General features: G+C 47.5%; 52 protein-coding genes, 1 pseudogene and 2 riboswitches (2 of these 55 cut by a window edge). Of the genes and pseudogenes, 16 read left to right on the top strand and 37 right to left on the bottom strand.

The annotated features are described in order from the left end of the window. On the bottom strand, nucleotides 1-277 hold the start of the coding sequence (locus tag HPY28_RS23925) for a phosphate ABC transporter substrate-binding protein PstS family protein (protein ID WP_017247275.1). 653 nt of this gene lie to the left of the window's left edge; 277 of the gene's 930 nt are visible here — the first part of the coding sequence; its start codon is at nucleotides 275-277; the stop codon falls past the left edge of the window. Nucleotides 278-462: 185 nt separating this feature from the next. Here HPY28_RS23925 and HPY28_RS23920 point away from each other — a divergent pair, with 185 nt between their 5' ends. After that, nucleotides 463-663, top strand: coding sequence for a DUF378 domain-containing protein (locus HPY28_RS23920; protein WP_017247274.1), 201 nt, complete (start codon nucleotides 463-465; stop codon nucleotides 661-663). A gap of 577 nt (nucleotides 664-1,240) precedes the next feature. Here HPY28_RS23920 and HPY28_RS23915 read toward each other — a convergent pair. The 8 genes from HPY28_RS23915 to HPY28_RS23880 form a co-directional block, all read right to left on the bottom strand. Continuing rightward, complete coding sequence (locus HPY28_RS23915) at nucleotides 1,241-1,789, bottom strand: GerMN domain-containing protein (protein ID WP_174231548.1); 549 nt, start codon at nucleotides 1,787-1,789, stop codon at nucleotides 1,241-1,243. Between the two features lie 14 nt (nucleotides 1,790-1,803). Next, nucleotides 1,804-3,459, bottom strand: coding sequence for an N-acetylmuramoyl-L-alanine amidase family protein (locus HPY28_RS23910; protein ID WP_174226277.1), 1,656 nt, complete (start codon nucleotides 3,457-3,459; stop codon nucleotides 1,804-1,806). A gap of 172 nt (nucleotides 3,460-3,631) precedes the next feature. Beyond that, nucleotides 3,632-4,108 carry a hypothetical protein gene (locus tag HPY28_RS23905; RefSeq protein ID WP_017247271.1) on the bottom strand — a complete coding sequence of 159 codons (477 nt, stop codon included), beginning with the start codon at nucleotides 4,106-4,108 and terminating at the stop codon, nucleotides 3,632-3,634. Nucleotides 4,109-4,149: 41 nt separating this feature from the next. Then, nucleotides 4,150-4,407, bottom strand: a complete 258-nt coding sequence (locus HPY28_RS23900) for a hypothetical protein (protein WP_007721136.1) — start codon at nucleotides 4,405-4,407, stop codon at nucleotides 4,150-4,152. A 129-nt stretch (nucleotides 4,408-4,536) separates the two neighbouring features. Then, the gene (locus HPY28_RS23895) at nucleotides 4,537-6,132 is read right to left on the bottom strand and encodes a peptide ABC transporter substrate-binding protein (protein WP_174231566.1); all 1,596 of its coding nucleotides are present in this window, start codon (nucleotides 6,130-6,132) and stop codon (nucleotides 4,537-4,539) included. 136 nt (nucleotides 6,133-6,268) lie between these two features. Further along, nucleotides 6,269-7,921: a peptide ABC transporter substrate-binding protein gene (locus tag HPY28_RS23890; protein WP_017247269.1), complete on the bottom strand. Its 1,653-nt coding sequence runs from the start codon at nucleotides 7,919-7,921 to the stop codon at nucleotides 6,269-6,271. A 424-nt stretch (nucleotides 7,922-8,345) separates the two neighbouring features. Then, nucleotides 8,346-9,971 carry a peptide ABC transporter substrate-binding protein gene (locus HPY28_RS23885; protein ID WP_017247268.1) on the bottom strand — a complete coding sequence of 542 codons (1,626 nt, stop codon included), beginning with the start codon at nucleotides 9,969-9,971 and terminating at the stop codon, nucleotides 8,346-8,348. A 242-nt stretch (nucleotides 9,972-10,213) separates the two neighbouring features. Further along, complete coding sequence (locus HPY28_RS23880; RefSeq protein ID WP_017247267.1) at nucleotides 10,214-11,023, bottom strand: helix-turn-helix domain-containing protein; 810 nt, start codon at nucleotides 11,021-11,023, stop codon at nucleotides 10,214-10,216. 115 nt (nucleotides 11,024-11,138) lie between these two features. On the opposite strand from HPY28_RS23880, the gene HPY28_RS23875 reads away from it, so the two are divergent. Further along, the gene (locus tag HPY28_RS23875; RefSeq protein ID WP_017247266.1) at nucleotides 11,139-11,588 is read left to right on the top strand and encodes an SRPBCC family protein; all 450 of its coding nucleotides are present in this window, start codon (nucleotides 11,139-11,141) and stop codon (nucleotides 11,586-11,588) included. 57 nt (nucleotides 11,589-11,645) lie between these two features. Here HPY28_RS23875 and HPY28_RS23870 read toward each other — a convergent pair whose 3' ends face one another. From HPY28_RS23870 to HPY28_RS23835, 8 genes are all read right to left on the bottom strand, one after another. Next, nucleotides 11,646-13,295 carry a peptide ABC transporter substrate-binding protein gene (locus HPY28_RS23870; protein ID WP_174231547.1) on the bottom strand — a complete coding sequence of 550 codons (1,650 nt, stop codon included), beginning with the start codon at nucleotides 13,293-13,295 and terminating at the stop codon, nucleotides 11,646-11,648. Between the two features lie 188 nt (nucleotides 13,296-13,483). Continuing rightward, complete coding sequence (locus HPY28_RS23865) at nucleotides 13,484-14,323, bottom strand: MetQ/NlpA family ABC transporter substrate-binding protein (protein ID WP_017247264.1); 840 nt, start codon at nucleotides 14,321-14,323, stop codon at nucleotides 13,484-13,486. Nucleotides 14,324-14,382: 59 nt separating this feature from the next. Beyond that, nucleotides 14,383-15,048 carry a methionine ABC transporter permease gene (locus tag HPY28_RS23860; RefSeq protein WP_017247263.1) on the bottom strand — a complete coding sequence of 222 codons (666 nt, stop codon included), beginning with the start codon at nucleotides 15,046-15,048 and terminating at the stop codon, nucleotides 14,383-14,385. Continuing rightward, entirely contained in the window at nucleotides 15,049-16,062 is a 1,014-nt protein-coding gene (locus HPY28_RS23855) for a methionine ABC transporter ATP-binding protein (RefSeq protein ID WP_017247262.1), read from the bottom strand. Between the two features lie 101 nt (nucleotides 16,063-16,163). After that, a riboswitch (SAM riboswitch) is annotated at nucleotides 16,164-16,280 on the bottom strand. 106 nt (nucleotides 16,281-16,386) lie between these two features. Then, the gene (locus HPY28_RS23850; RefSeq protein WP_017247261.1) at nucleotides 16,387-17,547 is read right to left on the bottom strand and encodes a Ger(x)C family spore germination protein; all 1,161 of its coding nucleotides are present in this window, start codon (nucleotides 17,545-17,547) and stop codon (nucleotides 16,387-16,389) included. Next, complete coding sequence (locus HPY28_RS23845) at nucleotides 17,547-18,671, bottom strand: GerAB/ArcD/ProY family transporter (RefSeq protein WP_174231546.1); 1,125 nt, start codon at nucleotides 18,669-18,671, stop codon at nucleotides 17,547-17,549. The genes HPY28_RS23850 and HPY28_RS23845 overlap by 1 nt, the downstream gene beginning before the upstream one ends. Before the next feature lie 11 nt (nucleotides 18,672-18,682). After that, on the bottom strand, nucleotides 18,683-20,134 hold the full coding sequence (locus HPY28_RS23840) for a spore germination protein (protein WP_173624096.1): 1,452 nt from the start codon (nucleotides 20,132-20,134) through the stop codon (nucleotides 18,683-18,685). Between the two features lie 70 nt (nucleotides 20,135-20,204). Beyond that, the gene (locus HPY28_RS23835; RefSeq protein ID WP_174231545.1) at nucleotides 20,205-21,191 is read right to left on the bottom strand and encodes an LCP family protein; all 987 of its coding nucleotides are present in this window, start codon (nucleotides 21,189-21,191) and stop codon (nucleotides 20,205-20,207) included. Nucleotides 21,192-21,377: 186 nt separating this feature from the next. Here HPY28_RS23835 and HPY28_RS23830 point away from each other — a divergent pair, with 186 nt between their 5' ends. Further along, nucleotides 21,378-22,610 carry an MFS transporter gene (locus tag HPY28_RS23830; protein WP_174231544.1) on the top strand — a complete coding sequence of 411 codons (1,233 nt, stop codon included), beginning with the start codon at nucleotides 21,378-21,380 and terminating at the stop codon, nucleotides 22,608-22,610. A 58-nt stretch (nucleotides 22,611-22,668) separates the two neighbouring features. Here the strand turns inward: HPY28_RS23830 and HPY28_RS23825 are convergent, their stop codons facing one another. After that, a complete protein-coding gene (locus tag HPY28_RS23825; protein ID WP_174231543.1) occupies nucleotides 22,669-23,172 on the bottom strand; it encodes a hypothetical protein in 504 nt (167 codons plus the stop codon). Nucleotides 23,173-23,504: 332 nt separating this feature from the next. On the opposite strand from HPY28_RS23825, the gene HPY28_RS23820 reads away from it, so the two are divergent. Continuing rightward, entirely contained in the window at nucleotides 23,505-24,752 is a 1,248-nt protein-coding gene (locus tag HPY28_RS23820; protein WP_174231565.1) for an MFS transporter, read from the top strand. 89 nt (nucleotides 24,753-24,841) lie between these two features. Here the strand turns inward: HPY28_RS23820 and HPY28_RS23815 are convergent, their stop codons facing one another. From HPY28_RS23815 to HPY28_RS23800, 4 genes are all read right to left on the bottom strand, one after another. Continuing rightward, nucleotides 24,842-25,543, bottom strand: coding sequence for an SDR family oxidoreductase (locus HPY28_RS23815; protein WP_173624099.1), 702 nt, complete (start codon nucleotides 25,541-25,543; stop codon nucleotides 24,842-24,844). Nucleotides 25,544-25,663: 120 nt separating this feature from the next. Continuing rightward, nucleotides 25,664-26,092: a BrxA/BrxB family bacilliredoxin gene (locus HPY28_RS23810; RefSeq protein ID WP_017247252.1), complete on the bottom strand. Its 429-nt coding sequence runs from the start codon at nucleotides 26,090-26,092 to the stop codon at nucleotides 25,664-25,666. A gap of 80 nt (nucleotides 26,093-26,172) precedes the next feature. Then, the gene (gene rnjA, locus HPY28_RS23805; protein ID WP_017247251.1) at nucleotides 26,173-27,843 is read right to left on the bottom strand and encodes a ribonuclease J1; all 1,671 of its coding nucleotides are present in this window, start codon (nucleotides 27,841-27,843) and stop codon (nucleotides 26,173-26,175) included. A gap of 98 nt (nucleotides 27,844-27,941) precedes the next feature. Then, a complete protein-coding gene (locus tag HPY28_RS23800; protein ID WP_173624100.1) occupies nucleotides 27,942-28,712 on the bottom strand; it encodes a hypothetical protein in 771 nt (256 codons plus the stop codon). Between the two features lie 103 nt (nucleotides 28,713-28,815). On the opposite strand from HPY28_RS23800, the gene HPY28_RS23795 reads away from it, so the two are divergent. Beyond that, nucleotides 28,816-29,154, top strand: a complete 339-nt coding sequence (locus HPY28_RS23795; RefSeq protein ID WP_069852044.1) for a YqzG/YhdC family protein — start codon at nucleotides 28,816-28,818, stop codon at nucleotides 29,152-29,154. Here HPY28_RS23795 and HPY28_RS23790 read toward each other — a convergent pair. Both HPY28_RS23790 and HPY28_RS23785 read right to left on the bottom strand, forming a co-directional pair. Further along, the gene (locus HPY28_RS23790) at nucleotides 29,151-29,777 is read right to left on the bottom strand and encodes an SCO family protein (protein ID WP_244521832.1); all 627 of its coding nucleotides are present in this window, start codon (nucleotides 29,775-29,777) and stop codon (nucleotides 29,151-29,153) included. The two genes, HPY28_RS23795 and HPY28_RS23790, sit on opposite strands and share 4 nt — an antisense overlap. Nucleotides 29,778-29,858: 81 nt before the next feature. After that, nucleotides 29,859-30,170 carry a rhodanese-like domain-containing protein gene (locus HPY28_RS23785; RefSeq protein ID WP_173624102.1) on the bottom strand — a complete coding sequence of 104 codons (312 nt, stop codon included), beginning with the start codon at nucleotides 30,168-30,170 and terminating at the stop codon, nucleotides 29,859-29,861. 312 nt (nucleotides 30,171-30,482) lie between these two features. Further along, a riboswitch (SAM riboswitch) is annotated at nucleotides 30,483-30,589 on the top strand. 89 nt (nucleotides 30,590-30,678) lie between these two features. Here HPY28_RS23785 and HPY28_RS23780 point away from each other — a divergent pair. From HPY28_RS23780 to HPY28_RS23735, 10 genes are all read left to right on the top strand, one after another. Next, a complete protein-coding gene (locus tag HPY28_RS23780) occupies nucleotides 30,679-31,983 on the top strand; it encodes a homocysteine synthase (protein WP_173624103.1) in 1,305 nt (434 codons plus the stop codon). A gap of 157 nt (nucleotides 31,984-32,140) precedes the next feature. After that, complete coding sequence (locus HPY28_RS23775) at nucleotides 32,141-33,190, top strand: ArsR/SmtB family transcription factor (protein WP_174231542.1); 1,050 nt, start codon at nucleotides 32,141-32,143, stop codon at nucleotides 33,188-33,190. Continuing rightward, nucleotides 33,187-34,413, top strand: coding sequence for an MFS transporter (locus HPY28_RS23770; RefSeq protein ID WP_174226263.1), 1,227 nt, complete (start codon nucleotides 33,187-33,189; stop codon nucleotides 34,411-34,413). Before HPY28_RS23775 ends, HPY28_RS23770 begins: the two co-directional genes overlap by 4 nt. Before the next feature lie 48 nt (nucleotides 34,414-34,461). Beyond that, nucleotides 34,462-35,400 (top strand): AAA family ATPase, encoded by a 939-nt coding sequence (locus HPY28_RS23765; protein ID WP_173624105.1) that lies wholly within the window; start codon nucleotides 34,462-34,464, stop codon nucleotides 35,398-35,400. A 4-nt stretch (nucleotides 35,401-35,404) separates the two neighbouring features. Further along, nucleotides 35,405-36,595, top strand: coding sequence for a DUF58 domain-containing protein (locus tag HPY28_RS23760; protein WP_173624106.1), 1,191 nt, complete (start codon nucleotides 35,405-35,407; stop codon nucleotides 36,593-36,595). Continuing rightward, complete coding sequence (locus tag HPY28_RS23755) at nucleotides 36,592-37,920, top strand: DUF4129 domain-containing protein (RefSeq protein WP_174231541.1); 1,329 nt, start codon at nucleotides 36,592-36,594, stop codon at nucleotides 37,918-37,920. The genes HPY28_RS23760 and HPY28_RS23755 overlap by 4 nt, the downstream gene beginning before the upstream one ends. Nucleotides 37,921-38,072: 152 nt before the next feature. Continuing rightward, nucleotides 38,073-39,170, top strand: a complete 1,098-nt coding sequence (locus HPY28_RS23750) for an ArsR/SmtB family transcription factor (protein ID WP_174231540.1) — start codon at nucleotides 38,073-38,075, stop codon at nucleotides 39,168-39,170. A gap of 1 nt (nucleotide 39,171) precedes the next feature. After that, a complete protein-coding gene (locus HPY28_RS23745; protein WP_174231539.1) occupies nucleotides 39,172-39,981 on the top strand; it encodes an ABC transporter permease in 810 nt (269 codons plus the stop codon). Between the two features lie 17 nt (nucleotides 39,982-39,998). Continuing rightward, nucleotides 39,999-40,985, top strand: coding sequence for an ABC transporter ATP-binding protein (locus HPY28_RS23740; protein ID WP_174231538.1), 987 nt, complete (start codon nucleotides 39,999-40,001; stop codon nucleotides 40,983-40,985). Further along, complete coding sequence (locus tag HPY28_RS23735) at nucleotides 40,982-41,797, top strand: ABC transporter permease (RefSeq protein ID WP_017247237.1); 816 nt, start codon at nucleotides 40,982-40,984, stop codon at nucleotides 41,795-41,797. The genes HPY28_RS23740 and HPY28_RS23735 overlap by 4 nt, the downstream gene beginning before the upstream one ends. A gap of 68 nt (nucleotides 41,798-41,865) precedes the next feature. Here HPY28_RS23735 and HPY28_RS23730 read toward each other — a convergent pair whose 3' ends face one another. From HPY28_RS23730 to HPY28_RS23690, 9 genes are all read right to left on the bottom strand, one after another. Next, a complete protein-coding gene (locus HPY28_RS23730) occupies nucleotides 41,866-42,558 on the bottom strand; it encodes a M24 family metallopeptidase (protein ID WP_026042951.1) in 693 nt (230 codons plus the stop codon). Nucleotides 42,559-42,973: 415 nt separating this feature from the next. Further along, nucleotides 42,974-43,732, bottom strand: a complete 759-nt coding sequence (locus HPY28_RS23725) for an HAD-IIB family hydrolase (protein WP_017247235.1) — start codon at nucleotides 43,730-43,732, stop codon at nucleotides 42,974-42,976. Nucleotides 43,733-43,835: 103 nt separating this feature from the next. Beyond that, on the bottom strand, nucleotides 43,836-45,221 hold the full coding sequence (pdxR, locus tag HPY28_RS23720; RefSeq protein WP_017247234.1) for a MocR-like pyridoxine biosynthesis transcription factor PdxR: 1,386 nt from the start codon (nucleotides 45,219-45,221) through the stop codon (nucleotides 43,836-43,838). A gap of 70 nt (nucleotides 45,222-45,291) precedes the next feature. Then, entirely contained in the window at nucleotides 45,292-46,671 is a 1,380-nt protein-coding gene (locus HPY28_RS23715; protein ID WP_174231537.1) for an MFS transporter, read from the bottom strand. A 73-nt stretch (nucleotides 46,672-46,744) separates the two neighbouring features. Beyond that, the gene (locus HPY28_RS23710; RefSeq protein WP_026042950.1) at nucleotides 46,745-47,335 is read right to left on the bottom strand and encodes a TetR/AcrR family transcriptional regulator; all 591 of its coding nucleotides are present in this window, start codon (nucleotides 47,333-47,335) and stop codon (nucleotides 46,745-46,747) included. Between the two features lie 147 nt (nucleotides 47,336-47,482). Further along, on the bottom strand, nucleotides 47,483-48,511 hold the full coding sequence (locus HPY28_RS23705; RefSeq protein ID WP_174226256.1) for an NADH:flavin oxidoreductase/NADH oxidase: 1,029 nt from the start codon (nucleotides 48,509-48,511) through the stop codon (nucleotides 47,483-47,485). Nucleotides 48,512-49,161: 650 nt separating this feature from the next. Then, complete coding sequence (locus HPY28_RS23700) at nucleotides 49,162-50,265, bottom strand: citrate synthase/methylcitrate synthase (RefSeq protein WP_174231564.1); 1,104 nt, start codon at nucleotides 50,263-50,265, stop codon at nucleotides 49,162-49,164. A gap of 99 nt (nucleotides 50,266-50,364) precedes the next feature. Beyond that, nucleotides 50,365-51,453, bottom strand: a complete 1,089-nt coding sequence (locus tag HPY28_RS23695) for a DUF418 domain-containing protein (protein WP_254613183.1) — start codon at nucleotides 51,451-51,453, stop codon at nucleotides 50,365-50,367. Between the two features lie 97 nt (nucleotides 51,454-51,550). Continuing rightward, a complete protein-coding gene (locus HPY28_RS23690) occupies nucleotides 51,551-52,465 on the bottom strand; it encodes a LysR family transcriptional regulator (protein WP_026042949.1) in 915 nt (304 codons plus the stop codon). A gap of 210 nt (nucleotides 52,466-52,675) precedes the next feature. Here HPY28_RS23690 and HPY28_RS23685 point away from each other — a divergent pair, with 210 nt between their 5' ends. Next, nucleotides 52,676-54,325, top strand: a complete 1,650-nt coding sequence (locus HPY28_RS23685; protein ID WP_371813539.1) for a hypothetical protein — start codon at nucleotides 52,676-52,678, stop codon at nucleotides 54,323-54,325. A gap of 135 nt (nucleotides 54,326-54,460) precedes the next feature. Here the strand turns inward: HPY28_RS23685 and HPY28_RS23680 are convergent, their stop codons facing one another. From HPY28_RS23680 to HPY28_RS30980, 4 genes and pseudogenes are all read right to left on the bottom strand, one after another. After that, nucleotides 54,461-54,895: a metal-dependent hydrolase gene (locus HPY28_RS23680; protein ID WP_017247226.1), complete on the bottom strand. Its 435-nt coding sequence runs from the start codon at nucleotides 54,893-54,895 to the stop codon at nucleotides 54,461-54,463. An 89-nt stretch (nucleotides 54,896-54,984) separates the two neighbouring features. Beyond that, nucleotides 54,985-55,347: a cupin domain-containing protein gene (locus HPY28_RS23675; protein WP_017247225.1), complete on the bottom strand. Its 363-nt coding sequence runs from the start codon at nucleotides 55,345-55,347 to the stop codon at nucleotides 54,985-54,987. Between the two features lie 157 nt (nucleotides 55,348-55,504). Then, a pseudogene (locus HPY28_RS30565) lies at nucleotides 55,505-55,700 on the bottom strand (IS200/IS605 family element RNA-guided endonuclease TnpB); the annotation flags it as partial. Between the two features lie 291 nt (nucleotides 55,701-55,991). Next, on the bottom strand, nucleotides 55,992-57,671 hold the 3' portion of the coding sequence (locus tag HPY28_RS30980) for a methyl-accepting chemotaxis protein (RefSeq protein WP_174231536.1). The gene runs 6 nt beyond the window's last position; the window shows 1,680 of its 1,686 coding nt (coding positions 7-1,686); its start codon lies beyond the right edge, outside the window; the stop codon is at nucleotides 55,992-55,994.

The following is a 57,671-nucleotide window of genomic DNA, read 5'->3' as shown; positions in this document are numbered from 1 at the left end:
AGCCCGTGCCGCTTCCTCCGCCTTGTACTTGGATTTGTGCGCCTGCATTTTTTGCCATAAAGTCTTTGGCCGCTTGCTCGACCAGAGGCTGTAAAGCGGTAGAACCCACTGCTGTTACAGGTTCACCGGAAGTTTTTGGTGTCGAACCAGAGTTGCTTTGCTCTTTAGCTGGTTGTTGCGCTGGTGCTGGAGTCTGTGCAGTGTTGCCGCTTCCACACCCCGCGAGTAATGCCCCTACACATGTCAGCGCAATAAACATTTTGCTGAGTTTTTTCATTGGATGAAAATCCTCCTTAAAAGGTTCGGTTTGTTTTTTTCTCTCTTACAAGTACAAACTATACAGCGGGAATGTTGTCGTATTATGTTGTGAATGTAAAGCTTTCTTAAAGATGCAGGGGTTCCTGTTGTAAAACGGCGCAAGCATGGGAATACTGTCCCTATTCTTTTGGTGGGGGTGTCCATGTGGAACGGCTGGCCTTGCTTTTTGTGATCATTGGTGCCCTGAACTGGGGATTAATCGGGTTATTTCAATTTGATTTAGTCGCAAGCTTGTTTGGTGGAGCGGAGTCTATCGTCAGTCGAATCGTGTATACGATGGTAGGCTTGTTTGGGGTGTATGCCATCAAGTTTCTTTTCACGGATCGGGAAGAAACACCAACATAAAAAATGATGTCCGGCTGTCCGGCTGTTGGGGAGAGGAGGAAACAGGAGAAAACGCTCAGCTTCTTGTCCCACCCGCTGAGGGATTCACTGCCCGTCTCCATGAAAAAAAGCGAAACCCGCGTCCAAAGTGGTCCATTCAAGAGGTGTCTCAGAGGTGGACGCTAAAAGCTTGTTTCGCTTTTTTTCATTACGCCTCGGTCGGTGTACCAAAGATCTTCGCTTATTTCTCCTGTTTCCTCTACGAGCTTTCCGTGCTATTCGGTTTATAAAAGCCTTAAAAGAATGTAAGGATGTCATCAGTCACAACAGAGAAGAATATTTCCAGGCGTAGCGACTTGTGGAGTCCAACCGAGCGGAGAAGCGATTAGCGGGCAAAAGAAACGCAACGTGCTCGCGCTACGTAGCGGCTACCACTTTTGCGTTTCCCCGCTAATCGCTTCGGAGCGGACAGCTCAGCCCCCAGCAGGACGGAGCCTGGAGCCTAGACTGGAAATATTCTTCTCCCCACGCCAGCCACGATACGAGAAAAAAACGGCACATCCCGATTAACAGGATGTGCCGCCTTTATGGTGATGAATTAATTGTCTCGTTTCAGTGGCTCAGAGAGATCTACGTGCCCCATCAGCGTTTCTACTTTCTTGCCATCCTCTAAGAAGACAATTTCCTTTACTTCCGAGAACTGAAAGAATGTATTCTTCAACGCATCCAAAGCCATCGTCTCGCCACTTGAACCCATATTGAACTGATTCTTGCTATCCGCATCAATCGTCAGGGTTCCTTTATCAATTGTGATCGAATGGTACTTGAAGTCTTTCCACAGTGGAGTGTGCACGTCTGGCTTTACAGGTGTCTCCAACAGGGCAAGTGTCTTTTTGTACTTCTCGATATCTTCTGCAAACGTGATCTCTTGCTCTTCTTTTTGCAGCTCCATCACATTATTATCCGAATAGTAAACGGTGACCATTTGCTTTTTCAGAGTCGGCTCTGTTGTCGATGGATCAGTGTTTGAACCAGATGGCTGTTCTACTGGTGTGGTTGGCTGTGGTGTTTCTGTCGCGTTTTGCCCACATCCGGCCAAAAGCAGCATCACTAACGCTGCCATCCAGATCACTCGACTTTTTTTCATCGTGAAAAGCCCCCTTACTGATAAGACTCGTAGTATTCACGAATAGCCGCAACAATGGCTTTCGCGATTTTATCTTGGAATGCCGGATTCGTCAGCTGCGCGTTCTCCTGTGGATTGGAGAGGAAGCCTGTCTCGGTCAACACAGCAGGCATTTTCGTGTTTTTGATCACATAAAAGCCACTCTGTTTGACGCCTCGATCCGGGAACTGCGTTGCCCCACGCAAATGTTTATGTACCACTTGGGCAAAGTCTTTACTGTTTTCATTATAATAGAAAGTTTCTGTTCCTGCAGCCGTCGGTTTCGGGAATGCGTTGGCATGAATAGACAAGAACATGTCGGCTTCTAACTCATTGGCAAAAGCGACACGCTCTGACAGTTCATAAAACACATCTGTCGTGCGTACGGGAACGACTTGAAACTCTGGATATTGCTTCAGCAAAGCCACAATCTTATTGGAGACAGCCAGGTTGTAATCTTTTTCATTGTTGCCAGCGGAGCCCTTCGTGCCTGGGTCTTTTCCTCCATGACCGGCATCAACAACGATCAGGTAGCCTGTTTTCTTCGGTTTTGGCGTCAATTTTACTTCGATACCGTCTTTCGTGTAAGCCAGCTCATACGTGCTCTTTTGGTTCAGCTCAATAACAACGCGGACCGTGTCAGGAGATGCACTGTATTGGCTGTAACGCAGGTCAGCGATGAGAGGTTCTTCTTTCGCTTGTTCTGCCTGATTCTGTTCATCAGAATCTGAATCTCTGTCTTGGTCTTCATCATCAGCGGAGGCTATTTCCTCGGATTCGCCTACACTATCATTTTTCTCGTCTTGACGTTTTAGATCTTCGACTAAATCATCATCCAATGCTGTTTGTGGGAGATCCAAGACGATCCGGTGAGGACCTGTCATCACAAAGGACTGAGGAATTACAGGTATGGTCGTTTCAATACGAACACGGTCGCCATCCTTAGATACATCTTTCAAAACATTGAGGCGATCGATCTCAACCTGATTATTTTTCTTGTCCCACGCAAATGACCCGCCAAGCTCGTCCTCCAATTGACGTAATGGGAGGACCAACTGATCATCAATCGTCATCCCGCGCTCAGGTCGTTTCCACGCAAAGCCTTTTTGTCCCACTTGCTCAGCTACAGCCTGTGCGGACGCGTACATCGTGTCTTCCACTTGATACAGCTTGATCGGCTGGGTTGGTGCCTTGCCATTCAGCTTTACCTGTGGTGTTTCGTTTGCAATGACAGTTCGTGTGCTGTTGTCCCACCCGACTGTAACACCAAGTGACTCCCCGACAAAACGCAGCGGCAGCAACATACGCTTTTGTGAAATAACAGGCGGCGTATCGAGCTTCACTTGTTTACCGTTCAACATTGCCGTACTGGAGTCAAGTGTAAGGGAGAGCTGCTGCGTGCCTTTGGAAATGACAGCTGTTCGAGTAGCTTCATTCCAATCCACTTTTGCACCTAGCCCTTCGGCGATGACACGGACGGGAACCAACGTGCGTCCATTCTTGATGACTGGTGGCACTTCAGCATTCACTGCTTGTCCACCAATCATGAGATTGACAGCTTCCTCTGAAGCACTGCTTGCTGCAACCGCCCAACCGGGGATTAGCAGTAGGACCAGCAATGCAAAAAGCAGAGGGTAAAATCGTCTCTTCATCCTGACCTCCTCCGTGATGTCTGTTTTCTTCGTTATGTGGCGTCAGCCAATGTGCAACGTTCACCATTCTATTAGACGCTCGATGATCTGTAAAGTTTATAGTCTTTTGGTACCAAAATGAAAAGACCGCCTCCGCAAGCCCCGCGAGACAGTCTTTGCAACTAATCATTTGTTATCGAAAAAATCCCCTTCTCTCTTGCCTACTTACTTCTTGAACTGGTTTTTTTATCATGTTCAAGCCCCCGTTAGCAAGAAATTGCTGGATCAGCGAAATCACAGCTGGATTCGACAGCACCTTAATGGAGTCGGCTACCTTGGGGTTTTTCAATTGGGGAATAGCGTCGCCTAGATACGGTAAAAGCGGTAGTAAGTCTTCGATAGAAATGGCAGGCTTTTGTGGTTGGGGTACAGCTTCCACTTGAGCGGCATTCCGTCGTCCTCCAAACAGCAGCCCTCGACGTTCTCCTGTACTTCTTGGAGGTGCTTGTTTGAGACGCCCCAGTGTATTCTTCATATCCTGCAGCTCCTGTCGCACCTGACTCATTTCTCTCATCATTTGGGCATTGTTTGCATGCTGTGCATCCGCTAGTTTGTTGATCGATTCTTGCAAATTGCCCCTGGGGACAGCCTGCTTCTTTTTCGCTTTCATTTTTTCAACGATAATCCCACCTCCCTCCTCACTCTCCCCCCTTATCTAAAACGTTTTTTTATATTTTCCAAATCCTTTGCAGTGACACCTTTTTTCGAAAGCTTATTCAACAGGCTTCCGACATTTTCTGTTTTCTGCATCTGACGAAACTGCGCAGCATAACTGTTTACCTCTTGCTCGGTCAATTTTTTCCCTGACTTTCTGGCCATTTCACGAATGACTTCCTTGATTCCCGCATCTGTCCTCAGCTTTTCCTTAGGAATTGATTTGACAATGTTGAGCAAAGAACCAATATCCATCAATATCCCCCCTGGTTGCAGTTAGTTCCTTTTTACTCTATGTAGCCAAGGGCGTAATGGATTGGTCATTTGTCCATGAGACTAAAAAAAAGAAGAGGGACACGAAAATAGCCCTCTTCTCCTGCATTCTTATTTTTTGGTGATATCCGCATATTTGAAGTCAATATCCCCAAGTCCATCCATCACGACATCTTTCAGATTTTCGTTCTGCACCCAAGAGTTCGCATAGAAGTAGATTGGCATGATTGGCATTTCGTCCATCAGGATTTGCTCCGCCTGCAGTAGAATTGCTTTGCGCTTCTCCAGGTCTTGCTCCAGAGCGGATTGGTTCAGGAGCTCCTTGTACTTTGGATTTTCCCAACGTGTATCGTTGTTTCCGCCGTCTTTTTCCTGGAACATATCCAAGAAGTTAATGGGATCATTGAAGTCACCCAACCAGCCTCCCCGAGCGATTTGATACTTACCTTGGTGAACGTCTTCTAAGTATACCTTCCATTCTTTATTTTCGAGCTTTATATCTACACCGAGATTTTTCTTCCATTGAGCCTGTATTTCTTTTGCGATCTTTTTATGACCTTCGGATGTGTTGTAGATGAGTGTGATTGGCGGGAGTTTGGAGATACCCTCTTCCTTCATACCTTCTACCAGTAATTTCTTTGCAACTTTAAGGTCATTATCTTTGAAGTAACCGTCTTTGTTCAACACCATGCTCGGAGGTACATAGCCTGTTGCCGGTACTTGACCAGCTTTCAGGATATCGGTGGTGATGCTTTCACGTTTAATTGCATACGCGAACGCCTTACGAATTTTTGCATTGGTAAACGGTGCTTGCTCTGTATTGAAACGATAAAAATAGGCACCGGCGATTGGCTGTGTCTTCAAGATGCCAGCTTCCCTCAAACTCGGAAGTGCATCGGTTGGCAGCGAGGAGTTTGGAGCACCCGCCCAATCCAGTTCGTCGTTATCAAACATGGCCAACTCCGTATTCTCATCCTCTATCATGGTGAATTCGATCTTGTCCAATTTTACGTTAGCTTTATCCCAGTACTTCTCGTTCTTTACAACAGTCAGCTTGCTCTTGTGTTCCCATGTTTCCATTTTGAATGGTCCGTTGCCAACAACCGTCTTTGCCTCGTCAGCCCATTTTTTGTTGCCTTCGACTACCTTCTTGTTCACTGGGAAGTATGTTTTAAAAGCAACCAGCTCCGGGAAAAATGGTGTCGGGTTTGTCAGTTCTACTTTTAGCGTCTTATCGTCAATCGCCTTTACGCCAACGTCTCCCGCCTTGCCAATCCTCTTGTTGAAGTCTTCTGCACCTTTCAAATAGTACAGTTGATATGCATAGCTGGAATCTGTCTTTGGATCGAGAGCACGTTTCCAAGCATATTCGAAGTCATATGCCGTTACTGGATCGCCGTTGCTCCATTTTGCTTCACGAATCTTGAATGTATAAGTCTTCCCATCCTCAGAAACGGTAAAGCTCTCAGCAGCGGCTGGGTGCAGCTTTCCATCTGTTCCGAGACGTGTCAGACCTTCGAATGTAGCTGTGATGATCGTACTAGAGGTAGTATCCTCCGCAATTCCTGGGTCTGCTGTAGGCGGCTCCCCTTGCAAATTCATTCTTAAAACTTTAGGTTCAGCTGCTTGGATAGCTCCTTCGTACCCTGTCATCATTCCACCGAAAACGAGGACTGAACTCAAAGCCAGAAAAACACTCTTTTTCATCATACACACCCCTATTTCCTTAATGAAAATCTTCCAAAAATTAGTATACATGAAAAGTGTAAAAATTTGGATATTATATAGACAAAAAAAGAAGAGAGGTGAGTATAACACCGCTCTTCTTTTACATGCATAGCTATTATTTCTTTTCTGCGATATCTGCGTATTTGTAGTCTACAGCACCCAGACCATCGATGATTACGTCTTGAACCTTGTCGTCTTTCACCCAAGATTGTGTGTAGTAGTAGATTGGCATAATTGGCATTTCATCCATCAGGATTTGCTCCGCTTGTGCCAAGATTGCTTTACGTTTTTCTGGGTCTAGCTCCAGAGCGGATTGGTTCAGGAGTTCTTTGTACTTCGGATTTTCCCAACGAGTATCGTTGTTTCCGCCGTCTTTTTCCTTGAACATTTCCAGGAAGTTGATTGGATCGTTGAAGTCACCCAACCAGCCTGCACGAGCGACTTGGTATTTACCTTGGTGTACGTCATCCAGGTATACCTTCCACTCTTTGTTCTCGAGCTTCACGTCTACGCCGAGGTTTTTCTTCCATTGGTCTTGGATTGCTTCAGCAATCTTTTTGTGACCTTCGGAAGTGTTGAAGGAAAGAGTAAGTGCCGGGAATTTGCTGAGACCCTCTTCTTTCAATCCTTCTTCGAGCAATTTCTTAGCTGTCTCGATGTCATTATCCTTGTAGAAACCGTCTTTGTTCAGTGCCATGCTTGGTGGTACATAGCCTGTTGCAGGCAATTGACCAGCTTGCAGGATGTTGTCGATCAGGCTTTGACGATCGATCGCATAAGCAAACGCTTTACGGATTTTTACGTTGTTAAACGGTGGTTTTTCTGTGTTGAAACGGTAGAAGTAAGTACCCGCGATTGGTTGAGTTGTCATTTTGCCGGATTCTTTCAAAGCCGGGATCGCGTCTGTTGGCAACGCAGATGTTGGAGCACCTGCCCAGTGCAGTTCACCGTTTTCGTACATGGACAGCTCAGTATTCTCATCCTCTACCATGGAGAATTCGATTTTGTCCAATTTTACATTGTCTTTATCCCAGTAGTTGTCGTTTTTGGAAACTACGAGCTTGCTCTTGTGCTCCCAAGAATCCATTTTGAATGGACCGTTACCAATAACTGTTTTCGCATCGGTAGCCCATTTATCGTTGCCATCTACTACTTTTGGATTAACTGGGAAGTATGTTTTGAATGCAACCAGCTCCAGGAAGAATGGAGTTGGGTTCGCCAATTCTACTTCGAGTGTTTTATCGTCAACTGCTTTTACGCCAACGTCTTCTACTTTACCCTTGCCTTTGTTGTAGGCTTCTGCGCCCTTCACATAGTACAATTGGTATGCATAGTTGGAAGCTGTTTTTGGATTAAGAGCGCGTTTCCACGCATATTCGAAATCTTTTGCGGATACAGGATCGCCATTGCTCCATTTATTATCACGGATTTTGAATGTATATTTTTTACCATCCTCAGAAACAGTATAGCTCTCTGCTGCTGCTGGAGCATATTTACCGTCTTTACCAACGCGAGTCAGACCTTCGAAGGTAGCTGTGATGATTGTGCTGGAAGTTGTATCTTCCGCGATACCTGGGTCAGCTGTTGGTGGCTCGGAGTGCAGGTTCAGTTTCAGTAATTTAGGGCCAGTTGCTGGTGCAGAATTTTCTGTCTTTCCTGCCGATGCATTGCTATCTGCTGGTGCCGCCTGGTTTCCGCCACCGCATCCTGCGAGTGCCGCACCAAGAACGAGGATAGAACTCATTGCCACGAAAACATTCTTTTTCATACAAGTAATCCCCCTTTTCTAAATCTTTTATCAATATACATGGTTTTATATATTTTTTAAATATGTTTTAGAATGATTTAATAAATTTTTATTTATTTATAAAGAGAATTAATGAATTATAAAATATATTGATCGATAAATAAATTTTCCAGAACATCCCTATCTCGATATCCCTACAAAAAACCGCATAATATCAAGCTTTTTTAGAGTTGAGGATTCAACCATCATTTATCGATCTATTTTTTCACTCACCCAATTTTATCCACAGTCAGTAAAATCGCAATAGTAATTTAATTTATAATTTTATAATTCCTAACATCATCATCAATTCTCTGCTCGATTGTTCTCTCTTATAAATGGTTTATAAAAAAAAGAAGAGTGCCGTAGCACTCTTCTCTTGTTACAACCTGTTATGCGCTTTTTCTTATTGAATGTCTGCCCATTTCCAGTCTACGAAACCGAGACCGTCGAGTACTACACCTTTTACTTTGTCTTTTTTCACATAAGAATGAGTGTAGTAGTAGATTGGCATTGCTGGCATTTCGTCCATGAAAATGGCTTCTGCTTGTGCCAGGATTTGTTTGCGTTTTTCTGGGTCTTTTTCCAAAGCAGACTGGTTCAGCAGCTCTTTGTACTTCGGATTTTCCCATTTCGTGTCGTTGTTTCCGCCATCTTTGTCCTTGAACAGGTCCAAGAACGTGTATGGATCGTTGTAGTCACCAGTCCAGCTGGAACGTGCGATTTGGAATTTACCTTGGTTTACATCTTCCAAGAATACTTTCCATTCTTTGTTCTCCAGCTTAATGTCTACGCCGAGTGCTTTCTTCCATTGGTCTTGGATCGCTTCGGCAATTTTCTTGTGACCTTCAGACGTGTTGAAGGAAAGAGTAAGGGTCGGCATTTTGGTAATGCCTTCTTCCTTCATACCTTCTTCCAGCAATTTTTTCGCTACTTCTGCATCGCCGTCTTTGAAGTACGGGCTTGTTGCCACTGCCATTGTTGGCGGGATCAGACCCATTGCTGGTTCTTGGTTTGCTTGCGTGATGTTGTCGATGATAGATTTACGATCGATTGCATAAGCAAACGCCTTACGGATTTTCGCGTTGTTGAACGGCGGAACTTCTGTATTGAATTTGTACAGGTACGTACCCGCGATCGGGCGTGTTTGCATTTGGCCGGATTCTTTCAATGCAGGAATCGCATCGGTAGGAAGTGAGCTCAAAGGTGCTCCGGACCAATCCAAATCGTCATTGTCGAACATGGACAGCTCTGTATTTGCATCTTCAACCATGGAGAAGTTGAGCTTGTCGAGTTTTACAACGTCTTTATCCCAGTAGGTATCGCTCTTCACGAGAACCAATTTGCTCTTATGTTCCCATTTTTCCATTTTGAATGGACCGTTACCTACGTGTGTAGCTGCTTCGCCCGCCCATTTATCGCTGCTTTCCACTACTTTTTGGTTAACTGGGTAGTACGTATAGAACGCAGTCAGCTCCAAGAAGAATGGTGTTGGGTTTTTCAAAGTCACGACGAGTGTTTTATCGTCTTTTGCTTTTACGCCAACATCTTCAGCTTTTGCTTTACCCTTGTTGTATTCTTCTGCATTTTTCAGGTAATACAATTGGTAGGAGTAGTTAGATGCTGTTTTCGGATTGAGCGCTCGCTTCCAAGCGAATTCGAAATCCTTTGCAGTAACTGGCTCCCCATTGCTCCATTTGCTGTCACGCAGGGTGAATGTATAAGTAAGACCATCTTCGGATACGTCAATTTTTTCTGCTACAGATGGATGTGGTTTGCCATCTTCGCCAATACGAGTGAGACCATCAAATGTTGCACGCAGAACCGCACTGGAAGTAGAATCCTCAGCCAATGCAGGGTCAGCAGTTGGTGGCTCGGACATCATGTTCATTCTCAATTCTTTAGGACCGCTTGTTTGCTCCTTAGAAGCATTGCCTTGCTCGCCTGCTTTCTCACCGCCGCCGCCACAACCTGCCAGCGCCGCACTCAGAACCAGGATAGAACTCATTGCTGCAAAAACGCTTTTTTTCACGGTGTTGACCCCCTATTTTTCTATCGGTAAAACTTCATTGAAAGCTACTCCACAAATATACTGCATTTTTAGTAATATTGAAGACATTTTAAGTAAAATTAATTATGTTTTATTCAAACATCAAATTCTATTAAAGGAAATAAATTTGGTATTTTCATCATGATGAAGTATGCCTCGTATATAAAAATTTATGCAGGAATGAAACAACCCCTCCGACCAGAAGGCGAAGGGGTTCACTATGATTAAATTTGGGCTCGTCGATACTCGTTCGGCGCTACACCAACGATTGCTCGAAAATCTCGAATGAAGTGAGAGTGATCGTAGTAGCCAAGAGAGGTAGACAGGTCCAGCCAATCTTGGACTGTTCCCTGGTCAATCTGCTCTGCTGCCTCATGCAGTCTGTATCGTTGGATGACCGACTTCGGACTGACACCTACATAACGATCAAACAAACGCTGCATCGTCCGCATGTTCATTCCGGTCAACTGTACCGCATCCTCGACCTTGAGTACGGATCGATCTGCCTGGATCATCCTGACAATTTCACTGATGCGCGCTACATTTGGGTCAGGCTCCGGCAAATATTCGAATAGAAAGGCTTCTACCCTTTTTATCATTTGCTCATCATCTGGCAGGCTTAGCACTTCTTTCTCAAGCTGCTCGGTTGAAACACCAACACCAAATAAGGCTTCCAGACTCGAAGAAGTACCACTCAACTTTGATACCGGGGCATTCAGAAACGGATAAAAACCTCCTGGCCTGAATTTCACTCCAAACACTTGGCCTTGTCCCGCTAAAAGATGCGAGGAAGTCGTGCGGGCTACACCAAAAATGCCAGTTGCTCCTTTTTCAAACACGAGATTCACATTAGGATGAGCCAGTACGGTTTGCGAGTAAGGAAGTTGTGTACGCAAATCCCACCTGACGACCCAGTAGTGCTGCACGAAGTAGCTAATTTCGGCAGATGGCTCGTATCTGTCCAGCGAAAATTTCTTCTGCCCAATCATGGCATGCAGTACACCCTTTGGGAGCTTGGCAGTCTGATTTTCCAAGGTGCGCCTCCTGTCGTGTTTTTACAATACACACTACCGAATTCTTCTTATAGTAAGAGTAGTAGTTGGGAGACTTGATTACAATTCCCAAATGAAAAAATCAGGGGGTAAAACGATGGATCTTCGTTTCGATTTCTACATTGGTGCTACGCCAGAGCAAGTCTGGCATGTCCTTACTTCCGATGAAGGCGTAAAGAGCACCTTCTTTGGCTGTACGATTCAGTCGACTTTTCAAGTAGGCGATGAGATGGCTTACGTTGGTCCGGGGAAAGACGGTGACGACACGGTTCATGTATACGGGAAGATCTTGCAGCTCGAACCTCATCATATTTTCAGTTTCACTGAACATCCTGGTCCTGCCTATTACAAGAATCATGCGGAATTACAGTCTCGTGTCACCATTACCTTAGAACCGGTTGGCGGCTGCACCAAGCTGACTTTGATTCAGGATCAATGGACAGAAAACCACCCCTCCCACGAAAGTGCCAGCAACAATTGGCCAATGATGCTCTCATCGATCAAGACGTATGCGGAGACAGGCAAGACACTTGATTTTGGCTACTAATAGAAAAGAATCCCGAAACCAGCAATTTCGTTGGCCTCGGGATTTTTGTTTTTTTCGTTACTCCGTCATTTCTGCCCACTTCAGGTCAATAAATCCGAGTCCGTCCACTTGAACGCCTTTCACCTTGTCGCTTTGTACCCAGACATCGACATCCGTGAACATGGGGATCAAAGGCATGGCATCCATGAAGATTTGCTCAGCCTCTCCAAACAGCTGCTTGCGCTTCTCTGGATCAATTTCTACTGATGCCCGTTTCAGCAGCTCTTGGTAGCGTGGGTCTTCCCAGCCTGTGTCGTTGTTGCCTGTATTACCATCCCGGAACATTTCCAGGTAATTCATTGGATCATTAAAGTCTGCATTCCAGCCGATACGGCCTATTTCGTAATTAAGTTGATGCATATCCTGTATGTGAACAGTGGCCTCCTTCACCATGAGCTTTACTTCAATGCCAAGTTTTTGTTTCCATTGGTCCTGAAGCGCCTCGGCAATTTTCTTATGTCTGTCGCTTGGGTTGTACGTCAAGGTGATCGGAGGCAGCGTTGTCACGTTAAGCTCCTTCATACCTTCTTCCAACAGCTTTTTGGCCGTTTCTACATCATTATCTTTGAAGTAGCCTTCTTTTTTGATAATCATGGATTGCGGCAACATCCCCATCGTTGGCACTTGGCCCACTTGTGTGATGTTATCCACGATGGTTTTACGGTCAACCGAGTATGCCAAGGCTTTACGAATTTTCACATTGCTGAGCGGCCCTTTTGTCGTATTCAACTTGTACCAGTACATCGTCGCTTTTGGATGAACAACGAGTTTGCCCGCGTCTCTCAGTGTCGGGATCGCATCGGTGGGAAGTCCACCGAGTGGCTGACCTGCCCAATCCAGCTCACCGTTTTCGAACATGGACAGGGCTGTATTATCGTCCTCGATCATCGCGATCTCGATGCGATCGAGCTTCACTACGTCTTTATCCCAGTATTGCTCGTTCTTTTCAAGCACGATCTTGCTCTTGTGCTCCCACGCTTTCATCTTAAATGGACCGTTGCTTACGTGCGTCGCCGCTTCGTTTGCCCATTTTGGATTGGCCTCCACTACTTTTTGGTTAACCGGGTAGTACGTGTAGAAAGCCGTCAGCTCCAGGAAGTAAGGCGTTGGATTCTCAAGTGTGACTTCCAGTGTTTTGTCATCGATTGCCTTCGCACCGAGTTCGTCGGGCTTCGCCTGGCCTTTGTGAATCAGCTGCGCATTTTTAATGTAGTACAGCTGATAAGCATACTCAGCCCCAAAAGTCTTGCCGAGTGCACGCTTCCATGCATACACGAAGTCATGGGCAGTGACTGGATCACCATTGCTCCATTTGGAGTCGCGGAGCGTGAACGTATACACCAGTTTGTCATCCGAGATTTTCACATCGGATGCTACTGAATTCACTGGCTTTGCGTTTGCATCAAAGCGAGTCAAGCCATCAAACGTAGCACGAACGATCGCTCCCGCAGTGGCATCCTTCGCAAGACCAGGGTCCGCTGTCGCAGGCTCACTCATAATGTTCGCCCGAAATAATTGCGGCTTTGCATTTGCAGACTTTTCAGCTGGCGCCGCGGTTCCCTCAGTTGGAGGGGTTGTCGTTGATGGCTGCGTACTCGTGGAGCATCCAGCTAACAAGCTTCCGGCGACCAGCATCGCGCCAAGAAACAACTTGAGATTTCTTTTCATCAGAAAATTCCCCCTTATCTATATTTTCTCATTTCAAACACAATATACTCGACGGGAATTGGGTTGAAAACAGGGTTGCTATAGATTTAATTTAATTTTATGAAAATTCACTACATTATAAATAAAAGTAAAACCCAACCAGCTTTTCGGCCAGTTGGGTTTCGTTGATCGATCAATTATTTGTTGATTTAGAACGCTGGAATAATCGCGCCTTTGTATTCATCTTCAATGAACTTTTTCACTTCAGGTGAGTTCAGTTCTTTTGCCAGCTTTTGCATTGCTTCGGAATCCTTGTTGTCAGGACGAGCTACCAAGAAGTTTGCGTATGGAGTATCTTTATCTTCAATAAACAGAGCGTCTTTGGTTGGAACAAGTTTTGCTTCCAACGCATAGTTGGTGTTGATCAACGCCAGATCTACTTCTTCCAGAACGCGTGGCAACATCGCTGCTTCTACTTCTTTGAACTTCAGGTTTTTCTTGTTCTCAACAACGTCTTTCACTGTACCGCTGATGCCAGCGCCTTCTTTCAGCTTGATCACGCCGTTTTTCTCCAAGAGTGCGAGTGCGCGACCACTGTTTGTTGGATCGTTTGGCAGCGCGATAGTTGCGCCATCAGCTAATTCATCCACTGATTTCACTTTTTTGCTGTAAGCGCCGAATGGCTCGATGTGTACAGCCACTACTGGCACCAGGTTCATGTTTTGTCCTTTATTGAAGTCTTCCAGGTAAGGCTTGTGCTGGAAGAAGTTTGCGTCGAGTTGTTTCTCGTTCACTTGAACGTTAGGTTGTACGTAATCGGTGAACTCTTTGATTTCCAGGTTCACGCCTTGTTCTTTCAGTTTTGGTTGAACGAATTTCAAGATTGCTGCATGTGGAACGGGAGAAGCGCCTACCTTCAATGTTACTTCCTGTTGTCCGCCTTGTGCACCACCTTCAGCTGGAGCAGGTGCAGTTTCGGTTTTGCCTCCGCAAGCTGCCAAAGAAAATGCCAACACAGTAGAAAGTACAGATACGACTAGCTTTTTCATGAATGATTTCCCCCTTGCATGTATTTGTCTTATTCTTTGATAACTTTTATGGAAAAATCCTACTTACGGCTGAACTTGAGAACCAGACGGTCCCCCAGCGATTGTAAGATCTGTACCATCACCAGCAAAATAACAACAGTCACAATCATGACATCGGTTTGGAAACGTTGATAACCGTATCGGATCGCCAAGTCACCCAGACCACCACCGCCAATTACCCCAGACATTGCAGTGTAGGATACCAACGTAACCGTCGTGATCGTAATACCCGCGATCAGGCCTGATCTAGACTCTGGCAAAAGGACATTCCAGACGATCTGCCAATTGGAAGCTCCCATGGATTGTGCGGCCTCAATCACGCCTTTATCAATCTCACGCAGAGAGGTTTCCACCAACCGTGCGAAAAACGGAGCGGCACCAAATACGAGTGGCGGAATAGCACCCAGTACGCCGAGTGAGGTTCCTACGATCATTTTCGTCACAGGAATCAGCAAAATCATCAAAATGATAAACGGTACCGAACGCAATACGTTGACAACGAATGATGCGATCGAATAAAAAGTGCGGTTTTGCAGAAGCTGTCCGCGTGAGGTCAAAAATAGAATGATTCCCAGCGGCAAACCAATCAGGACGGTAAACAGGGTGGAAAAGCCGAGCATCGTGAGCGTATCCATCGTGCCTACGCCGATTTCAGCCCAATCCACATTTTCGAATGTCCAGTCCATTTATATCACCTCTACTTCCAAGCCACGTTGGCGCAGCGTCTCAATGGTCTTTTGATTCTGTGCGACATCGCCTTCCAGCTCGATCACCAACTGACCATACGGTGTATCCTTCATGCGGGAGATTGTTCCCTGCAAAATGCTGAATACCGTACCGGTCTCTTGCATCGTTTGGAACAGGATCGGCTGGTACGTTTTTTCTCCGAGGAAGGTGACACGAGCAATCGTGCGGTTCCCCGAGGCCTTTTCGTGCGCGACTGCTTCACGCAGCTCTGTAGAATCCGCTACTTGTTCCACGAATTCTTGTGTCGTTAGATGCTGCGGACGAAGGAATACATCCAGTACGTTACCCGACTCGACGATCTTTCCTCCATCAATGACGCCAACACGATCACAAATGGAGCGAATGACGTGCATCTCGTGGGTAATCAACACAATGGTCAAGCCCAGCTTACGGTTGATGTCCAAGAGGAGTGCCAGAATGGAGTTCGTCGTCTGCGGATCGAGAGCCGATGTAGCTTCGTCACAGAGCAGCACTTTTGGATCATTCGCGAGCGCCCGAGCAATCCCTACACGCTGCTTCTGTCCGCCAGACAGTTGGGACGGATATTTGTCCTTATGTGCCTCCAAGCCAACCAGCTTTAGCAGCTCGTTCACTTTCTTATCAATCTCTGCCTTCGGACGCTTTGCCAGCTTGAGCGGAAAAGCGACATTTTCGCCGACTGTCGAAGAAGACAGCAAGTTGAAGTGCTGAAAAATCATGCCGATTGAGCGGCGCTTTTCTTGCAGCTTCCCTTCATCCAGCTTTGTCAAATCGACGCCGTCCACAATAACTTCCCCTGAAGTTGGACGCTCCAGCAAATTGATGCATCGGATCAACGTACTTTTCCCTGCACCAGAGTGTCCGATAATCCCGTATATTTCTCCTTGCTCTATGGAAAGGTCGATCCCCGTTAACGCTGGGATGGTTTTCCCTTGTACTTGATAGCTTTTATGCAAATGACGCAGTTGGATCAACGCATCCACCTCCCGACCACAATCTAAATAAAATCAGAAAACCCCTTTTTTCATAAACGAAAAAGGGGCTGCAACGCAATGTTATACGTTCGCATCCACCCTTCTCATCTATACAAGATCCAAACAATCTTGTAGGAATTGGCACCGCGACGTTCATCCGAAAATGAACCGGCTGCCGGGCTTCATAGGGCCTGTCCCTCCGCCTCTCTTGATAAGAAAGATATCTACGTATATTATGTTCGTCTTTTCTATTTCATGATGATACAAAACGGATTATATCCTTTTCGGAAATATCACGTCAATAGTAATAGAAGGAAAAGTTTTTTAATCCATGACGCCGTTGCGGATGATTTTTGACTTTACGTGGAAGCGAAACGTTGCATCCTGAAACATCTTTCGCCATTCAGCCTGCGTCATGTTGGCCATTCCTCTTTTCTCTGAACGATAGATAGAGCCGAAGCCAATTGGGTCAACATCGAGGCTCTTCAGTTTGCTTATCAGTTTATGCAATTCTTTTTCAAGCTCTTTCTCCAGGCCATGTTCCATAATTTTCAGCAACTTGGCATTTTCTAGCTTTAGCGGGATGGTTAACTCCAAAATTCGGGCATGCAACTTGACATGAATATCGAAGATTGGTGGGGATATTTGGCTTAATTTGATTTTCGAATGGCTAGAAATTGTATCGAAAACGAGCTGCACCTGGTCTTTTTTGCTGTTGTGGTTTTTGGGTGACTCCCCAAAAATAGCAGTAGGAACAGAAGTATCATAGCTGCCGATGCGGAACTTTCCGTGGATAAGTTTGAGTAGAAAGGCTTCCTTGGGTGTAACCCATGACACATAACGATCACCTTTGAATAAGGCGATGCCTTTGATTTTCAGTTCATCTCCCTTTCTTTCTATGTACGGCATGACCGGGTCGATCCCTTTTTCATAGTAAGCCCGGAAAAACTCATGCATGGTCGAAGAAGGAATTTTTTCCCCACGGATATTTTGCTCAATCAAACGATACAGGTAGATTCCAATATTCCCTTGTTCTGAATAAGGATACGTCAGCATATCATATGTTTCGCCTGCAAACACACAAAGATAAATCCTGCTAGAAAGGGACGAGTCCCGATACAACGTGTCAATGATGCTGCCAAGTCCCTGCTTAGCAAAGTTTTCACTGTAGAGGGCAACACGAATTTGCCCACCCAATACTCTTTTGTCTGATTGCAAATTCATCTTATCCCGGATTCCTTTGCTGGTTTCCCCTGTGGCTGATAAGATCTGTATCTTATGCCTTGCCTCTGGATTAATGGAAGGCATGACAGACGTCCCGCGAATTTTGCCATCTTTTAACAGATCATAGCCGACAGCCGTTGCAAGTCCTGTTTCATCGAAAATTTGCCGATCCGAGCAGCCTGTTACAATCAAGATGCCCGAACACCACAGCGCCAAAAACCGCTTCAACAAGGGCATCGCGTATTTTCGATCATGTCGCATCAGGCACTTTCCCCTTTGCTCGTCGATTTCGCCGGTTGCGTTCGCTGCTTTAGCAGAACCATGATGTACAAAAAATAGGGGTACAGGAATGCAACATACATACTCGTTTTCCCATACCAATCATTGATCATATTCATCTCCAGCCTTGTAAACACCGTCAATGAAGTAATATAGATCAGGGGCATAATCCAATTCAACGATGTTCGCAAGTTGAATCCGAAGAGGCGTTTGAGTCCACGTGCAGAGCACCACAAATACAACATAATATTGGGCAAGATGACGATGAGCCACAAAGAAATGACAACCAGCTCGAACCTTTCCAGAACGGGGAGGTACACCATCTTGTGCAGATTGAGTGTCGCCCAGATCGTCCGCATAAGCTGACCCTGACTAAAGAAGACCAGGGACACGAGCATGATAAGCAAATACGCCAGATACGTCACCAGCACCGCCCACTGGGTACTTTTGTTGACCCTATCTTTATTTTCTACAAAGGGGTAAACCACGTAGATCACCTCAAAGCCAACACTGGTCAAAGACATGGCCAGCATTCCTTTGAAAAGGTTCTCCAAACTGCTGTCCATAATCGGAAACAAATACTCCCAATGCGCGTATTGCAAAGGAAAATATAGATCGCATAAGAGCCATATCGTTACCATAATCGAAAAAAATGTATAACCGGCTATAACTCTAATTCCTCCTACAATGGTGTAATACACGAGAAAAAGGATAATTCCAGACAAAATCCACGTTGGCAAATTCGGAAACACCCACGTTTGGACCACTTCGATGTAGTTGCGCAGAATAACTCCCGCCGATATAAAAAAATAAGTCAAATAAAGGAGGCTAATGCCTGTTCCAAGCCACCTTCCAAACACATCTTCTTGAATCCCGTACAGATCGGCTGAAGGGTATTTTTGTAAGGTCTTGATAATGATCCAGACCGTTACATGAGTAATCAAGCCAGCAAGTATGACCGAAATCCAGGCATCATGCCCTGCTTCCTTGGCAATGACTCGTTGAAAGCCCAGAACACCCATCCCAACTTGAGTGCCATGCACCAGAATCCCGGCAAGAAATGCTGATATCGTATTGCTCTTCGTTACATTCAAATTGATCTTCATAGCCGCCTCGCTTACTCGTCAATGTCTTTCTTCTCTTTGGCTTTGTCTCTGTCAAAACGCGATATTCGTTTTGGATTAAAAAACTTGAGGCGTTCCGAAAGGGAGGATAAGGGAGCACGAATAAAGCCATCCTTCCAATCAGTAAATCGCACGGGGTAAATGGGGTACATATACGGACGCCCCAAGCTAGTCTGACGTAGCAAATGGCTAGCTAGAAAGCTAAATCCAACCACAATCCCTAATGCACCCAGCACCCCCGCCAGTAAAATCATCGGAAAACGAACCACCCGGATTGTAGAACCGATCATATAGCTAGGCGCGATAAAAGATGACAAAGCTCCGAGGGCAACGATAATAATCAAAATATTGCTGGTGAATCCGGCCTGTACGATAGCTTGTCCGATAACAATACCGCCCACAATACCAATCGTCTGACCAACCTTGGTCGGCAGCCTCGCTCCCGCTTCCCGCAAAAGCTCAATGATCAACTCCATCAAAATGGCCTCCCACAGTGGTGGAAAAGGTACCCGAGAGCGCGATTGCGCGAGCGAAAGCAACAGATCAGCCGGAATCATCTCGTAATGATAGGTCAGAGCTGCCACATAAATCGGTGTCAGCATCAGGGACAAAATCATGGCAAAGATGCGCATGAGCCTGTTGAAGGTAGCGAGACTCCAACGCAAGTAATAGTCATCTGGCGACTGAAAAAATTGCAAGAGGGTGGTTGGCCCGAGCAAAGCGAACGGGCTCCCCTCCACGAGTATGGCAATCTGTCCTTGACGCAAACCGTGTATGACACGGTCTGGACGCTCTGTTTGCTGAAGAGTAGGAAATAATGATTTCTCATTGTCTGCGATATGCTGAGCCAGTATGGTAGAATCCAGACTGGTGTCCAATTCCAGATCATCAATCCGTTGACGCACCGTATTCACATTTTCCTCATCGGCCGTCCCGCTCAAATACAGTATCGATACATTCATCGGTATGCTTTTTCCCACGCTCAATCGTTCATGGAACAACCTTGGGGTAGACATATATTTGCGAATGATGCAGATGTTCACGTTCAGTTCTTCTACAAAGGCGATCTGTGGGCCTAGTACAACGGTTTCGATTTCGGGCGCTTGAATGCTTCTGCCAACCGTGCCATCACTAGGGAACGACAAGCCATAGGACGAGTCCTCCACTTGAATGACAATATGACCGCTTAGTAAACGTTCAATGGCTTCCCCTTCATCAAAAACCCGGTTACTGCTAGACGCTCCTAGGTGCCGAGCAATTTCCTCCACTCCGCTTTCTTCCAAACAAATCTCACGTAGCTTCGGGATGAGCTCACTGTAAACAACCTTGGCATCCGCCATGGTCGATAAATAGAAAAGTCGCACGCGGTCTTCAGGCTCATCGATATGTTCAGTGACCAAGTCGCTTGTATGTGTAAACCAATTGCGTGCACTCTCCCGATCCATCGACACTGTCACCTCAGCACGTAGAAAATCATGGTTAGTCTTTCCTAAAAAACACAAAAAAACAGCACGCTTAGTTTTGCGTGCTGCTTTTCTTTTCTCCCACAGGTTGATCTGTTGCTTCTGTAGGAGGTGCGATTTTTTCTTGGACAAACGTCTGAACCTGATCGACATCCGGAACCAGAACGGAGCCTGCTTTATGCGATTCACGGAACATCCCCATTGGTGGTAATTGATAATTGCCTGGCTCTAACGTATTCAATTTTAATCCGAGTGAAGACAGCTTCAGCATGTCCATTGAGCTAATATTGGTTTGCACATATGGTGTTACTTCCTTCAAAATCGTAGGAAGCTGCATCAGCGTCGTACCATTCTTCATCTGATCGATGACTGCCGTCATTAATTTCCGCTGACGCTCTGTCCGTGTATAATCGGAGGTCGCATCATGACGGAAACGAACATATTGCAAGGCTTTGTCTCCATCCAGCTTTTGCAGACCCTTTTTCAGATTAATATCGTACGCACCTTTGTCTGTCGGGTCATGATAATACATGTTTTTTTCTACATCGATCTCGACTCCGCCCACTGCATCAATCAGAGCCTTAAAGCCTTCAAAGTCAGTAATCACGTAACGATCTACTGGAATTCCAGTGAACTGACTAACCGTTTCCATTGCCAGCTCAGGTCCACCCTCTACAATCGCAGAGTTGATCCGCGAGCTACCTCTTCCGGGAATATCTACATACGTATCACGCAGGATTGAAAACATGTCATAACGTTTCCCCGTAGGATCAATGCTGACCAGCATCATGGAGTCAGAACGAGGAAGCCCGTTATTTTTCAATCCTCTGCGGTCTACTCCCATCAGCAGGATATTGACACGTTCCTTGCCATCCCACTCTGGTATTTCTGCTGCTTTGGTGGGATTCCCACCACTAGGCGGTGCGATGTTAGGCTCTTGAATATTTTGAGCAAATTGATAAAAAGAGTATCCGTAGTATCCAGCCGTCGTAGCCATCACGACAAGCAAAAGAAGCAACACTCGTTTCCATATTTTCATAAAGTCCACCTTTATTCTCTATATCCTCAGTTAATGTCATCTCTCCACTTTGTCTAGTATACTCGAATTCGACAAAAGTGGAGCAGCCTTTATTTGGGTACCTGTGACATTATATACATTTTAATTTACGAAGTTTAGAATGTTCGCTATACTATTCTTATCCTTAATGGTAAGGGGTGTATTCGCGTGATATCACCATCAGCTTTCCTCAATCGCTATCCACGTGAGGCCATTTTCTTCCTCATCGCCAGCTTTATTAACTCCTCCGGAAGCGCCTTTATGTGGCCACTTACTACCTTATACGTACATACCATTTTGCAACGCTCGATGACAGAAGCTGGATTCGTCTTGATGATCCAATCTCTGGCAGGAATCTTTGGCCAATTCATCGGCGGATCGTTGTTTCATCGACTAGGTGCCAAGCGTCTTATCGTCGGCGCATTGATTATTCAAGGACTTATTCAATTTTCCATTCCTTTCGTTCAGAGCTGGCCTGTCTATCTGATACTCATGATGGGGCTTGGCTTTACGTTCAACCTGTCGTTTCCTGCCATTCAGGCATTTATCGGTTTTCGCTGGAAAGAACAGCGTCGAGAATTGTTTAACATCGTCTATGTCGGAAACAACCTAGGGATGGCAATCGGTACCGCGTTGGCTGGAGTCATTGCCACTTTATCCTTCCAGCTTACTTTTTGGTTCAACAGCACGAGCACCTTATTGTTTGCCCTGTTCTTCTTCCTTTTTATGAAGAATATTTCTCATCAAGAGCTGGTCGGAGAGCAACAGGAAGAAAAGCAAAAACACCGCGAGAAAAACAACTTTACCCTGTTATTTCGCTACCAATTGTACTTGTTTATGGCATTAGGCGCAGCACTCATTTTCTTTTCCAATACGGTATGGAACACAGGCGTCGCTCCTTATATTACCGAGCAGGGGATGCCTCTGTCTTCATATAGCTGGCTGTGGACCATCAACGGTATCATCATTTTTGCTGGGCAACCCATCACGTCCTGGATCAAGAGGCTCGTGAATCAGAGCTTGTCTGCCCAACTCGTCGTCAGTGCCATCGCGTATGCTGTCGGTTTTGGGTGTATGCTGGCCTACCACGGTAGTTATTACGCATTTGTTGTCGGAATGGTTATCACTACATTTGGAGAAATGCTCATCTCGCCCACTATTCCTACTTTTATATCGGAAAAAACTGGGGAGAATGCACCGTTTTATTTGGGAGTCGTAGGGGCGATTACAACTGGCGGGAGACTGCTGGGGCCTTTGGCTATGGGGTTCATGTACGACCAAGGTGGAATTAATCCAACCCTGTTCTTGGCAACGCTTGTCTCTGCGGGTTCGGTCTTGCTTTGTCTGTTACATGCTTATTTTCATCGGGAAAAACGAACTGAGGTTGAAGCTAAGTACTGATTTCAGCTGCAAAGAAGCCGCCGATCCTTTTACAGGACCGAGCGGCTTTTTAATGGGACTATTTCTTTTCCTTAATAATGGGAACTTCCCAATTAACCTTATGCTCTTTGGACATCGAGTCGAAACTAACGGTCATTTCCTTCACATTTGGACTTTCACTCCAAACCTTTAGCTCGCCTGTGAATTTGAGTGTGCTGCCCTCTTTAACCTTCTGGTCGAAAGTGAATACGCCCCTTTCCACATCATCACCCTTATCCTTATCAGTGGACACATCCCAATAGTCTGGAATTCCGAGCATATCATTGGCAAGCTTGCCCTCTACTTCAATCAGGTAAGACAGGTTACCCTCGTCGTCGGTTTCCTTCTTCACAGATTTGAAAGCAAACTCATTTCCGTCGCTTTTGACGGTAATCGGTTTCTTTTCCATCTCAGCCAGTGGCAGCTTTGCCTGGAACGTAGACTTTTCTACTGTGTAGACTGCATCGAGCTTCAGTGTCAGGTTCTTTGCAGGATCTAACGGTCTGAGAATACGCCTCCTTGTTCCCTTGGAGGACCTCCTCAATGATCAGCCTGTCGTCCTGCATCTGTCTTCCTCCCCATATCCAAAACCTGTATCGAGGGCTACAGGTTCAAAAAGGTACGCTGCGCAGCTATCGCCTTTTTGCTTGTACACTTTTGTACGACGGGAAATGGTGGAAAAAGATCGCAACTTTTTTGAAAAACTTTATGTAAGTGTAAAAAGTCGAAGGAGGCAGTGGAGGTTTGTATTACCTAAGAGTTATTTGCGGCAGTCGGGTAGCCTAAATAGCAATCCAGAAGAAATCACTGCAGACGTCCTATGCTACTATAGGAATGTCTTTCGAGAACGAGAGAAAGAGAGGGCAAACATACGTGATGGAAGCGAATGATGTAGCGCCAAATCCACATTGGAAAAAGAACATTATTCTCTTTCTAAGCAGTCAGGCGATTTCACTTTTTGGATCATCTTTCGTTCAATATGCGATGATGTGGTATATAACGCTGAATACGCAATCCGGTATCATGATGACGTTATATATCATTTGCGGTTTCATCCCTACTTTTCTTTTATCCCCCGTTGCCGGAGTTTGGGCAGACCGCTACAATCGCAAACTGTTGATCATCTATGCAGATGCTATGATCGCCTTTGCAACGCTTATACTCGCAGTCGTCTTTTTAATGGGATACAATGCGACCTGGCTACTCTTTCTCATGGCTGCTATCCGTGCAGTCGGAGCCGGTATTCAAACCCCTGCTGTTGGAGCTATTTTGCCGCAAATCGTACCAAGCGACCAACTGACCAGAATAAATGGCATAAACGGAAGCTTACAGGCTGTTATTATGTTCGTATCCCCGATGGTGAGTGCTGCCTTACTCACTATGTCCACCATTGAAATGATCTTCTTTATTGATGTCATAACTGCAATGCTTGCTATTGGTACACTGCTCGTCTTTCTCAAGATTCCTTTACACGCAAAAGCTTCCGAAATACAAAAAACGAGCTACTTCAGCGATTTTAAAGAAGGATTAGTCTACATTAAAAACAATGATTTTCTGAAGAAGTTCTTTTTATTCTTCGCCTTCTTCTTTATCTTGATGGCCCCGGCTGCATTTTTGACCCCACTGCAGGTTACACGGAGTTTCGGCGACGAGGTTTGGCGGTTAACGGCAATCGAAATTGCTTTTTCAGTCGGGATGATGGCTGGCGGCGGAATTATTGCCTCTTGGGGAGGTTTTACAAACAGAGTGCACACCATGACATTCGCGAGCTTTATCATGGGCGCCTGCACATTAGCCCTTGGTATCATTCCGAACTTTTGGATTTATCTAGTCTTCATGGCTCTATTTGGCGTAGCCATGCCCATTTTCAATACCCCGACAATGGTCTTGGTTCAAGAAAAAGTGGATGAAAACTATTTGGGAAGAATATTTGGTGTGTTCGGCATGATTTCTACTTCGATAATGCCAATAGGTATGTTTATTTTTGGACCGATCGCAGATGTTGTTAAGATTGAGTGGCTTCTGGTTGTAACGGGGTTATTCATCTTGATACTGGCTATGTTGTTAGGGAAAAATAAGGTTTTAATTCAAGCTGGAAAGCCTACATTGAATGAGTCTCCATGAATTAAGTCTCCCATCGACGGGAGATTTTTTCATACCAAAAAAGCTGCCGAGGGATTCTCAGCAGCGTGGTAAAACAATGGCAACGATATTCAGTTGTTTCTCACTGGTGGGCAAGTGAGTGACTTTCCGTTATCTTGCGGACCAAGTCCGATAATGTACGGTACCGCTACACGGCTCCACTCTGCCGGATTCGGTGCAGTGTCCACCTCTTCTGGCGAGCATGATTGGAGCATGGAGGTATCGATACTGCCTCCTGGATCAAGCGCCACTGCTGCCATTCCCTCAGGTAATTCAGCTGCCAATGATTGCGTCAATCCTTCGATGGCGAACTTCGATGCGCAGTACGGCGATAAAAACGCTTCCCCGTGTCTTCCCCAGTACGAGCTGATATTTACGACGACTCCGCCATTTGCGCGCTGAACCATAAACGGTAAAAAGGCACGAATGACATAGAAAACACCATTTACATTGATGTCCATCACTCTCGAAAACTCACTTGCCGCAAGCCCAATGACAGGGCTATTCCGGTTTATAATGGAGGCATTGTTAATCAACAAATCGGGAACGCCCACCTCGGCTTTGATTTCCTCTGCCCACTTTTCCACCTGCTCCATTATCGAAACGTCGACGACAGAAAAATGATGCTGTTCTCCGAATTGCTGACGCAGTCCTTGCACCTCTTTTTCCGAACGACCGCAGCCTGCAACCGTCCAGCCTGCTTCGTGAAAACGCTCGACCATTTCCCTGCCTAAACCACGTGTCACGCCTGTAATCACTACCAGCTTGCTCATTCTCTCTTCCCCTCCGTCATTATACTTATTAAACATTTTAGTATAGTAAAACAAGGAAATCAATCCCAGCGCACAAAAAAGACGCCCGTTGCCGAGCGCCTGGTGATGCTTCGTGCTTTTTTATTTGTAAGTGTCGTAAGCGTTGGTCAACAGGCCAGCGATTGTTGCCAGCTCGTTGTTCTCGATCTGATGACGCTCAACCATGGTCATGATTTTGCCGTCTTTCATGATCGCGAAGGATGGGGAAGACGGTGCATAGCCTTCGAAATACTCACGTGCTTTTGCAGTCGCTTCCTTGTCTTGACCTGCGAATACAGTGAAGATGTTATCCGGCTTTGTAGCGTGATTCAAGGAATGTACAACTGCTGGACGAGCGAGTCCTGCTGCGCAGCCACAAACAGAGTTCACGACTACCAGTGTCAGGCCTTTTGCATTTGGCAATGCTTGCTCTACTTCTTCAGCAGAGCGAAGCTCTTGGAAACCGTTGCGAGTCAACTCATCGCGCATCGGTTGAATTACTTGGCTCATATATGCTTCATAAGACATCATTGGGCAACCTCTCCTTTATATCACGAAGTTCAACTTACTTATTATTATAACCCGATCACACCTACCCGAGAAAGCAGGAGCTACACTTCCATCAAAATGGTAAGAATCATTGGATTACGGCCTGTCTTTTCGTAAATGAACGGCTTGATCACTTCATTAATCTGTGACTTCAGCTCAGACCATTCTTTGATTTTCTTATCCAATGCTTCCTGCAGACGACCACGAACGAGCTGTGTCGCTTCCTGAATCAAGGATTCCGAACCGCGTACGTATACGAAGCCACGGCTCACGATATCTGGGCCCGTCAAAATTTTGAAGTTCTTCATATCGAGGCTGACAACCACGACCATCAAGCCATCCTCAGCCAAATGCTTGCGATCGCGCAGAACGATATTGCCGACGTCGCCGATACCACTGCCATCAATGAGGACAATCCCTGCTTGTACTTTACTGAGCCACGCTTTTTCGCGGTTGCAATTCAGTACTTCGCCGTTGTCCATAATAAAGATGTTGCTCTCCTCGATCCCAACCTGTTGGGCCAGCTTGGAGTGAGTCTTGAGCATCCGGTATTCCCCGTGGATCGGGATGAAATATTTCGGACGAATGAAGTTGAGCATGAGCTTCAACTCTTCGCTGCTGCCATGACCCGATGCGTGAATATCAAATTCGTGACTCAATACTACGTTGGCACCTGCACGGAACAGCTTGTCTATCGTGCGGCTTACGTTGATCGTATTTCCTGGGATCGGAGATGCAGAAATGATCACCGTATCTTCCGGATAAATGGAAACGGTACGATGCGAACCGGCTGCAATCCGGGTCAACGCTGCCATCGGCTCACCTTGGCTGCCTGTGCAAATAATCAGCACTTGATTGTCTGCGTAGTTGTCGATGTGCTTAATATCAATCAGCATGCCCTCTGGCATCTGGATATAGCCCAGTTCTTGTCCAATCAAGAAAACCTTTTCCATACTGCGGCCAATAACCGCCACTTTGCGATTGCATTGCTCCGCAGCATCTACCACCTGTTGGAGGCGATGTACGTTGGAAGCGAAGGTAGCCAGAATGATGCGACCACGCGCTTTGCGTACCACATCGAGAATCCCTTCCCCTACCGCTCTCTCTGACATCGTAAATCCAGGACGCTCACTGTTCGTACTATCAGACAAAAGCGCCAAAACGTCACCGCTCGCACCAATGCGTGCAATTTTTCCGTACTCTGTTGTTTGTCCGACTGGTGTCATGTCAAACTTGAAGTCACCTGTGTGAATGACCATTCCCTCTGGTGTATGGAGCACAATTCCCAAAGAATCAGGAATACTGTGGTTCGTCCGGAAGAATGTCGCCTTCAGCTTCGCAAAAGGAATTTCCGTATCTTCCGAAATCGGAATCAGCTTCACTTCATTTTGCAAACGGTGCTCTTCCAGCTTCGCCTTGACCAAGCCCAGGGTCAGACGACCACCGTAAATCGGCACCTTGATTTGCCGTAAAATATAAGGAATCGCACCAATGTGATCCTCATGTCCGTGCGTTAATAAAAGTGCTTTAATCTTGTGCTGGTTATCCACTAAATAGGAAACATCCGGGATAACCAGGTCAATACCAAACATTTCATTCTCAGGGAATTTCACCCCGCAGTCAATGATGATGATTTCGTCCTCATACTCGACGCAGTACATATTTTTTCCGATCTCGCCGAGGCCGCCCATCGCGAAAATCTTAACGTCGCTCAAACTCTTTCCTCCTAACATCGTCGTGCATGATTATGGGAATCCGAACCAAGCATGCCATTCTTATTATATCACAACGTATGACGTTCGTTTCACACAGTCTTGTCTATTCCACACATTCATCTTCGGTCAATAATTGAATACTGATACTCCAAATCAGCAACTCTTTCATCGGTAACGACACTGGCTCTCGCCCAGAAGTCGTCCTTTGCATAGGAATCGCCCGTCCATACCTCCGTAATTTCTCCTGAAGAGAGCTTTAGTGGTACGGCTTCGATTTCTTTTACTACGACGCCACTTTTGTTTTGCAATCGCAGTTTCAAATCAATCTCCACCGGCTGATCCGACTGATTCCGTACCAGGATGAGACTTGTATACGGATACCCTGCACAATTTTTGGTACAATCTTGTCTACTGTATACGATGGCGAGATCAATGGGCTTCTCATTGTCCATCTTCGCCGCTCTCCACTTGTCTTTTGCTTTTTGTACGACGGTGACGTACTCCGCTTTTTTCAAAAAGGGTCCCATACCTAAAAAGGCAGCAGCAAAAAAGCTAAACAAGCCAAAGGCTGTGCATAGAAAAACGAGGTTCATTTTCCAAAACTGTTTTCTCATCGTGATCAAGAAGCCAATATACATGAGGATACAAACAAACACCAACAGGATACAAAAGTATAAAAATAGCTCCAAGTCGGCCGCCGTAGGTAACACCGGAATACCATACTTCATTTGCCAATGTACATTCGCAGCGAAGCAACCTCCGTAAATCAATATGGCTGAAGCAATCGTGGGCCCCCATTTTTTCCAGAAAGGAGGCTTTTGGAATATTGCCGCAAGAACCCCCACCAAAACAGGAACGCCAAATAAGGGAATCAGCAAGTAATGCATCGAAAACCTCCCTCACTTCATTGTCATTATTTTCTACGAATGATATTCCGAAAAGTCTTCAAAATACATGGCAAACCATTTCGAAAAGGAGAGGGATTAGCAAATGCAAACCGCTCGTCGCCTATTTCGCTATCGGAACATGATGCCCCTTCTCTGTCCCGTACTTTTCCTTCTTCTATTTCAGACGTTTCCTACCTATGCCCAGCCTCCCTATGCAAAATGGGGCAGGCTCGCGATGCAGGAAACGATGAAGCGATATCCAAACGCTCAAATTGTGGACTACCTGCACGTCGGACGAACACCAAAAACGCCCACCACGTCAGAAGAGACGTTTAAGCTCTTGCTTCAAGAAGGCAATCGCAGGTGGGCGTTACTCGTTCATATTGAATTTGTGAATCAGACAGAAGAAGTCGTAAACATCTCCTATGAGGAGACCCGCTAGTCAGCGAGCTGTTCCATCTCTTTCATCATGACTTCCATGTCCATGTCAGCTGCCATCCCGTACGCGCGGCGCATGTTTCCATCTCCATCCACAAGGAACATGCGAGCCGTATGCGCATAAGAACCATCTGGCTGCTTCATTACCATCAGACCAAAATCCTTCGTCACTTTCTCTACAGCCTGAGCGTCACCGCGCAGGAACTTCCAGCCACTCTGATCTGCCTTGAACTTGGCTGCGTACTCCTGCAAGACTTCTGGCGTATCGTTATCAGGGTCAAAGGAAATGGAGATAAACTCTACTTTGTCTCCAAACAGTCCCTTTTCCTTCAACTGATCTTGCAGCTTGGCCATGTTGTACGTGGTAGCCGGACAAATATCCGGACATTTGGTAAACATAAACTCAACCAATCGTACCTTACCAGCACTTTCATTAAAGGTATAGGTTGTTCCGTTACTGTTGTCTAAGGTGAAGTCCGCGATGGGCTTCAATACTTCGATCTTCTCTTGTGTCATGTACTTATAACCAAATACTCCGACGATAGCCAAAAGGATAATACCAGCTAACACAGGAAACCAATGTTTTTTCATCCCAGATTCCTGCTGCAATTGTGTTCCTTCACTCACGGGTTGCTTCCTCCCTGCTTGTCCCATGCGTGATGCCTCCTGATTACACGCGGGAGGCATTCACACTGTTTCTATCACTTCTTACTGTTCTACTTCACCTGGCCATGCGAGCATGCCGCCAACCATATTCGCCACGTCATATCCTTGTTCACTCAAATACGCTGTAGCATTATGGCTTCTGGCACCACTACGGCAAACCATCACAATCGGAATGTTCTTATCCAGCTCATCGATACGATGTGGCAAAAAGCCGAGTGGGATCAGCTTCGCCTCTTTAATGTGACCTGCATTCCACTCATCGACTTCACGTACATCAATGATTTGCAGCTCCTCTTTGGCTTCCAGCTTTTCCAACAGCTCTTGTGGTGTCATTTCCTTTACTCCATGGCTCATCGCTATTTATCCTCCTATATGTACGATCAGATCAGTTGTAACCACCTCCATGATATCACACGCTTTTTTACTTTTCTAACGCGAAGAGCACTTGGCTTTACCCTGCATCTACGCTCCCTATTTTCTACCATTATCTCCTATTTCGCTGTGGCAGTAGCCACACGGGATGTGAACAGCTTGAGGCAAAAGCGTTACAAATTAATGGCATGAGTGAAACACCTTTCATCCATATATACACAAAAACCTCCCTGATAACTACAAATTCCACATTGACAGCAAGGTTTTATTTTCATACAATTACGACAACAACTTTTCTCATCAAGAGCGGTGGAGGGACAGGCCCTACGAAGCCCGGCAACCAGCAGACTAGCTGCATGGTGCCAATTCCTGCAGAATCCAGTGATTCTGAGAGATGAACACAAGCCCGTGCATGATCGGAGCCTTCTTCTTCTCAGGAGAATGCTCCGTTTTTTTATTAGTCGATTTCATAGTAGAAGGAGAGATGAATATGTCCGATCAACAACAATGGAAGCCAGAAACGCTTGCGGTACACGGTGGGCAAGAGGTTGACCCTGTAACAGGCTCACGTGCTGTTCCGATCTATCAGACGACCTCCTACGTTTTCCGCGATACGGAGCATGCAGCCAATCTGTTTGGCTTAAAAGAGTTTGGGAACATCTATACACGCATCATGAATCCGACCCAGGATGTGTTTGAGAAGCGTGTTGCCCTGCTCGAAGGTGGTGTTGGTGCATTAGCGACCGCATCCGGGCAAGCTGCCATTACATTCGCCATCTTAAATATTGCGCATGCAGGAGACGAGATCGTCGCTTCCAGCAGTCTCTATGGCGGTACCTACAACCTGTTCGCCCACACGCTTCCCCGCCTCGGTATCAACGTTCATTTTGCTGATCAATCCAATCCGGAAAATTTCCGTGCTTATATCAATGAAAAGACAAAAGCCGTGTTTTGCGAGACGATCGGCAATCCACGCATTGATGTCGCTGATATTGAGGCGATCGCCCATATTGCCCACGAAAATGGCGTACCTTTGATCGTGGACAACACCTTCGCGACTCCGATTTTGTGCCGTCCTTTTGAGCACGGGGCCGATATTGTCGTGCACTCCACCACCAAATTCATCGGCGGCCACGGAACAGCAATTGGCGGTATTATCGTAGACTCTGGAAAATTTGACTGGAACAACGGAAAATTCCCAGGACTGACTACACCAGACCCAAGCTACCATGGCGTTGTTTATACAGAGGCAGTCGGTCCGCTCGCCTATATTATCAAGGCGCGCGTCCAGCTCCAGCGCGATATTGGTGCTGCCGTCGCCCCGATCAATTCCTTCTTGTTCCTGCAAGGATTAGAAACACTGCATCTGCGCATCGAACGGCATAGCCAGAACGCCTTGGCAGTAGCCCAATTCCTCGCCAATCACTCTGCCGTAGAGTGGGTGAGTTATCCAGGACTCGAGTCAGACTCCCAGCGTGAGTTGGCACAAAAATATTTGCCAAAAGGTGCAGGCGCGATCCTGACCTTTGGAATTCGCGGTGGCGTTGAGGCAGGAAAAACGTTGATCGAGTCCGTGAAGCTGTTCTCCCATCTCGCAAATGTCGGGGACTCCAAGTCACTCATCATTCATCCAGCTAGTACAACACATCAGCAGATGACAGAAGAAGAGCAGGCAGCAGCCGGAGTGACTCCGGGACTTATTCGCCTCTCCGTCGGTACAGAATCGATCGACGATATCATTTCTGATCTGGAGCAGGCATTGCAGCGTGCGTTGCAATTATCCACGGTAGGTTAACCGTACCTTCAAAAGAAAGAAGAATCATGATCTCTCTGGATAGAGATTTATGATTCTTCTTTATTATTTTTCTATTCTCGTTCGAAAAATATTGAATTTTACATTCGTTATTTATAAAATACATAATGATGTACAAATTTTGGAAGGATGAATAGACGTGAAAGTTTTGAACATCGGAAGTGAACGGACAACGTATCGCGTGGAGATCTCGTATTCTCCTTTATTCGAAGCTGCCTTGGGAATCGCTGCTGCTACCTACGATCAATTGCATCACACGATGGAACACCCTCCTGCCTACTGGCGTCAACTGTTGGACGAGCTATCGCCTTCTGTACGGCAAGAGGTCGACTATGCGAAGGAACACAACACGTGGAAGACGCTTTTGCAACTGCTCGATCTTTGCCCTTTCGCTGATCTGGATTCATTTCTCTCGTATGTCAGAGAGCTCTCAACAGAACAGCTCCGATACGAGGCCCTCCCTTATCTAGGTGAGAATATGCAAGAAGCACGTTGGAAGGCTGCACAAGGAAGCAAAGAGGATTGCGCCGCTTTACAGGAAGCGTGCCGCGCGCACCTCTTTTTTGAATCGTATATCGGACATATTACTTCCGTTGATGCAGAAGAGCTGCGGAGTCATATTCTCCGATTGATGGAAGGCTGGTATGGTACCCACATCAAGCCGCATGAGGAAGAAACCGTTCGCATGCTAGAACGTGATTGGTCGCAAAAGCAAAACAAGCTAGGGAAGCTCACCCCGGAAGCCTTGGTGGAGTATGCGACGGGATCGAGCTACCTCCCTGAGCCTGCCGTGACACGCGTACTGCTGATCCCACAAGCGATCTATCGCCCGTGGACCGTACAAGCCGATGCTGTCGGGACGAAAATTTTTTATTACCCTGTTGCCGACGAAAATTTGCACGATGCTGTAGATCCAAATCAGCCACCCCCTTCACTGGTGCAAGCCTTAAAAGCACTCGGAGATGAGCACCGGCTGCGCATGGTCAAAATGCTCGCGGAAAAGGACATGAGTCTGCAAGAGATAACAGAGCAACTCTCTATGGCAAAATCGACAGTGCACCATCACCTGTCCATGCTGCGGTCTGCCCATCTCGTTGAAACAGTCGGCTCCCGTTACAGACTCCGCCGTCATACTCTGGACAAGCTCCCCCTAATATGGGATGAATTCCTGGACAGGAGCGCCCCATGAACCAAACTGCGGTACAAGCCTCTGTCTGGCAGCAACGTTCTTATCGTTGGATTCTTTTTGGTCAGCTCATTTCCGAACTCGGGGCCTCACTCGGTACCCTCGCCAATAGCTGGTTAATCTATCAGGCAACAGGCTCACAAGGTGCGGTCGGACAGATGTGGCTGCTGTATTTCATACCGTCGCTCGCTATTCAGTTGGTAGCCGGACCGTACATCGACCGATTCGACAAGAAGCGTGTCATGCTTTTTTCTCAATGGATGCGAGCTGCTGCGTTTTGTTTGTCCTTTGTGGTCATTACTTCCGGGACAGAATCGCTCTGGCCGTTGTATTTCACTGCCTTGATCAACGGTCTCGTTCAACCGCTATATGTGCCAGCCAGCCAATCGCTCCTCCCTGTTCTGGTCAAAAGAGAGCAGCTCCTCCAAGCCAATGCCTATTTGGAAAGTGTCCTGCGCATTGCCTTGATTACAGGTCCTCCTTTGGCTGGGATTCTCGTAGCCAGTATCGGCGGCGAGTCAGTACTCGCATTGGTCGCGATCAGCTATGCGCTCAGCGGTTTCTTTCTGGTTCTTTGTCCAATCGCCCCAGCAGATACCGCCAGCAAGAAGCAATCGTGGTTTGTCATGTTTAAGGCTGGTCTTGCGATCTTTTGGCAGAAGCCCCTTCTACTCTGGCTTGGCCTGTACTCAGCTCTCGTCCAATTTGCTGTCGGAGTCACACTCGTACTAAACCTGCCTTTTGTAGTCGGCGAGCTACAAGGCACCTCGTTTCATGTAGGCTTGTTTTTGGCTGGTTATCCGTTAGGATATTTCTTCGGCTCCTTGCTCGTGCCGCGCTTCCGTAACAGCCTTGGTCAGCCCCTGATCATGTTGGGATCACTGGTATTAGGTGGCTTAAGCTTTGTTGCGATAGGCTTTACCCATGACATCTGGCTTGCCATCACCATCGAGCTACTGGCTGGTCTGTTTGCTCCTTTTTTCCAAGTACATAGCACGAGCTTGTATCAGCTTCACGTTCCTTCCGAGTTGATGGGGCGTGTACTGTCTGTCCGCCTGCTCATCGTGCGTGCGACGATGCCCGTCGGTATTTGGCTTGGCGGACAGCTAAGCGATCAGGTAGGGATTCGCCCTCTTTACATCTTTGTAGGTGCCGTCATCGTGCTCGCCGCGCTGGGGGGAATATTATTTCGAAAATTTGTAAATAACAGGATATTCCCTATATAATAAAAATCGTATGGCTCCTAAATTTTGAATGGGAAAAGGAGAATTTTCATGACTCATCCGACATCGGATAACCTTCAGCATGTTATCAGCAGCGTTATCGTGGGCAAGGAAAGTCAGATCCGCCTATTGGTAACGGCCTTGCTCGCCCGTGGTCACGTATTGCTGGAGGACTTGCCCGGAATGGGAAAAACCGTGCTTGCCAAAACATTGGCGCAAGCGATTGGCGGTTCTTACAACCGCCTGCAATTTACTGCGGATCTACTGCCATCTGATGTCGTCGGTCTACACGTATTCAATCAGCGAACAAGTGAATTCGAACTGCGCAAGGGACCTGTTTTTGCAGATGTCTTGCTCGCAGATGAAATAAACCGAGCCACTCCCAGGACTCAATCCGGCTTGCTGGAATGCATGGAGGAACGCCAGGTCACGATCGAAGGCGTCACCTTGCCACTTCCATCGACCATGCTGGTCATTGCGACCCAAAATCCGATTGAATCGGAAGGAACCTATCCATTGCCAGAAGCACAGTTGGACCGCTTCCTTTTCAAGCTGTCTCTTGGCTATGGTACGCGAGAGGATGCCAAAGAAATTTTGCGGAGATTCCGCAGTGGCTCCCCATTAGAGGCCGTCGAGCCGGTCATCACTGTCGAGCAAATTGCGGCTCTGCAACGCGAGGTCACGACCGTTCATGTCAGTCAACCGGTGGAAGACTATATCATCGATCTGACGGAAGCGACTCGCCAGCATCGTTCGGTCGAGGTGGGCATCAGTCCGCGTGCCATGCTCGCCCTGTTGCGATCCGCCCAGGCTTACGCGTTCGTTTCTGGTCGTACTTATGTCTTGCCGGATGATGTGAAAGTGGTGTTCCCCAGTCTGGCAGCTCACCGCATTCGCCTCTCCATGGAAGCAGAGCTGCATGTGACGGAGCAGGAAGTCGTAGAGCAAATTTTGACTAGCGTCCCCGCTCCCGTCGAAGAAAGCGTGTAGCGCTATGATCACCAAGCAAACCTTTCACGTAATCGGTTTTGTCTTGCTACTCTTCGCCGTTTTTTCCGGCCACTGGTTTTTCTTTCTGTTTGGGGGCTTTTTCTTTTTTCTCCCCGCTGCACAAGACTGGTGGGTCAAATCCATGTCCAAATGGGTGTCATTCGAATGGTCCAGTGATCAAACGCGCGTCCTGTCAGGGACCCCCGTGCACATTACAGTTCGCTTGCACAATCGTTCGTGGCTGCCTTTGCCTGCTACCTGGCTTCGCTTCACATTGCCAGAGCATGTCTCGGTGGAAGGTGCAGACGAGGTGCGACTCCTCAATCATCGGACGAGCGTTCGCCTGCGCTTTGATTTGCCGATGCGACAAAGTGCTACACGCACCTTGATTCTCATCCCGAACAAGCGAGGCACGGTCTGGCTGACGGATGTGCAATCCGAGACATTGCCGTTATTGGGCGAGGAGCCTACCGCTATGACATTGTCGATTTCCTTTTCCTTGCTGGTCTATCCGTTGCCTCTTGCTCTTTCTCCTGTCGTGCTTGCTGAAACGGAACCAGATGGGAATCGGATTTCTCGTCAGCGCCAACTAGACGATGTCACTTTTCAGCGTGGCGTTCGGTCGTATATGCCAGGCGACCGTTTCAAGCACATCCATTGGAAGGCAACCGCCAAAACAGGCTCACTGGAAACGCGCCTTTTCGAGTATACAGCCCATCCGAACTGGCGAATCGTCGGGCATATCCTACCCTCCTATGAACCGATGATGCAAAAGTATAACGATACGACCAATGAACGGACGATCTCCTGTCTTGCGGCTTTAGCTGGCCAGTGCAGGAGAAAATCAGTCGGATACGAGCTGTACCTAACCGTGAAGCAACGAGGACGTGAGCATTTTCATTTGCCTGCGGGAAGTGGCAAGGCGCACCACCTGCACGTCATGAGTCAACTGGCGCAAATGCATCATTTTGTGACAACGCCACTGACGACTGTTCTTCGCCGGTTAGAGGAAGCCCATGGGAAGGAAGCCATTCTCATTGTGACACCACGAATGGACCAATCCGTACAAGCCTCCGCGGAGCGCCTTGTTCAACGCGGTCATCAGGTTGCGGTACTGGATGTTTCTTCTGACCCTGTCATCATCCAGCGTTTTGAGCATGCTCGTTTGAAAAAAAGGAGCGTGATGATGGGATGACACTCTCCTTGATGGGGCGCTGGACGCTCGCGTTTTGGCTGGAGGCCATGCTGACGGGCGTTTTCCTGATCTTGTTTGGGTATATGACAGCAGGTTTTGGTCAACTTCTCTCGTTTTGCCTAGTCGCAGCGCCACTGCTCATGGCTGGGAGCTGGTTGTACCATGGTGGTGGCGGTCGCTTGATGCTCCATCTGTTGCTATATCCCATTGTGTTTGTCATAGGAATGAGCAGCTTCTACCTCTACGATTCCTGGCTCATCGCGCTTATACTGGCTGCTGTTTATTTTTGGAGAGTACAAAGTGCTGCATCGGAAGGTTATCGACATGACAGTCTGCAACGCAGATTTGTTCTGGCACTGATGGCGGGCCTGATACAGCTTGTGTTAGCGGTACTTTACACCTCCATCGTTGACCCGGGTTCCTATTCGCTCGCAGCCTCTTTTTCCATGCTTGTCCTCATTACTCTCAGCTATATTTTGGTGGCGATTGGGGCGTTTGTACTGCGGGAAGGATCACTTTCTACGAGGCTGCCTGTTCGCATTAGCATGCTACTCGGCAGTCAAGTGCTTGGCACTCGTTTTCTTTTGATCGCAGGTTATTTGGCTGTCGGTTCTATCGTACTTGGTCTCATCTATTGGATCTGGAGTTGGATTAAAGGACCTGTCAGCGATGGTCTGTATACGCTCTTTGAGCCTGTGCTTATTTTCATTGTGGAATTGTTTGAACGCTTGTACGAGAGGGCGAGCCAAAAACAAGCAGCGATTCAGTTATTAACGGAAAATACAGGACAAAAACCAGATAACCCCAGTGTGCAAATACAGCTCGGAGAACCACTCTTTTCTGTTCTACAGCCATACTTAATCATTGCCTTCATCCTCGCCTGTGTGATCCTGCTCAGCAGGTACATATGGAAAAAGCGCTTCAAGGGGACGATTACGCTGGAAAAAGAAGTGGCGGCTGTACAAAATACCGTATTGACCACTGTTCCTCCCTCTTCCAGTGAAGAAAGCACAGAAGATGGCTCTGCCAAATGGTTCAAACAGCCTGTTGGTCCAGAGGATGACCCCACCAGGTACGCCTACTATCAATTTCTCGTCCTCATGGAGAAGCAAGGCATGCCAATCGAGCTGCACGAGACACCCCAAGAGTTTTTCAATCGGCTGCGCGAAAAGTCCTTGCTAGATGCAGGTCAGCTGGATGCAGTCGCTCGCATCACACGTTACTATCAGCAATATCGCTATCAGGAAAAGTCGCTTCCCGAAGCCGATTTGACAGCGATGCAGCAAGCCGTGCAGACGCTCGGCTCTCGTTTCTCTGAGACGTAATACTGTCCCACAACCACGTGCTACCCGTTAGCCGTGGTTGTTTTCTTTTTCTCTTGACATCGGGATGTCCCTCCGGCATAATTTCTTCAATTTTGCCCACTCCCAAATTAAATTCACCAAATGGTTAATTGAATAAGAAAGGAGGATGCTCGGTGCAAGATTTACCTGACTGGCTGCGTAAGCATCTTCATGTCGCATACATACCTGGCTATGAGTTTTTCTTAAGTCTCCATGTGCTTGCCAAGCCGGAGCATCACACCTCCCGCTTGCATTGGGCGGAGGAATTGCTCACTGCTTTACCTGCCCCGCTCTTGAAAAAGCTCCACTATTTTAGTTCCATGTCCAATCAGTTTCTCGATGCTATGGACTTCCTAGCACCTTGGGAGGAGTGCTTTGAGCATTCTGTTGAGGCCGCATTGGAGCGTGTACAGGCGATGGATGCTGGCGAGTTTGCCCAACTCATGATCGGTCCCGTCTATCATCCCAGACAACTTCACACTTGGATGCAAGGACGTACAGACGAGATTTTTGATGAGCTGAAACCGGAGCATCGGGAGCTTTTGCGCCATCCACTCTCGACCAAGCGCAGTTTTCTGGAGTTTTGCTACGACTACCTGCCTGTTTTCCAGGCAGAAGAACGACGGATTGAACCGTGGCTCGTCCGCGCCGTACATGAAGCACAAGAGCAGATCAAGCTTGATCCGATTTCGTTTTTGTCGCAGGTACACCCGCGCTTGAAGGTGCACGAAGACTTCTTGCAATTTCACAAGGCAAAAACGTACACATTTGGCTATTCGGAGCTGGCTCGTATCCATTTGCGTGTCTCAACGTTTGTCTCGCCGCATTTGTTGCTAGGCATTTACGACGACCATATCTCCGTGTGCTTAACCGTTGACGTTCCCGGCACCAGAGCTACCTCAGTGATTCCCGCTGACTTTATCAGCAAAATGAAGGTGTTCAGTGACCCGACGCGGACAGCGATTCTCAAATCGTTATTGGCTCATCCTTACTGCACGCAGCAGTTGGCTGACCTGCACAACATCAGTGAGCCTGCCGTCAACAAGCACTTGAATCTGTTGGTAGACACAGGGTTTATCTGGAGTGAACGGCGGGGACGGTATGTGTTTTACCGCGCGATTGCATCACGGCTGGAACAACTCGCCGTCGATCTGCATGAGTTCATCGATATGCCTGTTCCCGGAATTCTCGCTCCACCTACTTCATCACATCCCCCAGAACGGAGGAAATAACGTGTTTCATGTCGCCAAAGCTACCTTTATCCGCAATACCCGCGTGATGATTCGTGCCTATCCGTGGTCGTTTGTCATCGGCCACATTTTTTCCGGGGTGTATACGGTGCTTTTCGCCTTCTTCGCCTATCACTATGTATTTGCCGGACAGTTGGACGAGAATTTCGCGCATCTCACCGGCTCGTCCGATTACTTGTCGTACGCCATCCTCGGCGGAGCTTTTTATGCGTTTGCCGTCTCGACCTTGATGAATGTCAGCCGCTCACTCATTACGGAGCTTCGGGAAGGGACCTTGGAGGCTGTTTTGCTCACCCCTTCCTTGCGCAGGGGGTACTTTTTGGGGAATGTCGCCCAACAACTCATGCGTACTTTGTTCGAATTTTCGGTGATTGTGCTTGTAGGGGCGTTGTTTGGACTCACGCTCTCTCATACGAACGTGTGGAGCGCCGTTCTTGTCTGGACATTGTCTACAGGGGCTTTCTTTTGCCAAGCGCTCGTATTGGGCAGTCTCATGCTTTGGTTCCGCGATACGTACATCACACAAAACACGCTGTTTGCCGTGATGGCCTTTGTCAGTGGGGTCACGTTTCCGATTCCATATTTACCTGAATGGCTGCAACCGCTCGGTCTCATCATGCCGCTCACGCCTGCGCTGGATGCTTTTCGGCAATGTGTGATTCAAGGAGCGCCGCTGCATGCTGTTTCACCACAGCTGTTTCATATGGCAGCCCTGTCCCTCGTCTATCTCGTCATCGGGGTGTGGGGCATTCGTAAGATGGAAAAACGCGTCATGGAATCGATTTTTGGATAACAAGGAGGACAACGATCATGCTGATTGCAGAGAATGTACGGAAGGTATACCGGGTGAAGGAGAAAAAAGGCTGGTTTCGCCAGCAATGGACAGAGGTCGAGGCAGTCACTGATCTGTCCTTTCGCATGGTACCCGGCAAAATCATTGGATTGTTAGGTATTAATGGGGCAGGAAAAACAACAACGATCAAGATGTGCTCCACACTGCTCACCCCAACCAGTGGCACAATCACGGTAGACGGGTACGACGCGGTAAAGGACGATCGGTTCGTCAAAGCCAAGGTCAACATGATCGCAGGAGGCGAGCGCATGCTGTACTGGCGGCTGACAGGGCGGGAAAACCTGCAATACTTCGGTAGTCTGTACGGTTTGCAAGGGCAGGCCTTGCGCGATCGGATCGATTCATTACTCTTGCAGGTTGGCCTGTATGAGGCGGCCAACACCCCAGTGGAGCGTTATTCCAAAGGCATGAAGCAGCGACTACAAATCGCCCGGGGCCTGATCAATGATCCGCACTACCTGTTCCTTGACGAACCGACTCTCGGGTTGGACGCCCCCATTGCCCGGCAGCTTCGCAAGCATGTGAGTGAGCTCGCTTCTCAACATGGAAAAGCCATTCTGCTGACCAGCCACTACATTCATGAGGTAGAAGAGCTTTGCGACGAGGTATACATCATCGATAAAGGAAGGCTCGTGGCGCATGATACACCGGAGCACCTGACCAAATCGCTCCATCTAGATACAGCCTTACAGGTAGTGATCCCCTCTCTCTCCGACTCGCTCGATTACGATCTGCGCCAGCTGGCTCTGGATTATGGCGGCTCACGGGAAATCGCGGAAACAGACGAGCAGACCTGGGAAGTGACTTTACGAGGCAAAACGGATATGACGACGCCATTACTTTCCCTCTTGGCTACCCACCAATCCCCTGTCTTGCGTCTCTCCACGCAACAGCCATCTCTGGAGGACGTCATCCTGCACATGGCAGATCGGAGGGGGGCATGAAACAGCTAGGCAGTCTGCTTTTGGCCGAAATCATCAAGGAGCATCGCCATTCGTTTCACAGCAAAATGATCTACTTCTCGCTCTTGGTCTGGCCCGTTATCAATTTTGTAACCGCGTATTATTCGTTTGCCCCGTTTCGGATGGGAGCTGATTCCCCTCTAGCCCGGTTCATCAGCTACGAGCAGTTGCCGTTGTTCCTGTTGACTGGCTATTTAGGCTATATCTTTTATTGGTGCCTGGTACAGTCGTCATGGCAAATGAGCTTTGAACGACAAGCAGGAACCATGGAAATGATCTTCATCAGCCCGGTCAACCGGCTCGCTTTTCTATACGGGCGTTCGCTTTCCTCACTGATCGAAGGAGTCTGGCTGTTCTTTTGCTTTGTCCTGTTAGCCTTGTTTTTTGTCGATGGCATTCAGCTGAGCGGCTGGTGGGCACCTCCACTCGCCTTCCTCATTTTGCTGGTATCGGCCATTGTCTGGGGCGGCTTTCTCTGTGTACTCTTTCTGTTTTCACGCGATTCGAGCTTTTTGTACACCGTGCTGGATGAGCCGATGCTGATCTTTTCCGGTGTCCGCCTACCCCCGATGGCCTTTCCGGTTTGGGCCAAGGTCATTTCCTTTTGCTTTCCCCTGACCTACGCACTTCAGTTGATTCGTGAGCTGCTGATGGAGGGAGCATCGTTGCAAACACTGCTGCCGAGTATGGGACTGCTAGCCACCGTCTTGCTGGTGCTCGTGACAGCGACCGTCGTGTTGTTGAAGCAAGCGGAGAAGCATATGAAAAAGACCGGGAACATGGTGATGTATTAGTAAGGCAAAGAATAGGTAAATAAAGAACGCCCTTTCCTAATTGGAAAAGGCGTTTTCTTATTTCCCTCTTACTCCACCGTCAACAGCTTCTCTACAAATCCCCCAATTTCTCGTTCCCGATCAATAAAATGAACCTCCAGGATCCAATCGCGCGGGCGTCCGTTATGATCCGGCTCTCTCATTGGCTTGTAATTGTCAGGGTGAATATAGTTGACGATATCCTCCCCTTGAATTATTTCATGCGGGAATTCGCCAATGAGATGCCCTGCGTGCGGACCACCGTACTCCCAGCCGTATGCTTTAGCGCGCTCGCACATGTAGGCAAACAGCTCGCTGCTCGTAATATCCGGCTTGGACAAAAAGTAAGCCTTGCCCTCGTCCCACGCTTTTTCAATATCGTCGCGCAGCTTTTGTTTTACCGGATCATTTCCAAGCACATACGTCCGCCCGAGATCAGCCTCCCAGTCCTCAAAAATGGGCCCGAAATCGAGAAAGACAATATCTTCGGGAGTGACAGTCAAGTTCGGTGGATTTTCTCGGTACGGAAACAGCGTGTTTCTTCCCGCTCGCACAATTCGCTTATGCCAGTATTTCTTGATCCCGAACAATTGAAAGGCCAGCTCGTAAATCTCCTTGTTGATATCCTTTTCCGTCACGCCGCTGCGAATAATGCCCTTCTCTTCGATTGTGGCAAATAAAAACTCCGCTTTGGTCTCTGCTTCGCGCAGTGCCTGATGTCTCTTTTCCAATGATGGATTCATCATGTCATAGCCTCCTAGAAAATGTAGCAACCCGCAGATGGATTTAGAAGAACAAGTGATTGATCCCATTTTTTGTAATTGGGGATGCATGTCTATTCCATAGAAATTTTTGAGCATACCCTAACGTATCCCATCAAAAGGAGTGATCATCATTGAGAAGGAATAAATCCCGCAACAAAGGATTCAAGAAAGTAAATGGTCGTTTGGTGCAGTATTCTACTCCTCGTCATCCTGATCGTGATCCTTATTCTAGACAAAATCCTCCCAGAGAAAGAAGCATGAGATGCAGAGCCTGTTGCTGGGAAGATCCTGATCGGCTGCAAAGTGTATGCGGTTGGTGTTGTGCTGAGATGATCCAATAATCGTTGATGGAAACAAGCGTCCGGATCTCCACCATTCGGACGTTTTTCATCATTCAGTTGTTCGCGCCCAGCTCTCGCAATTTTGCGATAATAGATTGCTCCACATGATCATCCATGGTGATTTTTTCTTTTGCCAGTGAAAGCAGCGGTTCATACTCGCCAATCAATACGGAATAATGCGCTTTTTCAAATAGCGGCAAATCATTCATGTCATTGCCAAAGCAGATGAACGGCTCCCCTGCCACATCGAACCGATTCAGGGCCGCCCATTTATTCACTCCCCGATAAGTGAGGTCGAGAATGCCTTCTGCCGAATGAAAATGCAGCGTAACATCAAGTTCCTTGATTCTCGCCATCAATTCTTCATAACGGTCACACGATAAAATCAGGATTTTCAGCACGGCATTCAGTTGATCTACGTCCACGCGGCTGGCTGTCCGATTGGGATCGATATAGCTCAAAAAAGGATGGGTCGACACACAATTATGTGCGTAATTCCACGAGTCATCGATGAAATACTGCGCGCGATAATCATCGAGAATGCTGATGATTTCATGTGCCAAACGATCCGGGATCGGCACGCAGCCCTGCAAGCTTCCTTGGTGATGCGTCATCGCTCCATTCGCGCCAATGAGGAGATGGTTGGCAAACCGCTCATCGAGGACAGGCAGCATGTCACGACACGGTCTTGCGGAGGCGAAACCCACCGTATGTCCCGCTTGTTCGAGTGCAAGCAGGCTATCCAAAATGTTTGTTGAGATCGGTTGACCCTTGAAGCAGATCGTCCCGTCCATATCAAAAATGAACTTCATTTTTCCCACCCTTTCTAATCGCTGTCCTGTCCATCGTAATGGATAGCCGTCTGGGGCCAAAGGGACAGATCGTTCAAGATGAGTGGGACAGAAAGCTGATCTGTTACTCAAACCAAGCGCTAGCCAACAAGCGAATGCCCTCCTGAATATCGTCGGGGGTCAATGCTCCGTATCCTAACAATACCGTCGGATGCTCCCTTGTATCATGCAGCCAGTATCGGGCAGTTCCGTAGACTTTTACGCCTTTTTGATAGGCACGCTCCATGAGTTCCGCTTCCGTACGCTGACTTTTTACGGTCAAAAATACATGCAGCCCCGTATCCTTCCCTTCTATTTCCACACGTCCGTCCATGTAACGAACGACTGCCTGAAGAAATACCTCTCGCTTTTCCATGTAGTTTTTTCGCATGTGCTGCAAGTGTCTATGCCAATAGCCATCGGACAAATACGTCGCTAGCGTCAACTGGTCCAAGCGGGAAACAGGCTGATCGTATTCAGGCACGCGCTGGTGAAAACGCGATAACAGCTCGTAAGGAAGGACGACGTAGCTGACGTTTACGAGCGGCAGCAATGCTTTGGAGAGCCGCCCAATGTAAACAACCTTTTGGGGAGACAGGCTCTGGATCGAAGGGATGTAGCTCTCTTGATATTTGAACTCCCATTCGTAGTCATCCTCTACCAGATAAGAATGCGATAAGGATTGCGCCCACAGGGTCAATTGGTTTCTTTTCTCCAAAGGCATCGTCATTTTGTTGATGAATTGCTGAGAAGGACTCACGTACATGATGCTTGCCCCGCTTCTCTTCAGCTCATCTATGGAAACACCGTCTGCCTCCAAGGAAATGCCGTGTACACGGTATCCACCGTTGAGAAACGTATTTCTCGCACCATCATAGCCCGGATTTTCTACGCCAATCACATGCTTCTCTCTGTCCAGAAGCTGGACGACAATCGATACCAACTGTTGTGGGGTGGCTCCAATAATGATCTGCTCCGGCGTGGCGAGGACTCCTCTCGTTTCATGCAGCAATTTCGAGAGTTCCTTTCGCAATACGTATTCGCCTTGAGCCAGCCCCTCCACCATATACGTGCGCTGATGGTAGGAGATGAGCTTGTTGCGCAGCTTATTCCATGGATGAAAAGGGAAGGCTCCGAGCTCGATGTTGCCATAGCGAAAGTCATAGTGAATCGACGGTATACGAGAGTCTTCTCGTTCCGCTGCGTACTGCCCAGAAGGAGGTCCTGCTTTGTACGTCACCTGATACCCTTTTTTCGGAATGCTGCTGATGTACCCTTCCGATACTAGTAGCTGATAGGCAACTTCCACCGTGTTTTTGCTGACAGCAAGTGATTGGGCACAGCTTCTGATTGAGGGGAGAAACTCTTCATGCGTGATTTGGTTATGCAATATTTCGTCTTTGATAAAGTGATAGATTTGGATGAACAGTGGTTCTCCCTCTGTAAAACGAATGGAAGAAAGCTCTCGCAACGAACAGGAACCCCCTTCCTTTTTTATTTTAGTCTACCACATATTGTATGAAGCCTGAATGAACAAAGGGTCAGCTATCCGCCAGAAGGCTCTGTCTCTTGGCCCTACCGAACTGAAAGTAGTAGAAGACCATAAGACACACGTGCATCAGGGACATCATCAAATATATATTGCTGTAAATGAAGCCGCTCGTATACGGATTTACCGGGTTCCAATTGGTAGTCGCGCCAAGATCGATAACCTTGCTGTATACCGCAGACGCGATCCCCATGGAAATGAAGCTCAGCATCGAAAAGATTCCCATGCCTACTCCCGCCTGCTCCTTCGTCAACGTCCTCGAGATCGAGTTCGCCATCGAGATTTGCATAAAAGACTGCCCCACATTGCCTAGGATCAAGAAGAGCGCAATGCCGATAACCGAGGTGCTTGTGAAAGTAGACAGCAAGCCAAAGCAGCCAATCAGTAAGCTAGATGCAACGAAATACAGAAAAACATTCCCCCGCCTGTCCGCGAGCCTTCCTCCCACGCGACCAAGCAATGCCGAAGCGATAGCCGCGGGCACCATCACAAAGCCGATCCAGCTCGTCGATAGCTGCTGCACCTGAGCCAAGAGCAGCGGACTGAGATAATAAAGCGATATCCCCATTCCATTGATGAGAAATGCCATCAGAATCCCAACTGTATACTGCTTGTTGGCGAAAACCTTCGGCTGGACAAATGGATCAGCTACCGAACGAATTCGTACAACGAACAGGAGCAAAGTAACCAAACTGCCCAATGCAGACCACCAAGATCCATTCGTTACTCCCAAAAGCAATGACGTCACGCTGATCGCAAGTAGCGAGCCGCCCACCCAATCAAACTTCCCACCAGCCGCTGTCTCCTCATCCTCCAAATATTTGCGGTAGAACGGCAGTGTAAGCAAGATCAGGAGCGGTATGGAAAACAGCCAGCGCCAATGGGCAAAGCTGACGATTAACGCCGCGACCACAGGACCGAGTGCACCGCCAAGAGCCAATCCTACTGCCGTTCTACCTAAAACAGAACCCCTGCGCTCAGGCGGGAAGTATCGCAAAGGAATGAGCATCGCAGTAGCCGGAATGACAGCCGCCCCTACTGCCTGCAAGCATCTACCGAAAAGAGCCATCGCAAAGGAATCGGAGACCAAACCGAAAAACGAACCAGCCGTAAACACCAAGAGTCCAAACGTCAACAAATTCTTGAGCTTGTATCGATCCGCCAGCTTGCCATACGTCACGGTTCCGATCGCGTATAACAATCCATATGCGGTCGATAGCCAGCTCACCTGCGCTATGCTCAATCCAAACTCCTTGCTAATTTCGGGGAGTGCAATGTTAAACACCAGAGCACTCATGGAGGAAATGACCAAGGTAAACATCAAAATCCGGATTAATATGTCCCTGTTTTGCTGCGTTTTTGTCGCTTCCATGCCGCATCTTTCCCTTCGCTTTTTATTCGTAGTTTGACTGTCAGTACTGACTGACATTTGGGTGATAAAAAAACTAGGGAGTCAAACCCCTAGCGAAAACCTCTACACTCTCTTCGATAAATGCCTCCAGAGATACCCCTGAAAAATTGCTAGTGCCATCCAGATCGTTCAAAAACGCCCCGAAATTCATGACCATGAAGGCAGTCGCCTGTGCCTCCGGATTCGTTTGGATCATCTTGCCCTTTTTGCCCATCTCTTTGAAGTAATCTGTAAACAGTACCATCAACTGTCGCGGGTGCTTTTGGGTCCGCTCGCGGAATCCAGGCAAATGGGCCTCATCCTTAATACTAATCAAAATCATTTTCCGATTGCGGTTCATCATTTCGTGATATGTTCGGCTGATTAAAAGCAAATCCTCGCGCAAATCCCACACAAGCTTCTCCGCGAAAAGCTGTGTCAGCCCTTCCGTGTAATGAAAACGGTCAAAGGCGCACTCAAGCAAATTCCGCTTGCTGCCGAAGTGGCGAAACAACGTCTTCTCGCTCAATCCTGCCACAGTGGCAATTTCTTGCGTGGTTACGCCGTTGTAGCCTCTTTCCGCGATGAGATCGATTGCGGCTATCATCAGTTTTTCGCTGCTTGTAAGACTTTTGCTGCTGCTCATTGCGATCCTCATTCCCGGAAGTGATTGTCAGTACTGACTGACATTTATAGTAAACGGACTGTCAAAAAGTGTCAAGAACTCACGGTAAAAAAGGGCTCTCCTCCGACTCATTCAGTCGAAAGGAAAGCCCCTTGCTCTTTTACTCGATTAAAACGCTCTTGAATATTGCTTCGGTGGCTGCAACTCATCCGCCGACAGCTCATGAATCGCATGCAGTGCCCAATAAGGATCACGCAGCATGCCGCGTCCGACTGCTACCAAATCCGTATCGCCATTGCCAATTGATGCTTCCGCCACTTTTGGATCATCGAGATTGCCGACTGCAATAACTGGTACATCCAGTGCCTGCTTAATTGCGCGTGCCAATGGTACTTGATAGCCAGGATGAACACCTGGACGGCCTGCTGAACCAATCGGTCCTTCCCCGCCGCTGGATAGATGGAAAATATCCACGCCTGCTTCCTTGTAACGGCGGCACAGCTCTGTGCTGTAATCCAGCCCATATCCACCATCCACGTACTCTACGGCAGAAACGCGCATGATCAGCGGCATGTCAGCTGGCATGACCTCTTTGATCGCCTGAATAATTTCCACGCCAAACAGCGCTTTATCCCGCCCGTACTCATCGTCTCGCTGATTTGTCAAAGGGGAGTGGAACTGATGTATCAAGTATCCGTGCGCACCGTGGATTTCAATGGTGTCAAACCCGGCTTCCACTGCACGTTTCGCTGAGTCCTGGAACTTGACGACCATTTGCTTGACTTCTTCTGTCGTCAACGCCCGTGGTGTTTTGTAGCGCGCCCCTGGGAAAGCAATCGCAGACGCCGATACAGGCACTTCTGCGTCTTCCGCTTTGCGGCCCGCATGAGCAATCTGAATGCCAATTTTGGCCCCATACTTATGAACCTCGGAGACGATTCGTCCATACGCCGGAATCTGTTCGTCAGACCATAAGCCCAAATCGCCGTTGGAAATTCTGCCATCAGGCTCGACATCGGTCATTTCCACGATAATCAGACCTGTTCCGCCTACTGCACGAGAAACGTAATGAACAAAATGCCAGTCCGTTGGTGTTCCATCGTGTGCATCCACAGAGTATTGGCACATCGGCGGCATGACAATCCGATTTTTCAAGCTAAGTCCTTTAAACTGAAACGGGGTAGACAACAACGCCATTTGCTCCACTCCTTACTTTTTTTTATTATCATGCCAAAAGTAAGCATCTTCTGCAATCCCAAGTTGCACTTTGTGAAGACGATATCATGCTTTGTCCGGCTGTTGTGGTGGGGAGGAAACAGGAGAAAACGCTCAGATTCTTGTCCCACCCGCTGAGGGATTCACTGCCCGCCTCCATGCAAAAAGCGAAACCGCGTCCAAAGTAGTTCTTTCAGGATGTTTTTCAGAGGTGGACGCTTAAGAGCGTGTTTCGCTTTTTGCATTCCGTCTCGGTCGGTGTACCAAAGATCTTCGCTTATTTCTCCTGTTTCCTCTACGAGCTTTCCGTGTGATCCGATTTTTTAATGACTTAAAAGAGATGGAAGAACCTCATCAGTAACGCCAGAGAAGAATATTTCCAGGCGTAGCGACTTGTGGAGTCCTACCGAGCGGAGAAGGGATTTGCGGGCAACAGAAACGCAACCACGCGACGAAGCGGCTACCACTTTTGCGTTTCCCCGCAAATCCCTTCGGAGCGGGCAGTCTAATCCCCCCAGTGGGACGGAGCCTGGAGCCTAGACTGGAAATATTCTTCTCCCCACCGCAGCCACATCCATAACACGAAAAAAAGCTACCCGCATAACGGATAGCTTTCATGATTCACGTCTCGATTATTCTGGCATCGTGCCAATGTAATTGGATTGCGGGCGAATAATGCGGTTTTTGCCTGCCTGCTCCAGAATGTGCGCACTCCAACCAACTACACGGCTCACGGCAAATGTTGGTGTAAACAAATTGTCGTCCAAGCCCACCGCACGCATCACAGCTGCGGCAAAAAACTCTACGTTTGTATTCAGCTTGCGGCCTGGTTTGTACTCTTCCAGCAGTTGCAAGCCTACTTTCTCTACGTGTGTTGCCAGATCGAACCACGGATCGTTGGACGACAGCTCGGATGCAACAACGCGCAGAGCCGTTGCTCGCGGATCAACCGTTTTATAGACGCGGTGTCCGAAGCCCATCAAGCGTCCGCCGCTCTCCAGCTTGTTGCGCAGCCACGGCTCTGCATTTTCCTTCGTGCCGATAGCCTCGATCATCTCCGTCACTTCAGATGGCGCTCCGCCGTGCAAAGGACCTTTCAAGGTGCCGATTGCTGCCGTAATGGAAGAAATCAGATCGGATTCGGTCGAGCTGACGACACGACCGGAGAATGTGGATGCATTCATGCCATGCTCCTGCGTCAAAATCAGGTACGCATCCAGTGCACGTACGTGTGCCGCTTTCGGCTTTTCACCCTTGAGCATATACAGATAGTTCGCTGTATGATCCAGCTCCTGATTCGGTGCCAACGGCTCGCGGCCCTCCAGACAAGCGAAGCGATACGCAACGATTGTCGGCATCTTGGCAGCCAGCGCAATCACCTCATCGATGGTCGGCGGGAAGCCGTGCGAAGAACTGCCCAGGGCCGAAACACCTGTACGCAGTACACTCATCATATCTACATCTGCCGGGATCAGCTTCAGGATTCCCTTTACGTGCTCCGGCAGCTCACGGTTTGCTTTGAGCTTATCTTTTAAATTAATCAACTCCTGCTCGCTAGGCAAATGTCCGAACCAGAGCAGGTGTGCCACTTCCTCAAATGTGTGATGGATAGCCAAATCACGCGCCCAATGACCGCGGTACACCAGCAGTCCATTAATCCCATCCACCAAACTAAGGTCTGTTTCTGCTACGGCGATACCATCCAAGCCGATAGCCAAAGGATGTTGTTTTGTCATCATCACCACTCCATTTTCGTCTCTTTTCTCTTCAGTATAATCGATTCATAATCGTGAAGGGAAATAGAAGAAAACCGTAGTTTTGATCACGTTTTACAATTAGTTAGTAGGAGCTGGAATTGACTTCTTTTTACGTCCGTACGTCAGGAAGCGCCATAGCTTTTCCATCGGCCCTCGATTAAAACGCTTCAGCCACAGCCAGCTTACGAGTAATTGAAACGCATAGATCGGCAGCGCAAGCAAAAACCAAGAAGAAAGCGGCATTGCCGTAATACCGAACAAAGGAATCAGAATGGTCATGATGACGGTCTGACCCAAATAAGTCGTTAACCCCATTTGTCCCGTGTAGGCAAATGGCTGGAGAACCTTCCGTACCGGCTCACGATCCAACAACAGAAACAAGCTGGCTATCAAACACATCGCCAAAGGCAGCGTACTCAGATCAACCAATATTTTATTCGCCTGTTCAAGCTTTGGACCAAAGCCGACACCGCTAGCCCAAACAATCCCTGCTGCGATCGGAAGACTGATTACAAGAGTAGTAGCAGCGATTCGTTTCAACAACGGCTTATGCTCGCGAATTTGAGCAATCAAACCGCGTTTTCCCGCATACAAACCAAACAGGAACATCACGAAAATCGGTATCATTGTCGACTGTAATGATGCGATAAACGGATAGACTTCTTGACCATTGAGCGTCTGTACGAGCGCCACACCTTGAGTGAGCATGTACACTCCGCCCAAACTGGCTGCCCAAGCCAGAATCGTAGAAGACTTTCTTCGATAAAAAGGCATCAGTAAAAAGCCAAGCAATGCGTACACCGTCAAAATATCGCCAAACCACAAAATGACGTGAATCACACCAATGAAAAACATCGCGAACAACCGTCTGCTGAAGAGACGAAATACTTTTTGTCCACGCTGTTCAGCCCGTGACATAAAAATGTAAAAACCTAAGCCAAATAGAAACGAAAAGATCCCGAAAAATTTCGTCTGAATGAATAAATCATAGCTTAAGCGAATCCATGCATCGATCCCTGCCTCTATTGGCATACGAACGTCTTCCGAATACATGATAAAGCCCGGCAAGTTCACCAGCAAAATCCCGAACAAAGCCAATCCTCTTACAATATCAATAGAATAAATCCGATCCTTCTGTGCGATTGGTTCAGCCTGCATATTCGTCATTCCCCCCTGCTGTCATCTAGCAGGGTTCAGTATAGGTTACATATACTGGTCAAAACTATCGATTCACCTTACATCTACCTTACAGGCTTGTTATCTTTTATGTCCGTCCCCCCGACTGAACAAGTGGCATCGGTGGATACAAAGACTGCAAGATATCTATAAAATGCTGCGCTGGCTCGCTAATCCCTGCTTTGGGCACCAGCAAATAGGAAGCAACCTTCGGCAAAACAAGGCCAGGTGTAGGCAGTTCAATAAAACGGTTTTCAAACAAATCCCGATCGACAGCCGTCCGAGGCAAAAAGGAAACGCCCAATCCATCCTCGATGAATCGCTTTGTAATGTCTACCTGCGAAACAGCCATTGTACGCAAAGAAAGCCCCCTCTGACGCAAAAGCAACAGCACCTCATCCCAATAACCCGGGTGATTGTGGGTCAGCAGACGGTTCGCTTGCACCTCTTGCTCCCAATCAGGCAAGGGCGCCTCCATATCTCCGCCACTGTGAGGGACTGCAAAAACGACAGGATCTTCGTACAAAAGATAAGTAGACAACTGGAATTCTCCCGGCACCATCCGGGTTAAGCCCAGATCAGCTTGTCCATTTTGAACCAGCGGGCCAATTTCCACGGAGTCGACAATTTTAATCGAGATATCTACATCGGGATACAGCTTGGTGTAACGGTGCAGCAAATGAGAAAAACGAGCACGGGCAATAATCGGTGAAACAGCCAGTTGCAGCTTTTCCCGATAGCCCTGTCTCCAAGCCTGCAAATCCTCCATACTGTTATGCCACTGTTGAAGGAGTCCTTTTGCATGTGGCAGGTAGCGTTTGCCCGCAGCCGTTAACCGAACGCGTTTGCCAACCCGTTCAAACAGCTTGATCCCCAATTCCTTTTCCAATTGTCGTATATGCTGGCTGACAGTAGGCTGCGCAATGAACAACGCTTCTGCTGTCTGGTGAAAATTTTCTGTCGTGGCCGCCACCATAAACGTTTGCAGCACGCGAAAATCCACGTGATCTCCCCCCTGCTGTCGCTTTTTCTTTGTTCTATATGCATACAAAAGAATGAAGAATGCAACCATTTGGGTCTTTCTTCCTCTTTTTTGAAGAATTTTACTGGAAATCCTTCCCCTTCATCCTCCTTATGGTACAATACAAAATCGAGTGCGCAAAATCATTACGCACATCGTACTCACCAAAGAGAGAGCAAAAAGGGGAGAGAAATGATGGAAACTGCAACAAACGTGAACCCACCGCGCAAAAGCAAGAAAAAAGTATGGTTGATCGCGGGGGCAGCGGCTGTCGTTGTGTTGGGTGGATTAGGTACCGCCTATGCCAAATACGATTTGTTTAAGAGCGCTAAAACGATTTACCTGCAAGCGGAAGCAGAGAGCATGATGAAGTTTTCAAGCGACGTATCCAAAGCTTACGGGGAATACCAAGACTACATGAAGCCATACCTGGAAAAACCAGTTCACTCCACTGCTGAGGTGAGTGAAATTGCCCTAGATGCAACGATCCCAGACCCGGAAGCACAAAAAATTCTCGACATGCTGGGCAAAGCGAAGCTCGTGATGCAAAGCAACATCGATGAACAGAAAAATCAGCAATCAGGTAACCTGGAAGTTCACCTTCAAGATAAAAAGCTGGCTACTCTTGAGTACTTCATGAATGATTCCGTGATGGGCTTCAAGCTGCCAGAGTTTTACTCGAAATACGCTTATATGGACCTGAAAGATAGCGATGCTCTTAAGGAAAAGATGGGCGAAGAACTGCCAAAACGCATTGTAAGCTATAGCGATTTGTATGAAGCGATCAATTTTAATCAAGATGAACTCAAAACAGTAATGACTCCGTATGCCGTGCTGTATGCTGACAGCATCAAAGACAGCCAGGTAAGCATCAAAAAAGGTGTTCCTTTCTCCGAAGAAGGACTCAAGGAAGATGCACGTGAGATCACGATTACTTTTAATGACGCAGAAGGCGCGGCTCTGGCGAAGCAAATCGCAGAGAAGGCAAAAGCTGACCAAAAGTTGTTTGACCTGATCTACAGTCGCTACCACAATGTGGCTACACTGATGCTCGACAGCGGCTACAAAGTAGAAGAAATTAGCAAAGAAGAATTCAAGAAAAATTACGAGCAAGCCTTTGATGACATCATCAAGGACACACAAGACACCGACACGAAATCAACCGATCAATTGAGAATGGTCGTACTCGTGGACGGCGACCATCAAATCTTGTCCCGCAAGCTCTTGTTCGATGACAAAGAGAAAAAAGATCAGCTGGTCTACAGCAGTGTTTCCTACGATAAAGGTGCAGAAACGTACTACCGTTACTCCCTGCACAACCTGTCTGATCTGCAAAGTGGCGAAATGTCCTTCACCTACAGAGCGACAGAAGAAAAAGACAAGACAAAGGGCAAGTTCAGCATCCTGGCGAAAGAGACCGACCAGCCAATTCTGGACTTCTCGACTACTTTCGAGACAACCAAGCAAGACAAGAAAAAAACCGGAAAGTATGACTTTGCACTCGTAGCAGCAGACGAATATTCCTCCAACCCTGTTGCTCTGACCGGTAATGTTACCGTGAACGAGACGAAGACGGACAATGGTGTAGATTCTGATGGCACGGTAAAAGTGAACTTCTCGAACCCTACTCCAGATATGCCAAAAGGCTTTAGCTTCAAGCTGAAGTCCAAAGCAGAATTCGGCAAAGCACTGGAAATTCCAGCTATGACTGCTGACAACTCCATCAACTTCGCTACTGTGACTGACCAACAAATGATGGAAGCACAACAAGAGGTCATGCAAAACGCAGAAAAATTCATGACTGAAAACGCTGAACTCGTGCAACAGTTCATGATGCCTTAGTTGTTTCGTGATAAGAAGAATCTGCTCATAATCATTACTGGCAAGCTGGCATCGGTCCTAAACCGGTGTCAGCTTTTTTGTTCTAATGAAAAAGGACCTCCTGAAGGGAAGTCCTTTTTTCATTGTCCATTCTTCTTACTGATAACCTCTGATCACGATATACACAATCGCTACATAAAACACGATTCGATCCACAGTCCGATACATCGATTTGGACACCCGAATACCGAGCCATCCCACTCGTAACGGCCACAATAACTGAATGCGGCCCACCAGCATATCGCTGATCAGATGGGACAATATCCCCCACAGAGCTGCCATTGCGGCCGGAGAATCACCGAATAGCAGAAATGGAAGGAACAATATTACCCATGAGTGTGTCACTGTTCGATGACCGAATCCTTTTTGCAGCATTTTGGATACAGGTCCCATCAAGTTTCCGAGCTTGCTATTTGCCTGATCGATATCAGGTACGAGTGCCATTGTCGCGCCAATGACGCTGCCCTTCCATGAAGGATAGGCGCAGTAGCCTGCGATGGCACCAAGTGCCATATGTGTTTTCCAATTCATTCGCCTTTCACACCGTCTTTCTAAGATAGTCTAATGAGCTTATGTACGGTTGGTGGAATGGCAAACCAATACCTTCATACATACGGATGCTACGTCTCCAACAAGGACATAAAGCTCTCCGGATCGAGTCCATCTCCTTCGATCACGATTGCCGTCATTCCGGTTTCACTGCCTGATTCGTGCCCTTCTCCTATGATCCAAAATGCCGCCTGACCACTCTGGATCGGGATACGCTCTGTACCTTCTCCACGTACCCAGCCTTCTCCACTCACGACAAGGAAGAGTTGAGGACAAGGTGCCGGATGATAGCCAACAATCCCGCCTGCCTCCAAATGGATACACCCAATCGAAACTGAATCAGGTGTGCGCAAGACACGAGAAATCGTCGCATGGACGGAATTATAGCGATCAATCGTTTTGCCTACTTGCTGATCAAATCGGAATCGTTTCATACTTTCGCCTCCGCTTTTTGACATGTAAGCCTTATCATAGCGCAACTAGAGGCGCTGTGACAGACTCATCTCCTACGATTACTGCCGAAACCATATATTTTGGTAGTCGACAAGACCAAAATGGTAAGCAGAAATATCCCCAGTCGGATTCCTTCGTAATGTTTGCATTCGCATGCTTCGTCGTACAAGTCTGGATTTTATTCTTCTTACTTTTGAAACGCGGTGCTTCATTTTGTTTTTTGAAAAATCGGGTGAATGCATCTGCGAGGTTTTGGAGGGAGGATTGAAGGACGGTGCTATCTATCTCTTGGACAGGGCAGTTCCTTTTTTAACAGTGGCAGTTGAACCCCACAGAAGGAGTTTATCATAACAGGAACGTATGTTCTACAAAAATATTGAGAAATTTAACTAAAAAAGCAACAAAGCACTTACCTCTCGGGGCAGATTTATCCCCCACTTTCGCCAAGCTAGGCAAGGCTTAGCAGTGGGCGTATTCTCGGCTGTTATGATTCACCATATGCGATTCTATACGCCTGTTGACAAAGCAGGGTCGAGAGCAGGAATCGTGTGGAAATTAGCGTAAACGAAAAACACCCCTCAGAATCTTTCTCTCGATTCTAAGGGGTGTATCTTGTGGTGAAGCTTTATACCTTGAAATGGCCTATCAGTTTTTCCAAATCATCGGCGAGGCTCGCCAGCGATGCAGCCGAGGCGTGAATTTCCTCCATGGAAGCCAGCTGTTCTTCTGTAGCAGACGAGACTCCCACCGAGAGAGAGACTGCCGATTGCGCTACAGTGGCGATCATCTGCATCGATTGTCCGACCTTGCCTGTACTTTCTGTCAGGGTATGTGCAGCAGTCGATACTTCTTGAATTTCATTCGTCACGCCTACAACTGCATCGCGAATTTGAGAGAACGCTTCTCCTGCTCTTGCGACGCCACCCATCCCATCTGATACTTCTTGAGAACCTTTTTCCATCGTGAGGACTGCTTCGTTCGTCTCCATCTGGATCGACGCTACCAGCTGGGAAATTTCTTGTGCTGATGCAGATGCTTGCTCCGCTAGCTTTCGCACTTCATCAGCCACGACAGCAAAGCCCCTACCATGCTCACCCGCCCTCGCCGCTTCGATAGCGGCATTCAATGCCAAGAGATTCGTTTGACCTGAAATTTGCGTAATGACTTCGACGATTTGGCCGATTTGTTGGGAGCGTTTTCCTAAACCACCTACCAGTGTAGTCAAATGCTCCATAGTTTCTCCGATCCCGTCCATCTGGGAAACCGACAACTGGATGGTTCGATCCCCTTCTGTCGCCAGCTCTGAGGTACTTGCAGCCGCAGCAGACACGCTTTGCGCACGTGCTGCAATTTTTTCAATTCCTGCTGAAATTTCTTCGACTTCCTGCTGACTCTCCTCTACGTTTTGGGATTGCCTGTCCGTTCCTTCCGTCATTTCCTGGATCGTGATGGCGATCTGTTCCGTAGCTTGGCTCGTTTGCTTCGAGCTCGCTGTCAGTTGTTCAGCTGCGGCTGCAACCTGCTGGGCATGCTCGCGAACCTGAGAAATCAACTCTCGTAAATTGACTAGCATCCGGTTGAATGATCCTGCCAACTGTCCAATCTCGTCTTTTGAAAAGACGGTCAACTCTTGCCTCAAATCTCCTTTTCCGTCAGCGATATCATGGAGCTGTTTGTTCACCCGATGCAGCGGTGCCACAATCGAGCGAATCAGAAGACCCCCAACCACAATCGCAACGAGAATTCCCACTACATTAAAAAACAACTGAATCATGGCCGAAATTCCTTCGTTCTCCGCCAGCTCCTGTTGATCTACCTTGATTTCATTACGCACCTCTTCAACCAATCCACTCACAACCGAATCCATTTCTTTTCTCGCTTGCCGTTCCTGACCGAAATGATGAGAGATGGCTTCTTCACGTAATCCTTTATCCAGTGCCTCTACCACTTTATCGCTTGACTCCAGATAGGAATTATATAGTCTCTTTGCCTCCCCCATTTCTTCAAGATGGTGAGAAGACTCAAGAGAACTGTTCATTTTGGCAAACAGGCTGTCCACCTTTGCTGCCTTTTCCTTCAATTCCGTCCGAAATTCTTCATCGCCCGTTAACAAATAGGCTCGTTCGTCATTATTTCGACCCGTCATGATAAACTGCATTTCTCGCAGGTCTGTCAATAATTCTTCCTCTTCGATAATTTTTGTATAGGATGCCTTCATTGCTAGCATTTGCACGTACATATACGTACCTGAACCGAACATGACTGCCAATATGATACCAAAAGCCAGGATGATTTTTGTTCTGAT

Origin of the sequence: Brevibacillus sp. HB1.2 (assembly GCF_013332495.1) — a bacterium.
GTDB lineage: Bacteria > Bacillota > Bacilli > Brevibacillales > Brevibacillaceae > Brevibacillus > Brevibacillus porteri.
The sequence above is the reverse complement of the archived record's forward strand: the minus strand, read 5'-3'. Positions and strand labels throughout refer to the sequence as shown.

What these genes read in the sequence shown, in the direction of transcription:
- HPY28_RS23915 (WP_174231548.1), bottom strand. Translation starts at nt 1,789, where the DNA reads ATGAAAAAAAGTCGAGTGATCTGGATGGCAGCGTTAGTGATGCTGCTT.
- HPY28_RS23730 (WP_026042951.1), bottom strand. Translation starts at nt 42,558, where the DNA reads ATGAATCCATCATTGGAAAAGAGACATCAGGCACTGCGCGAAGCAGAG.
- HPY28_RS23710 (WP_026042950.1), bottom strand. Translation starts at nt 47,335, where the DNA reads ATGAGCAGCAGCAAAAGTCTTACAAGCAGCGAAAAACTGATGATAGCC.
- HPY28_RS23740 (WP_174231538.1), top strand. Translation starts at nt 39,999, where the DNA reads ATGCTGATTGCAGAGAATGTACGGAAGGTATACCGGGTGAAGGAGAAA.
- HPY28_RS23760 (WP_173624106.1), top strand. Translation starts at nt 35,405, where the DNA reads ATGATCACCAAGCAAACCTTTCACGTAATCGGTTTTGTCTTGCTACTC.
- HPY28_RS23845 (WP_174231546.1), bottom strand. Translation starts at nt 18,671, where the DNA reads ATGAAGATCAATTTGAATGTAACGAAGAGCAATACGATATCAGCATTT.
- HPY28_RS23890 (WP_017247269.1), bottom strand. Translation starts at nt 7,921, where the DNA reads ATGAAAAAGAATGTTTTCGTGGCAATGAGTTCTATCCTCGTTCTTGGT.
- HPY28_RS23910 (WP_174226277.1), bottom strand. Translation starts at nt 3,459, where the DNA reads ATGAAGAGACGATTTTACCCTCTGCTTTTTGCATTGCTGGTCCTACTG.
- HPY28_RS23680 (WP_017247226.1), bottom strand. Translation starts at nt 54,895, where the DNA reads ATGAATTGGAAAACACATATGGCACTTGGTGCCATCGCAGGCTACTGC.
- HPY28_RS23810 (WP_017247252.1), bottom strand. Translation starts at nt 26,092, where the DNA reads ATGATGTCTTATGAAGCATATATGAGCCAAGTAATTCAACCGATGCGC.
- HPY28_RS23835 (WP_174231545.1), bottom strand. Translation starts at nt 21,191, where the DNA reads ATGAAAATATGGAAACGAGTGTTGCTTCTTTTGCTTGTCGTGATGGCT.
- HPY28_RS23875 (WP_017247266.1), top strand. Translation starts at nt 11,139, where the DNA reads ATGGATCTTCGTTTCGATTTCTACATTGGTGCTACGCCAGAGCAAGTC.
- HPY28_RS23800 (WP_173624100.1), bottom strand. Translation starts at nt 28,712, where the DNA reads ATGCATTACTTGCTGATTCCCTTATTTGGCGTTCCTGTTTTGGTGGGG.
- HPY28_RS23755 (WP_174231541.1), top strand. Translation starts at nt 36,592, where the DNA reads ATGACACTCTCCTTGATGGGGCGCTGGACGCTCGCGTTTTGGCTGGAG.
- HPY28_RS23815 (WP_173624099.1), bottom strand. Translation starts at nt 25,543, where the DNA reads ATGAGCAAGCTGGTAGTGATTACAGGCGTGACACGTGGTTTAGGCAGG.
- HPY28_RS23725 (WP_017247235.1), bottom strand. Translation starts at nt 43,732, where the DNA reads ATGAAGTTCATTTTTGATATGGACGGGACGATCTGCTTCAAGGGTCAA.
- HPY28_RS23905 (WP_017247271.1), bottom strand. Translation starts at nt 4,108, where the DNA reads ATGAAAGCGAAAAAGAAGCAGGCTGTCCCCAGGGGCAATTTGCAAGAA.
- HPY28_RS23850 (WP_017247261.1), bottom strand. Translation starts at nt 17,547, where the DNA reads ATGCGACATGATCGAAAATACGCGATGCCCTTGTTGAAGCGGTTTTTG.
- HPY28_RS23865 (WP_017247264.1), bottom strand. Translation starts at nt 14,323, where the DNA reads ATGAAAAAGCTAGTCGTATCTGTACTTTCTACTGTGTTGGCATTTTCT.
- HPY28_RS23820 (WP_174231565.1), top strand. Translation starts at nt 23,505, where the DNA reads ATGGAAGCGAATGATGTAGCGCCAAATCCACATTGGAAAAAGAACATT.
- HPY28_RS23700 (WP_174231564.1), bottom strand. Translation starts at nt 50,265, where the DNA reads ATGACAAAACAACATCCTTTGGCTATCGGCTTGGATGGTATCGCCGTA.
- HPY28_RS23685 (WP_371813539.1), top strand. Translation starts at nt 52,676, where the DNA reads ATGATGGAAACTGCAACAAACGTGAACCCACCGCGCAAAAGCAAGAAA.
- rnjA (WP_017247251.1), bottom strand. Translation starts at nt 27,843, where the DNA reads ATGTTAGGAGGAAAGAGTTTGAGCGACGTTAAGATTTTCGCGATGGGC.
- HPY28_RS23675 (WP_017247225.1), bottom strand. Translation starts at nt 55,347, where the DNA reads ATGAAACGATTCCGATTTGATCAGCAAGTAGGCAAAACGATTGATCGC.
- HPY28_RS23765 (WP_173624105.1), top strand. Translation starts at nt 34,462, where the DNA reads ATGACTCATCCGACATCGGATAACCTTCAGCATGTTATCAGCAGCGTT.
- HPY28_RS23795 (WP_069852044.1), top strand. Translation starts at nt 28,816, where the DNA reads ATGCAAACCGCTCGTCGCCTATTTCGCTATCGGAACATGATGCCCCTT.
- HPY28_RS23770 (WP_174226263.1), top strand. Translation starts at nt 33,187, where the DNA reads ATGAACCAAACTGCGGTACAAGCCTCTGTCTGGCAGCAACGTTCTTAT.
- HPY28_RS23895 (WP_174231566.1), bottom strand. Translation starts at nt 6,132, where the DNA reads ATGAAAAAGAGTGTTTTTCTGGCTTTGAGTTCAGTCCTCGTTTTCGGT.
- HPY28_RS23705 (WP_174226256.1), bottom strand. Translation starts at nt 48,511, where the DNA reads ATGGCGTTGTTGTCTACCCCGTTTCAGTTTAAAGGACTTAGCTTGAAA.
- HPY28_RS23785 (WP_173624102.1), bottom strand. Translation starts at nt 30,170, where the DNA reads ATGAGCCATGGAGTAAAGGAAATGACACCACAAGAGCTGTTGGAAAAG.
- HPY28_RS23695 (WP_254613183.1), bottom strand. Translation starts at nt 51,453, where the DNA reads ATGACGAATATGCAGGCTGAACCAATCGCACAGAAGGATCGGATTTAT.
- HPY28_RS23780 (WP_173624103.1), top strand. Translation starts at nt 30,679, where the DNA reads ATGTCCGATCAACAACAATGGAAGCCAGAAACGCTTGCGGTACACGGT.
- HPY28_RS23870 (WP_174231547.1), bottom strand. Translation starts at nt 13,295, where the DNA reads ATGAAAAGAAATCTCAAGTTGTTTCTTGGCGCGATGCTGGTCGCCGGA.
- HPY28_RS23900 (WP_007721136.1), bottom strand. Translation starts at nt 4,407, where the DNA reads ATGGATATTGGTTCTTTGCTCAACATTGTCAAATCAATTCCTAAGGAA.
- HPY28_RS23735 (WP_017247237.1), top strand. Translation starts at nt 40,982, where the DNA reads ATGAAACAGCTAGGCAGTCTGCTTTTGGCCGAAATCATCAAGGAGCAT.
- HPY28_RS23860 (WP_017247263.1), bottom strand. Translation starts at nt 15,048, where the DNA reads ATGGACTGGACATTCGAAAATGTGGATTGGGCTGAAATCGGCGTAGGC.
- HPY28_RS23840 (WP_173624096.1), bottom strand. Translation starts at nt 20,134, where the DNA reads ATGGATCGGGAGAGTGCACGCAATTGGTTTACACATACAAGCGACTTG.
- HPY28_RS23715 (WP_174231537.1), bottom strand. Translation starts at nt 46,671, where the DNA reads ATGGAAGCGACAAAAACGCAGCAAAACAGGGACATATTAATCCGGATT.